Origin of the sequence: Rhizobium sp. NZLR1, assembly GCF_017357385.1 — a bacterium.
GTDB lineage: Bacteria > Pseudomonadota > Alphaproteobacteria > Rhizobiales > Rhizobiaceae > Rhizobium.
Genome location: NZ_CP071632.1, coordinates 3,561,654 through 3,619,324, shown reverse-complemented (window position 1 = coordinate 3,619,324; position 57,671 = coordinate 3,561,654). Strand labels below are relative to the sequence as shown.

49 protein-coding genes (1 of these 49 only partly in view) are annotated in these 57,671 nt (G+C 61.3%); 24 read left to right on the top strand and 25 right to left on the bottom strand.

Annotation, left to right across the window (positions count from 1 at the left end):
- Positions 1-67: 67 nt before the first annotated feature.
- The 7 genes from J3O30_RS17930 to J3O30_RS17900 form a co-directional block, all read right to left on the bottom strand.
- Positions 68-943, bottom strand: a complete 876-nt coding sequence (locus tag J3O30_RS17930; protein WP_207581580.1) for a 2-hydroxy-3-oxopropionate reductase — start codon at positions 941-943, stop codon at positions 68-70.
- Positions 940-1,734, bottom strand: a complete 795-nt coding sequence (otnI, locus tag J3O30_RS17925; protein WP_207581579.1) for a 2-oxo-tetronate isomerase — start codon at positions 1,732-1,734, stop codon at positions 940-942. Before otnI ends, J3O30_RS17930 begins: the two co-directional genes overlap by 4 nt.
- A 10-nt stretch (positions 1,735-1,744) precedes the next feature.
- Complete coding sequence (locus J3O30_RS17920) at positions 1,745-3,469, bottom strand: ABC transporter ATP-binding protein (protein ID WP_207581578.1); 1,725 nt, start codon at positions 3,467-3,469, stop codon at positions 1,745-1,747.
- Between the two features lie 10 nt (positions 3,470-3,479).
- Entirely contained in the window at positions 3,480-4,670 is a 1,191-nt protein-coding gene (locus J3O30_RS17915) for an ABC transporter permease (RefSeq protein WP_207581577.1), read from the bottom strand.
- A gap of 10 nt (positions 4,671-4,680) precedes the next feature.
- Positions 4,681-5,667: an ABC transporter permease gene (locus J3O30_RS17910; protein ID WP_170278817.1), complete on the bottom strand. Its 987-nt coding sequence runs from the start codon at positions 5,665-5,667 to the stop codon at positions 4,681-4,683.
- A 101-nt stretch (positions 5,668-5,768) separates the two neighbouring features.
- Positions 5,769-7,877, bottom strand: coding sequence for an alpha-amylase family protein (locus J3O30_RS17905; RefSeq protein ID WP_207581576.1), 2,109 nt, complete (start codon positions 7,875-7,877; stop codon positions 5,769-5,771).
- A 188-nt stretch (positions 7,878-8,065) separates the two neighbouring features.
- Positions 8,066-9,991 carry an ABC transporter substrate-binding protein gene (locus J3O30_RS17900; RefSeq protein WP_207581575.1) on the bottom strand — a complete coding sequence of 642 codons (1,926 nt, stop codon included), beginning with the start codon at positions 9,989-9,991 and terminating at the stop codon, positions 8,066-8,068.
- Between the two features lie 167 nt (positions 9,992-10,158).
- On the opposite strand from J3O30_RS17900, the gene J3O30_RS17895 reads away from it, so the two are divergent.
- The gene (locus J3O30_RS17895) at positions 10,159-11,178 is read left to right on the top strand and encodes a LacI family DNA-binding transcriptional regulator (RefSeq protein WP_207581574.1); all 1,020 of its coding nucleotides are present in this window, start codon (positions 10,159-10,161) and stop codon (positions 11,176-11,178) included.
- On the opposite strand, the gene J3O30_RS17890 is transcribed toward J3O30_RS17895, so the two are convergent.
- Positions 11,175-11,945 carry a TIM barrel protein gene (locus tag J3O30_RS17890; RefSeq protein WP_207581573.1) on the bottom strand — a complete coding sequence of 257 codons (771 nt, stop codon included), beginning with the start codon at positions 11,943-11,945 and terminating at the stop codon, positions 11,175-11,177. The genes J3O30_RS17895 and J3O30_RS17890 overlap by 4 nt on opposite strands.
- Before the next feature lie 143 nt (positions 11,946-12,088).
- Here J3O30_RS17890 and J3O30_RS17885 point away from each other — a divergent pair, with 143 nt between their 5' ends.
- Both J3O30_RS17885 and J3O30_RS17880 read left to right on the top strand, forming a co-directional pair.
- Positions 12,089-12,877: an SDR family oxidoreductase gene (locus J3O30_RS17885; protein WP_207581572.1), complete on the top strand. Its 789-nt coding sequence runs from the start codon at positions 12,089-12,091 to the stop codon at positions 12,875-12,877.
- Positions 12,878-13,051: 174 nt separating this feature from the next.
- Complete coding sequence (locus J3O30_RS17880) at positions 13,052-13,516, top strand: Rrf2 family transcriptional regulator (RefSeq protein WP_207581571.1); 465 nt, start codon at positions 13,052-13,054, stop codon at positions 13,514-13,516.
- A 1-nt stretch (position 13,517) separates the two neighbouring features.
- Here J3O30_RS17880 and J3O30_RS17875 read toward each other — a convergent pair whose 3' ends face one another.
- Positions 13,518-14,642 (bottom strand): monooxygenase, encoded by a 1,125-nt coding sequence (locus tag J3O30_RS17875; protein ID WP_207581570.1) that lies wholly within the window; start codon positions 14,640-14,642, stop codon positions 13,518-13,520.
- A gap of 262 nt (positions 14,643-14,904) precedes the next feature.
- Between J3O30_RS17875 and J3O30_RS17870 the strand changes: the two genes are divergently transcribed.
- Entirely contained in the window at positions 14,905-15,681 is a 777-nt protein-coding gene (locus J3O30_RS17870; RefSeq protein WP_207581569.1) for a metallophosphoesterase family protein, read from the top strand.
- 33 nt (positions 15,682-15,714) lie between these two features.
- On the opposite strand, the gene J3O30_RS17865 is transcribed toward J3O30_RS17870, so the two are convergent.
- The 3 genes from J3O30_RS17865 to J3O30_RS17855 all read right to left on the bottom strand — a co-directional run bounded on the left by J3O30_RS17865 (position 15,715) and on the right by J3O30_RS17855 (position 21,880).
- Positions 15,715-18,900 (bottom strand): multidrug efflux RND transporter permease subunit, encoded by a 3,186-nt coding sequence (locus tag J3O30_RS17865; RefSeq protein WP_207581568.1) that lies wholly within the window; start codon positions 18,898-18,900, stop codon positions 15,715-15,717.
- Positions 18,897-20,075, bottom strand: coding sequence for an efflux RND transporter periplasmic adaptor subunit (locus J3O30_RS17860; RefSeq protein WP_207581567.1), 1,179 nt, complete (start codon positions 20,073-20,075; stop codon positions 18,897-18,899). The genes J3O30_RS17865 and J3O30_RS17860 overlap by 4 nt, the downstream gene beginning before the upstream one ends.
- A gap of 260 nt (positions 20,076-20,335) precedes the next feature.
- Complete coding sequence (locus J3O30_RS17855) at positions 20,336-21,880, bottom strand: cation:proton antiporter (RefSeq protein WP_207581566.1); 1,545 nt, start codon at positions 21,878-21,880, stop codon at positions 20,336-20,338.
- Positions 21,881-22,123: 243 nt separating this feature from the next.
- On the opposite strand from J3O30_RS17855, the gene J3O30_RS17850 reads away from it, so the two are divergent.
- The 3 genes from J3O30_RS17850 to J3O30_RS17840 are packed head-to-tail and all read left to right on the top strand — an operon-like array spanning position 22,124 to position 25,338.
- The gene (locus J3O30_RS17850) at positions 22,124-22,588 is read left to right on the top strand and encodes a MarR family transcriptional regulator (RefSeq protein ID WP_207581565.1); all 465 of its coding nucleotides are present in this window, start codon (positions 22,124-22,126) and stop codon (positions 22,586-22,588) included.
- Complete coding sequence (locus J3O30_RS17845) at positions 22,581-23,804, top strand: HlyD family secretion protein (protein ID WP_207581564.1); 1,224 nt, start codon at positions 22,581-22,583, stop codon at positions 23,802-23,804. The genes J3O30_RS17850 and J3O30_RS17845 overlap by 8 nt, the downstream gene beginning before the upstream one ends.
- Positions 23,797-25,338 (top strand): DHA2 family efflux MFS transporter permease subunit, encoded by a 1,542-nt coding sequence (locus J3O30_RS17840; protein WP_207581563.1) that lies wholly within the window; start codon positions 23,797-23,799, stop codon positions 25,336-25,338. The genes J3O30_RS17845 and J3O30_RS17840 overlap by 8 nt, the downstream gene beginning before the upstream one ends.
- Here J3O30_RS17840 and J3O30_RS17835 read toward each other — a convergent pair whose 3' ends face one another.
- The 3 genes from J3O30_RS17835 to J3O30_RS17825 form a co-directional block, all read right to left on the bottom strand.
- Entirely contained in the window at positions 25,339-25,956 is a 618-nt protein-coding gene (locus J3O30_RS17835) for a DNA-3-methyladenine glycosylase (protein WP_207581562.1), read from the bottom strand. It abuts the gene before it with no gap.
- A gap of 52 nt (positions 25,957-26,008) precedes the next feature.
- Positions 26,009-26,323: a hypothetical protein gene (locus tag J3O30_RS17830; protein WP_207581561.1), complete on the bottom strand. Its 315-nt coding sequence runs from the start codon at positions 26,321-26,323 to the stop codon at positions 26,009-26,011.
- Positions 26,324-26,447: 124 nt separating this feature from the next.
- Entirely contained in the window at positions 26,448-27,371 is a 924-nt protein-coding gene (locus J3O30_RS17825) for a LysR family transcriptional regulator (protein ID WP_207581560.1), read from the bottom strand.
- A 119-nt stretch (positions 27,372-27,490) separates the two neighbouring features.
- On the opposite strand from J3O30_RS17825, the gene J3O30_RS17820 reads away from it, so the two are divergent.
- Positions 27,491-28,234, top strand: coding sequence for an SDR family oxidoreductase (locus tag J3O30_RS17820; RefSeq protein WP_207581559.1), 744 nt, complete (start codon positions 27,491-27,493; stop codon positions 28,232-28,234).
- A 325-nt stretch (positions 28,235-28,559) separates the two neighbouring features.
- Here J3O30_RS17820 and J3O30_RS17815 read toward each other — a convergent pair whose 3' ends face one another.
- Positions 28,560-29,471 (bottom strand): LysR family transcriptional regulator, encoded by a 912-nt coding sequence (locus tag J3O30_RS17815; protein WP_207581558.1) that lies wholly within the window; start codon positions 29,469-29,471, stop codon positions 28,560-28,562.
- Between the two features lie 164 nt (positions 29,472-29,635).
- On the opposite strand from J3O30_RS17815, the gene J3O30_RS17810 reads away from it, so the two are divergent.
- From J3O30_RS17810 to J3O30_RS17780, 7 genes are all read left to right on the top strand, one after another.
- The gene (locus J3O30_RS17810; RefSeq protein WP_207581557.1) at positions 29,636-30,448 is read left to right on the top strand and encodes an alpha/beta hydrolase; all 813 of its coding nucleotides are present in this window, start codon (positions 29,636-29,638) and stop codon (positions 30,446-30,448) included.
- A gap of 46 nt (positions 30,449-30,494) precedes the next feature.
- The gene (locus J3O30_RS17805; protein ID WP_207581556.1) at positions 30,495-31,685 is read left to right on the top strand and encodes an efflux RND transporter periplasmic adaptor subunit; all 1,191 of its coding nucleotides are present in this window, start codon (positions 30,495-30,497) and stop codon (positions 31,683-31,685) included.
- A 142-nt stretch (positions 31,686-31,827) separates the two neighbouring features.
- The gene (locus J3O30_RS17800) at positions 31,828-35,028 is read left to right on the top strand and encodes an efflux RND transporter permease subunit (RefSeq protein ID WP_207581555.1); all 3,201 of its coding nucleotides are present in this window, start codon (positions 31,828-31,830) and stop codon (positions 35,026-35,028) included.
- A gap of 144 nt (positions 35,029-35,172) precedes the next feature.
- Complete coding sequence (locus tag J3O30_RS17795) at positions 35,173-36,084, top strand: NAD(P)-dependent oxidoreductase (RefSeq protein WP_207581554.1); 912 nt, start codon at positions 35,173-35,175, stop codon at positions 36,082-36,084.
- Positions 36,081-37,865: an IlvD/Edd family dehydratase gene (locus tag J3O30_RS17790; RefSeq protein ID WP_207581553.1), complete on the top strand. Its 1,785-nt coding sequence runs from the start codon at positions 36,081-36,083 to the stop codon at positions 37,863-37,865. The genes J3O30_RS17795 and J3O30_RS17790 overlap by 4 nt, the downstream gene beginning before the upstream one ends.
- Before the next feature lie 132 nt (positions 37,866-37,997).
- Positions 37,998-39,824, top strand: coding sequence for a GGDEF domain-containing phosphodiesterase (locus J3O30_RS17785; RefSeq protein ID WP_207581552.1), 1,827 nt, complete (start codon positions 37,998-38,000; stop codon positions 39,822-39,824).
- Between the two features lie 372 nt (positions 39,825-40,196).
- Positions 40,197-41,045: a GNAT family N-acetyltransferase gene (locus J3O30_RS17780; RefSeq protein ID WP_207581551.1), complete on the top strand. Its 849-nt coding sequence runs from the start codon at positions 40,197-40,199 to the stop codon at positions 41,043-41,045.
- 82 nt (positions 41,046-41,127) lie between these two features.
- Here the strand turns inward: J3O30_RS17780 and J3O30_RS17775 are convergent, their stop codons facing one another.
- On the bottom strand, positions 41,128-42,045 hold the full coding sequence (locus J3O30_RS17775) for a DMT family transporter (protein ID WP_207581550.1): 918 nt from the start codon (positions 42,043-42,045) through the stop codon (positions 41,128-41,130).
- Positions 42,046-42,236: 191 nt separating this feature from the next.
- Here J3O30_RS17775 and J3O30_RS17770 point away from each other — a divergent pair, with 191 nt between their 5' ends.
- Together J3O30_RS17770 and J3O30_RS17765 are read left to right on the top strand one after the other, a co-directional pair.
- Positions 42,237-43,535 (top strand): adenylosuccinate synthase, encoded by a 1,299-nt coding sequence (locus tag J3O30_RS17770; protein WP_207581549.1) that lies wholly within the window; start codon positions 42,237-42,239, stop codon positions 43,533-43,535.
- 60 nt (positions 43,536-43,595) lie between these two features.
- Entirely contained in the window at positions 43,596-46,100 is a 2,505-nt protein-coding gene (locus tag J3O30_RS17765; protein WP_207581548.1) for a hypothetical protein, read from the top strand.
- Between the two features lie 208 nt (positions 46,101-46,308).
- On the opposite strand, the gene rpoH is transcribed toward J3O30_RS17765, so the two are convergent.
- Both rpoH and J3O30_RS17755 read right to left on the bottom strand, forming a co-directional pair.
- Positions 46,309-47,217, bottom strand: coding sequence for an RNA polymerase sigma factor RpoH (rpoH, locus tag J3O30_RS17760; protein ID WP_007630673.1), 909 nt, complete (start codon positions 47,215-47,217; stop codon positions 46,309-46,311).
- Positions 47,218-47,397: 180 nt separating this feature from the next.
- Entirely contained in the window at positions 47,398-48,423 is a 1,026-nt protein-coding gene (locus J3O30_RS17755) for an RluA family pseudouridine synthase (RefSeq protein WP_207581547.1), read from the bottom strand.
- 41 nt (positions 48,424-48,464) lie between these two features.
- On the opposite strand from J3O30_RS17755, the gene J3O30_RS17750 reads away from it, so the two are divergent.
- Complete coding sequence (locus tag J3O30_RS17750) at positions 48,465-48,851, top strand: hypothetical protein (protein WP_207581546.1); 387 nt, start codon at positions 48,465-48,467, stop codon at positions 48,849-48,851.
- A gap of 7 nt (positions 48,852-48,858) precedes the next feature.
- Entirely contained in the window at positions 48,859-49,683 is an 825-nt protein-coding gene (locus J3O30_RS17745; protein ID WP_207581545.1) for an RNA methyltransferase, read from the top strand.
- Positions 49,684-49,742: 59 nt separating this feature from the next.
- On the opposite strand, the gene J3O30_RS17740 is transcribed toward J3O30_RS17745, so the two are convergent.
- Entirely contained in the window at positions 49,743-50,903 is a 1,161-nt protein-coding gene (locus tag J3O30_RS17740) for a hypothetical protein (RefSeq protein ID WP_207581544.1), read from the bottom strand.
- A 116-nt stretch (positions 50,904-51,019) separates the two neighbouring features.
- On the bottom strand, positions 51,020-51,607 hold the full coding sequence (locus tag J3O30_RS17735; protein ID WP_207581543.1) for an EipA family protein: 588 nt from the start codon (positions 51,605-51,607) through the stop codon (positions 51,020-51,022).
- Positions 51,608-51,801: 194 nt separating this feature from the next.
- Between J3O30_RS17735 and J3O30_RS17730 the strand changes: the two genes are divergently transcribed.
- Positions 51,802-52,449 carry a histidine phosphotransferase family protein gene (locus tag J3O30_RS17730; RefSeq protein ID WP_207581542.1) on the top strand — a complete coding sequence of 216 codons (648 nt, stop codon included), beginning with the start codon at positions 51,802-51,804 and terminating at the stop codon, positions 52,447-52,449.
- Positions 52,450-52,570: 121 nt separating this feature from the next.
- A complete protein-coding gene (locus J3O30_RS17725) occupies positions 52,571-52,933 on the top strand; it encodes a response regulator (protein ID WP_207581541.1) in 363 nt (120 codons plus the stop codon).
- 182 nt (positions 52,934-53,115) lie between these two features.
- Here J3O30_RS17725 and ctrA read toward each other — a convergent pair whose 3' ends face one another.
- Positions 53,116-53,817 carry a cell cycle two-component system response regulator CtrA gene (gene ctrA / locus J3O30_RS17720; protein WP_003542362.1) on the bottom strand — a complete coding sequence of 234 codons (702 nt, stop codon included), beginning with the start codon at positions 53,815-53,817 and terminating at the stop codon, positions 53,116-53,118.
- Between the two features lie 435 nt (positions 53,818-54,252).
- Between ctrA and J3O30_RS17715 the strand changes: the two genes are divergently transcribed.
- Positions 54,253-54,603, top strand: coding sequence for a hypothetical protein (locus J3O30_RS17715; protein WP_026188505.1), 351 nt, complete (start codon positions 54,253-54,255; stop codon positions 54,601-54,603).
- 259 nt (positions 54,604-54,862) lie between these two features.
- Here J3O30_RS17715 and J3O30_RS17710 read toward each other — a convergent pair whose 3' ends face one another.
- On the bottom strand, positions 54,863-55,141 hold the full coding sequence (locus J3O30_RS17710) for a GNAT family N-acetyltransferase (protein WP_207581540.1): 279 nt from the start codon (positions 55,139-55,141) through the stop codon (positions 54,863-54,865).
- A 133-nt stretch (positions 55,142-55,274) separates the two neighbouring features.
- On the opposite strand from J3O30_RS17710, the gene J3O30_RS17705 reads away from it, so the two are divergent.
- Positions 55,275-55,742 carry a paraquat-inducible protein A gene (locus tag J3O30_RS17705; protein ID WP_207581539.1) on the top strand — a complete coding sequence of 156 codons (468 nt, stop codon included), beginning with the start codon at positions 55,275-55,277 and terminating at the stop codon, positions 55,740-55,742.
- Between the two features lie 20 nt (positions 55,743-55,762).
- On the opposite strand, the gene J3O30_RS17700 is transcribed toward J3O30_RS17705, so the two are convergent.
- Entirely contained in the window at positions 55,763-56,038 is a 276-nt protein-coding gene (locus J3O30_RS17700) for a DUF1153 domain-containing protein (protein ID WP_007533628.1), read from the bottom strand.
- 413 nt (positions 56,039-56,451) lie between these two features.
- On the opposite strand from J3O30_RS17700, the gene J3O30_RS33220 reads away from it, so the two are divergent.
- Positions 56,452-56,724 (top strand): hypothetical protein, encoded by a 273-nt coding sequence (locus J3O30_RS33220; protein WP_246762686.1) that lies wholly within the window; start codon positions 56,452-56,454, stop codon positions 56,722-56,724.
- A 452-nt stretch (positions 56,725-57,176) separates the two neighbouring features.
- On the opposite strand, the gene J3O30_RS17690 is transcribed toward J3O30_RS33220, so the two are convergent.
- A protein-coding gene (locus tag J3O30_RS17690) for a sugar transferase (RefSeq protein WP_164014068.1) crosses the window boundary here: on the bottom strand, positions 57,177-57,671 show its 3' portion. 231 nt of this gene lie beyond the right edge of the window; 495 of the gene's 726 nt are visible here — the last part of the coding sequence; its start codon lies off the right edge, out of view — the gene reads right to left on this strand; it ends in the stop codon at positions 57,177-57,179.

Sequence of the window (57,671 nt, the reverse complement as noted above, 5' to 3'; positions counted from 1 at the left end):
TCCGGAGAAGAGGCTCCGGCAATAGGCAATCGAGGATGTCGTCCGGCTATTTTAAAAAGCGTTTCTTCTAGCGCGGCCCTCCGGCGAGGAGTTCGAGCGTGCGGATGAGGGCGGAATGGTCGCGTTCGCCGTCGCCAATGGCGATGGCGGCATTCATCAGTTGCTGCGTCGCGGCGGTGTTCGGCAGCGACAGATCGAGCGCGCGGGCTGCATCGACGGCAAGTGTCATGTCCTTGCGATGCAGGCGGATGCGGAAGCCGGGCTCGAAGGTCTCCTTGACCATGCGCTCTCCATGCACCTCGAGGATGCGCGAGGCGGCAAAGCCGCCCATCAGTGCGGCGCGCACCTTGGCCGGGTCGGCGCCGGCCTTCCTGGCAAACAGCAGCGCTTCGGCAACCGCTTCGATCGTCAGCCCGACGATGATCTGGTTGGCGACCTTGGCGGTCTGGCCGTCGCCACTGCCGCCGACATGGGTGATGTTCTTGCCCATCTTTTCGAAGAGCGGTCTGGCGCGCTCGAAAGCCTGCTCCTTGCCACCGACCATGATCGTCAGCGAGGCGGCCTTGGCGCCAACTTCGCCGCCGGAAACCGGAGCATCGAGATAATCGCAGCCGAGGGCCTCGACGCGCTTGGCGAAGCTCTTCGTCGCCACCGGCGAGATCGAGCTCATATCGATGACAAGCTTGCCCTCGGACAAGCCCGAGGCGACGCCGTTCTCGCTGAAGAGAACCGTCTCGACGTCAGGCGTATCCGGCAGCATCAGCACGATGATGTCCGAGGCTTCGGCCACAGCCTTGGCGCCTAACGCCGCCTTGCCGCCCTTGTCGACGAGATGCTGCGAGACCTCCTTGACACGGTGGAGATGCAGCGTGTGGCCGGAATCGATGAGGTGTTCCGCCATCGGGCGACCCATGACGCCCAGTCCGATGAATCCTATATTCATGCTGTTCTCGCTTGCTTCCGGTAGGGTTTCATCCAGCCGAGGCCCTCGCTGGTGCCTGATTTCGGCTTGTATTCACAGCCGACCCAGCCGTCGTAGCCAAGGCGGTCGAGTTCAGAGAGGATGAAGCGGTAATTGATCTCGCCGGTGCCGGGTTCGTTGCGGCCGGGATTGTCGGCGATCTGCACATGGGCGATCTTCTCCTGCAGCCTTGTGAAGGTCGGCATCAGATCGCCCTGCATGATCTGCATGTGATAGAAATCATACTGGATATAGAGATTGTCGGAGCCGACCCTGTCGAGGATGCGTTCGACATGGGCGGTGCTCGACAGGAAGAAACCCGGAATATCGCGCAGGTTGATCGGCTCGATCAGCAGCCTGACGCCGGCATCGGCGGCGCGCTTTGCTGCATATTTCAGATTGTCGACCAGCACCGTTTCCAGCGTTTCGAGGTCCGCACCCTTCGGCACCAGGCCGGAGATGACGTTGACCTGCCGGCAATTGAGCGCCTTGGCATAATCGAGCGCCTGGGTCACACCATCGCGGAATTCCTGCACGCGATCCGGCAGGCAGGCAATGCCGCGCTCACCGCCGGCCCAGTCTCCTGATGGCACGTTGAAGAGCGCCTGTTTCAGGCCACTTGCCTTCAGCGTCTCGGCGACCTTCTCCTTCGGCTCGGCATAGGGGCCGAGATATTCGAGCGCGCCGAAACCGTCCCGTGCGGCAGCGGCGAAACGATCGAGGAACGGTAGGTCCTGATAGAGGAAGGAAAGGTTGGCGGAGAATTTCGGCACTGGACAGTCCTTAGATGGCGGGCGCGACGAAACGATGCCGATGCAGCATGCGCTTGTCGCGGGGGTCAGGATTGGGAACGGCTGATATGAGGCTCTTGGTATAGGCCTCCTTGGGAGCGGTGCAGATCTGCTCGGCCTCGCCGAGTTCGACGATTTTGCCGCGATGCATGACGGCGACCCGATCGCAGAAATAACGCACGACTGAAATGTCGTGCGAGATGAAGATGAAGCTAAGGTTCAGCCGCTGGCGGATATCGAGCAGCAGATCGAGAATCTGGCTGCGGATCGAGACGTCGAGCGCAGAGGTCGCCTCGTCGGCGATGATGATGCGCGGATCGAGCGCAAGCGCGCGGCCGATGCCGATACGCTGGCGCTGGCCGCCGGAGAAGGCATGGGGGTAACGCTCCATGCCCATCGGATCGAGGCCGACGAGCCGCATCAGCTCGGCGACGCGGTCCTCCAGCGCCTTGCCCTTGGCGAGGCCGTTGACGATGAGGGGATCGCCGATCACCTCCTTGACGGTCATGCGCGGATTGAGCGAGGCGAACGGATCCTGGAAGACGAGGCGGACTTCGCGGTGGAAGGTGCGCAGCTCGCGTTTCGTCAGCTTGGTGACGTCGATCTCACGGCCCTCCCGGTTGCGATAGCTGATGCTGCCCGATGTTGGCTCGATGGTGCGCAGGATGAGCCGGCCCAACGTCGTTTTGCCGGAGCCGCTTTCGCCGACGATGCCGAGGTTTTCGCCCGGATAAAGATCGAAACTGGCGTCGTCGACCGCGCGTAGCGTGTTGGCCTGGCCCTGCCAGCCGTAAATCTTGCCGAGGTTGCGGACGGAAAGGATCGGCTTCGGCGCCTGCGGCGACGGCGCCACGGATGGCAGCTTGTCTTCGACATGGTGGGTGAGTTTCACCGTTGAGGCGAGCAGCTGGCGGGTATAGGGATGCTCGGCGGCGTGATAGATCGCGTCGACCGGACCCCGTTCGACGATGCGGCCGAAGCGCATGACGGCGACGTCGTCGGCCACTTCGGCGACGATGCCCATATCGTGGGTGATGAGCAGCATGGCCATGCCGCGTTCGACCTGCAGGCGCTTGATCAGGTCGAGGATTTCGGCCTGGGTGGTGACATCGAGCGCCGTGGTCGGTTCGTCGGCGATGAGAATATCGGGATTGCCGGCAAGCGCCATGGCGATCATAGCGCGCTGGCGCATGCCGCCGGAAAATTCGAAGGTGTAGCGGTCCGCCATCCTGTCGGGATCGGGGATTTCGACCTGGCGCAGCAGTTCGACGGTTCTTTCGCGGGCGGCGCGCTTGTCGAGATCGCTGTGCAGGCGCACGGCCTCGATGATCTGCGAACCGATGGTATGGACCGGCGACAGCGAGCTCATCGGCTCCTGGAAGATCAGGCCGATGCGGCGGCCGCGGATGGCGCGCATCGCCCGATCCGACGGCTTCAGGGCGGCGATATCGGTGACCCCGTTACCCCCGGTGACCTCGTCGCCGTTGCGCAGCAGGATGCGGCCGGAAACGATGCTGCCGGGGCTGTCGACGATCTGCAGCAGCGAGCGGGCGGTGACGCTCTTGCCGGAGCCGCTTTCGCCGACGAGGCAGAGCGTTTGGCCGCGTTTCAGCTCGAAACTGACATTTTCGACCGCGTGCAGGATGTGGGTGCGCAGCCTGAAATCGATCGAGAGGTTTTCGACGGAGAGAACGACGTCTTCGGAAAGATCGGTCACGATTTCCTCCTCAGCTCTCATAGGGGTCGGCGGCATCGCGAAGGCCGTCGCCGAAGAAATTGAAGGACAGCACGGCGACGACGACCGCGAGCGACGGCCAGATCAGCAGCCATGGCGCGGTGGCGACCGTGCGAATGTTCTGCGCGTCCTGCAACAGCACGCCCCAGCTGACGACCGGCGGCTTCAAGCCGATGCCGAGGAAGGAGAGCGACGTCTCGGCGACGATCATGGTCGGCACGGCAAGGGTGACGACCGCGAGGATGTGGCTCGTCAGCGACGGCAGGATGTGGCGGAAGATCAGCCGCGCTTCGCTCGATCCGTCGAGTCTGGCGGCAACGACGAAATCCTCGCTGCGTAGCGCAAGAAACCGGCCGCGCACCTCGCGGGCGAGGCTGGTCCAGCCGAGCAAGGAGACGATGATCGTTATGACGAAATAGACGTTGACCGGCGACCATGTCAGCGGGATCGCCGCCGCCAGACCCAGCCAGAGCGGGATGGTCGGCATGGCGCTGACGACCTCGATGAGCCGCTGCATCAGGGTATCCACCCAGCCGCCGTAGAAGCCCGAGATCGAACCGAGTACGACACCCAGGATCAGCGACATGGCGACGCCGACGAGGCCGATCGACATAGAGACTCGGGTGCCGTAGACGAGGCGCGAGAAGACGTCGCGGCCGAGACGGTCGGCGCCGAGCAGATACATCGGGTCGTTCTGGTTGAGAGGGCCGATCAGGTGCCTGTTCATCGGGATCAAGCCCCAGAGATCATAGGCGGCGCCTTTGACGAAGAAGCCGATCGGCACCACCTTGGTGTCGTCGACGACGAAGGTGCGGCGCAGCGCCACCTTGTCGATCTCGACCTTGTAGCTCTTCACGTGGAAATTGAATTCCGAGCTGCCGTCCGGTTTTTCGACGAAGAAGCTGAAGCCCTGCGGTGGGGCATAGGTGTATTGCGGCCGCGAGGTCGTCGGTAAGGCGGGCGCCAGAAATTCGGCGAAGAGGCCGACCAGATAGAGGAAGAGAATGATTGCGCCGGCTACCATCGCCACCTTTTGGCGGACCAGCTTGCCCGCGACCAGCCGCCAGGGGCCAATCGCGGCGGTCGAGACGGTCTTGCCCTGTTTCAGCGGGCTGATCGAGGGACCGTCGGCGACGGCATGGAGCGGGCCTGCATGGGTTCCGAAGGTTTCGTGCGTGCTCATCGCATTCCCCTCAATTGAACCGGATGCGCGGATCGAGCAGCGCCAGCAGCAGATCCGACAGCAGCATGCCGACGAGGGTGAGGGCGCTCAAAAGCAGGATGAAGCTGCCGGCGAGATACATATCCTGTGAGATCAGCGCGCGAAAAAGCAGCGGGCCGGCGGTCGGCAGGTTCAGCACGATGGCGGTGATGGTGACGCCGGAGACGAGGTGCGGCAATACCCAGCCAATTGCCGAGACGAAGGGATTGAGCGCGATTCTGACAGGATATTTGAGGATGACCTTGTACTCCGGCAAGCCCTTGGCGCGGGCGGTGACCACATAAGGCTTGTGCAGTTCATCCGTCAGGTTGGCGCGCAGGATGCGGATCATCGCCGCCGTTCCCGATGCGCCGATGATGATAATCGGGATCCAGAGATGGGCGAGGAAGTCGCCGACCTTGGCAAGGCTCCACGGCGCTTCGGCATATTCCGGCGAGATCAGCCCGCCGACGCTCTGGCCGAGATATTTATAGGCGATGTACATCAGCGTCAGCGCGAGGATGAAGTTCGGCACCGCCAGGCCGATGAAGCCGAGGAACGTGAAGACGTGATCGCCGACGGAGTGGCGGCGGACGGCGGAATAGATGCCGATCGGCAAAGCGACGATCCAGACGAAGAGCAAGCTCAAGAGCGAGATCACCAGCGTCGAGCCCATGCGGGCCCAGATCAGGCCGGAGACCGGCTGGCCCCATTCGAAGGAGTAGCCGAAGTCGCCGCGGCTGACGATGCCCCAGATCCATTTCAGGTATTGGACATAGAAGGGGTCGTCGAAGCCATAAATTTCCTTGAGGCGCTCGATCTGCGCGGGATCGACGGTCTGGCCGCTGTCGCTCATGGTGGCGATCATCGAGGTCAGGTAGTCACCCGGCGGCAGCTGGATGATCAGGAACGAGATCAGCGACATGCCGAACAAGGTCGGGATCATGTAGAGCACGCGCTTGAAGATATAGCCAAGCATCGGAATGTTTCTCCTCCCGTCGGGAACACCGTGAGGTGCTTCCCCCGGATCTCCATCCGCTTTCGGCCCCTCCAGGCCAAAAGCGCTCCTCGCGTATCACCTCATTTCCAGGTGAGGTGCAGCACCTCCAGCCGATCAATGCTCGGCACCTCCACCTGTGCGCGGCCATTCCCGAGGGTGAAGCTTGCGGCGCGGTCGGCAACGACAAGCCACGCCTTCGCCATCGATCGGCCCTCTGGAATCTCCACCGAAACGGTCTGTGTAGCCAGAGGGTAATTCTCGCGGATCGGACCTTTCATCATCATCGGGTTGGTGAGGTTGAAGAGGCTAAGTGCTAGGCCATGATCGTTTTCTCGAAGCGCCAGATCGACGACGCCCTTGCCCTTGACGGTGATGCGCGGCGTCTTGCCGAGCGCCCAGTGGACGGCATTGGCAAGCAGGCGGGCGTGGTCGACAGCAAAGACTTCCCAGAAGATCTCGCCGATATTCCAGGGGATATAGACTGTGCGTCCGCCCTTGCCGGTTTCGCGGGCGATGACGGCCGCTCCTTTCGGGTCCTCACGCGGATAGACCTCTTCCATCGGCAGATCCGGGAAATCGGGAACGTAGAGGAAGGGTGTCTTCGCATCGGCATACGGCTCGGCGTGGATGAGGCGGGTGCCGCCCATGATGCGCTCGGCGTCTTCATAACCCTGGTTGATCGGATGATCGCCGGAAAGGGCGATATAGGTATTCTTGACGATGCCGCGCGGGCCGGCGATGAATTTTGCACCGAGCACGTCGGCAAGGCCGAAGTCCGGACGTTTCTTGCCGAACTCGTCCCGCAGCGATGTCTCATAGGAAGCGATGACGCTGCCGCCGCGATCGACATAGGCGCGGATCGCCGCGTTTTGCACATCCGAGAGGCAGGAGGCATTGGCGAGAATGATCAGCTTGAAACGGTCGAGGTTGTCCTCGGTCAGCACCTGATCCGAAAGCAGTTCGAAGGGCAGGCGGGCTTCGACGAGGGCGTGATAGAGACCGAGATCGTGCTTCTCGGCAAAGTGCCGCTCTTCCGGCGCCCAGTGACGCAGCGTCGTCGAGGGATCGACGACGGCGATTTCTGCGGTCGGCTTCATGCTTTCCAGTACCGGCTCGACGGCTGCCTGCAGACCGAAGGCGTCGGCCACAGGCTCGACCCAGCGCTTGTCGGGCACGACGCCGTTGAACTTGGTGAACCAGGCGTAGAGGCCGTGGGCCGTGCCGTCATTGATCCAGAGCTGCATCTCCTCACCCGAGGTGACGGCGTCCTTCCAGCGATATTCCTCCTCCGGGCCGATCGAGGTGATCAGCACGACCGGGCGGTCGGGGAAGGTGGCGCGGATGCGCTTGCCGTTGCGCCCGGCCGACCAGCCGAGTTCAAGGCCCTTGCGGCCCTGATGGTCGACGACGAGGAAGGGGCAATGCCTGGCGATGACCGAGAGGTCGAACTCCATTAGCGAAGCGCCGCCCATGTTCGGGATGAAGCTCGCATGCGGGCGGATCGCCTTCACGGCATCGTCCCACTGGGCGATCATGTCCGTCAGCACACGGCGGCGCCACTGCACCCAGGCCTGCCAGGCCGGATCCTCGGCATCGGGCTTCTTCGGCAGGTGATGGCCAGACATGTCCTTGAAGCGGCGAGCGCTGTCTTCGCTGTAATCGACGCCGTGGCCCTGCCAGCGATTGGCGAAGATCGCGTCGATATCGTATTTGCGGACGATCTCCTTGACCACTTCCGGCATGAAAACGGTGTTATAATCGCCATAGGCATTGGTCACCCAGACATCGGGATAGGCCCAGTGGCGGCGCGGCGTGCCGTCGGCATTGATCATCACCCATTCCGGATGGGCCTTGGCTGCGTCGTCGTGGATCGCATGCGGGTCGACGCGGGCCATGACATGCATGTCGAGCTTGCGGGCGGCGTCGACGAGCGCGCCGAAGATATCCTTGTCGCCGAGATATTTGCTCACATAGTGGTAGGGCACATCGCTCGGATAATAGGCGATATAGCCGCCGGCGCTGAGACAGACCGCATTCGATTTGGTGCGCTTGAAGACATCGATCCAGAAGGCCGGGTCATATTTTTCCGGGTCATCCTCCACGAAGGTCAGCTGGGTCCAGCGGGTCGCGGTCTTGAACCACTCCGGCGTCCTCAACGTATCGGTGTTCTGTTTCCTGGCGTCGAGCATCGTCTTCATCCAATCATTGGCAAAAGAAGGGCCTTAGAGCGGCGCGCGTCGAAAAGGACGCGTTAGTGACGCTCTGACACTTTGAATTTGCGTATAATCCTTTCCGAAAATCGATTCCGATTTTCGGGGCTATGCGCTGGCGCCGGCCGGTGAAGCCGGCGCCTGACATGCATCATTGGAAAAGGCCATCAGACCTTGTAGAACTGCTCCGGCATCGTCGGAGCGGGCGTCGGCCAGCCGAAGGAGTTCGGCATGGTCTTCGTGATGTTCTTCATGTTGTTCTTGACGATGCCGTAGCCATCCGGCGGCAGCGAGATGCCGAAGACATAGAAGTTGTCGGCGGCACCCTGAAGGAGCTGCTTCATGATCTCGTGCTGGCCGGCAGCGTCGGAGGTCGCTTTCAGCTTGTCATAAAGAGCAAGCTGGCTCTTCGTGCCTTCCGGCGGCTCCTCGGCATTGGCGTTGCCGCGGTCGCGGTACCAGAGCTGCCAGGCCGGTGCGTACATGGCATTGGCATCGGTCGGCACGTAGTAGCGCGGGTCCAGCATGGCGGCGACGCCGCCATTGGCGCCGAACTGGTGCGCCGTCGCATCGAAATCGCGGCCCTGGCGGACGCGGGTTTCCCAGAGCGACCGGTCCATCGAGCGCATCTGCGCATCGATGCCGACCGCCTGGAACATCGGGATGACCAGTTGGAAGAGATCGAGGAAGACGGCTCGGGCCTGGTCGATCTCGAAGATGATCGTGAGGCGGCGACCCTTCTCATCGAGGCGGAAGTTCTGGTCGTCGCGCTTCGGCACGAGCTGGTCGAGCATGGCATTCGCCTTGTCGACGTCATAGGCCGTGAATTGCGTGGCGAGCTGCTCGTTGTAGAGCGGATCTTCCTTCTTGATCGAGGGCTGGGCGGGCGTACCCTGGCCGACGAGCACGGCATCGATCAGCGCCTGCCGGTCGAGTGCGGTGGAGAGTGCCGCACGGAAATCCTTGTTCTGGAAGAGTTTCCGCTTGGTCTCGTCATTGTGGTTCAGGTTGAAGATGAAATTCATCACATTGGCTTCGGTCGAGGTCAACGTGTAGAAATCATAGCCGCCCTGCTCACGCGCATCGTAGAGCACCGACTTGTTGTTCGGAGTGGCGATATACTGATCCATTAGGTCGACTTCGCCCTGCATGGCCTTCAGCAGCAGAACCTGCGGGTCGGCGACCATCTGGTAGACGATGCGGTCCATGTAGGGCAGCTGGTTGCCTTCGGTATCGACCTTCCAATAGTAGGGATTGCGTTCGGCGACGGCGCGCTCGGTGTTTTCGCCGGGTGCTACGGTGAACATCCAGGCGTGGACGCAGGGCTTCTTCGAGGAGTTCAGGAAGAAGGCATTGTCGTCCTGGAAACCGGCGGCCGCCTGGAAGGAGGCGATCCAGCTTTCGAAGCCGCGCTGCTTGGCGAGCTCATCGGCCTTCGGATTGTAGTCGATGTGGAATTGCTCGAGATAGTGCTTCGGCGTGCGCGTCGTCTGGTCGCTGTTCGCCCAGGCGACCTGCAGCGGGAACAGGCCGTTCGGCCTGTCGAAAGTGACCTTGAAGGTCTGTTCGTCGACGATTTCGAGCTTGGCCGGCTTGCCGCCAGACTTCCAGTGATCCTGGCCGACGAAGGCGACACGCTTGTCGGTGAAGACAGTGTCGTACCAGAACTTGATGTCCTCAGTGGTGTAGGGATGGCCGTCAGACCATTTCATGCCCTTGCGCAGGCGGATCGTGTAGACCTTGGAGTCGGCGTCGCCCTCGAAGGACTCTGCAACATTCAGCGTCACGCCGGACCAATCGGGCGTATAGCGCAGCAGCGGCTCATAGGCCTGGTAGCGGAACAGCATCGACAGCGAGCCGCCGCCGACCAGCGCCATGTTCCAGTCGCCGCCGTGTTTGCCGACGCTCTCGACCGGCTTGACGACGAGCGGATTTTCTGGAAGCCGGTCCTTGAGGGCCGGCAGGGCGCCGCTTGAAACTTTCGCTTTCAGAATATCCGCTTCCTTGAAGTCGGCGGCGAAAACCGGCAGCGCCGGCAATATGAGTGCGGCCGACGTCCCGGCCAGAAACGCACGACGTTTCAGCTTGATCATAGGGGTCTCCTCCGAAAACCGCGCCCTTGTTCTTAATTTTGCCGTCGGGCTTGGGATGTAGGAAAGATTACATTTGGATATTGTTAGGTAAAGCGTTATGTTCTGTTAGTGCAATATTTTGGCTTGCGAGCGCGATAGCGCCGATCAGTCGAAGAGCGAGGTGTCAGGTGGGAAGTAGGGGCCGGGTTACGTTGCAGACGATCGCGCGGGAGGTCGGCCTCTCGAAATATGCCGTGTCACGCTCGCTTGCCGGCAAGAGTGGTGTCAGCGAGGAAACGCGCACGCTGATTCGCGAGACGGCACAGCGTCTCGGTTATACCAGGCCCGCGGGACAGGGGGGCGCTGGTGAAGTCGCAGTCGTCTTTCATGATCTCGATGCGGTCAATAGCGAGCTCTATATGCAGGTGCAGAACGGGGTGCAGCGCGAGGCGCACCGGCTCGGCATGACGTTGCGCGTGCGTTGGACGCACAATGCCGGACAGTTGGAGGAACTTGCGCGCGCTTGCGACGGGCTGATCATCGTTGGGCCTCACGACCGCGAGGCAATGGTGGCGGTGAGTGCGACGGGCGTTCCGATCGTGCGTTTCGGCTGGGTCGATCCGCTGGAACAGGCCGACCAAGTGACCGGAACGGACCACGAGGCGGGGCAGGCGGTGATCCAATATCTGGTAGATCTTGGACACCGTTCCATCGTCTATGTCTATGGCACGCCGGGGTTCAGGGGGCGCCAGGAGCGTTACTACGGCGCCCGGGAGATCGCAGAACGTTATGGCAATGTTGCGCTGCATGTTATGCATTTCGACGAACAAGCCGGCTTCGGCGCAGCCTTCCGGGCGTTGGCAGAAAAAGATATCCGGCCGACGGCCTTTTTCTGCGCACATGACGGCTTGGCGCTGACCGTGGTTTCCGAGCTTCTCGGCCAAGGATATCGCATTCCCGATGATATTTCGGTCGTCGGTTTCGGCGATTTTTCGCCGGCGACGCAGATTTCGCCTGCGCTGACGACGGTGAGGATGGAAGGGCAGGAATGCGGGGCGGTCGGCCTGCGGCTCCTGCTCGAACGCATCGAGAATCCACGCCTGCCCGGTATGCCGGCGCGGCGTGTCATGATTGCCTCCCGCATCGTCGAGCGCCGCTCGGCCGGCCCATGCAAGGTGGCGCCGAGCGCTGACGTCGCTCAAGCTTAACCGCCGAGCGAGGCGATCGCAGCTCTGACTGCGTCCGCACCGGGCCTGGTCGGTCGGTACTCCAGGCCGACCGAACCGTCGTAGCCGTTGGCGAAAATCCAGCCGAGGCGGTGGGCAAGGTCGATGCCGCCGGAGCCCGGTTCGTTGCGGCCGGGATGATCGGCGACATGGACGTGGATGACGCGGTCGAGACGGCCCTTCAGCACCTCTTCTGTGCGCTCGTCCATCACGGCGGAATGGTAGATGTCGTAGACGATGCCGATCTCCGGGCGGGCGACGTCATCGATGATGTCGAGGCCCTCGCGGGTCGAATGGAGGAAATAGCCGACATGATCGATGCGGATGTTGAGCGGCTCGACGCCGAGGCGCACACCGCTGCCGGCAAGAATATCGGCGCCGGCTTTCAGCGTTTCGGTGAGCGCCCGGCGCTGCTCCTCGCGGGGCACGTTTGGAAGATCGTTGCCCGCCTGGGCAATCAGGACCGGCGCGCCGAGACGTTTTGCCACGGCGACGGATTCGGCAAGACCTTTCAGCCAGGCCTGCCGGTTGGCGGCATCGGTCAGCGCGATCATCGGTTCGGCAACGAGGCTGGTGACGGCAAGGCCGCTTTCCTTCAGCGCCGCCTCGATCGCATCCAGATCCTTGTCGGTCCAGCGCCAGAATTCGATCGCCGTCAGGCCGCTGGCACGAGCGCGGCCGATGCGATCGGGAAAGCGGTCGCCTTCTTCGGCAAACAGCCACTCTATACAGGCTGAATAACGTCGCATGAAAACTCCTCTTATGTGTAGATGCAGGCTGCGACAGATCGGTGACTGCCGCAAGAGGCGTTTGGGTGCTTGACGCCCGGTTTCATTGACGGAACACTCGGCACATCAGGCCGGAACCGCCGGCCGCTTGCGCGGAGGAAAATATGGATCTCGGACTTAAGGGAAAGACCGCCGTCATAACCGGCGCCTCTGTCGGGATTGGGTTGGCGATCGCCGAGGGGCTGGCGGCTGAGGGCTCCAATCTGGTGCTGGCGGCCCGTGGCGGCGAACGGCTCGAGGCGGAAGCCGCCCGGATCGCCGAGAAGTATGGCGTCAGCGCCGCCGCTATTGTCGCCGATGTCGCGACGGTTGCGGGAACCGAGGCGATCATTGCAGCGGCGGCCGAAAAAGGCGGCGCCGATATCCTCATCAACAATGCCGGCACCGGTTCGAACGAGACGGTGATGGAGGCGCCCGACGAAAAGTGGCAGACCTATTGGGACCTGCATGTGATGGCCGCCGTGCGGCTGGCGCGCGGAATTGCGCCGCAGATGAAGGAACGCGGTGGCGGTGTGATCCTGCACAATGCCTCGATCTGCGCTGTCCAGCCGCTCTGGTACGAGCCGATCTACAATGTCAGCAAGTCGGCACTGATGATGTTTTCGAAGACGCTTTCGACTGAGCTCATCAAGGACAATATCCGCGTCAACTGCGTCAATGCCGGCCTGATCCTGACGCCCGACTGGATCAAGACCGCCAAGCAGTTGACGGCCGAAACCGGCGGGAACTGGGAGGGCTATCTGCAGGGTGTCGCCAACGAACACGCCGCCTCCAAACGGTTCGGCACTCCCGAGGAACTGGCAAACGTCTTCGTCTTCCTGAGTTCGGAACGCGCGAGCTATTGCATCGGCTCCACCTATTTCGTCGATGGCGGCATGCTGAAGACGATCTGACCAAAGGCTGTCAATGGCTCGGCAAGTCGGTTCTTCTCAAGACTGCCGGGCGGGCCTGTGGACGTTGCCGATATAAGCTATAAATAATAGCTATTTTGTTGTATGTTCACGCTTTTGACGCTATTTGCCTGCTATTGGCAGGATAAATACTGCGTTTTCTACAGGGCAAAGACGATGCTGACGAAAAAGGGCAAATACGGGCTTAAGGCGCTGGTGGATCTGGCGCGGCTGGCGCCGGGTGAGACCGCCTTCATCAATGACATCGCAAGCCGCAATAATATCCCGAAGAAATTCCTCGATACGATCCTGCTCGAACTGCGCAATGTCGGCATCCTGCGGTCGAAGAAGGGGCCGGGCGGCGGCTATTCCCTGTCGCGGCCGGCTTCCGAAATCCGCATCGGCCATGTCATCCGCACGCTCGATGGGCCGCTGGCGCCGATTCGCTGTGCCAGCCGTACGGCTTACGAGGCCTGCGACGACTGCGCCGATCCGGAAACCTGTCAGGTGCGGCGCTCGATGACCGATGTTCGTGACGCGATCGCCGCCATTCTCGACAATATGAGCCTCGAGCAATTCGTCGCCGATGGCGGCGGCATCGAAGGCCCCGAGGAACAATTCCCGGTCTCCGCTGCCAGCTGAATTAGGCGTCGCCGGGCTTCGACCTATATTCGCCTGCGGAACGCACCAGCTTGTCCCGTGGCAGCGATAGAGCGTGAATGCGGGCATTGCGCCAATGCCGGTCGAGATTGAGCCCGATGCCGGCGGATGTTTCCCCTACAAGTTCGAACAGCGCGTTTGCGGTGTCGATTGCCGTTTCCCCTGCAAGGATCGCGGCCGCCGAGGCAGAGAAATGCGCGTCCGCCATCGCGGCCTCCACAGGGTTGACCTGGGCAATATCGAGTTTGCGGCCAGCCCGTTCCAAGGCTGCCGCCGTCGCTTCGATGCGGACGGCGCGTTCGCCGAGCTGAGCAAGGACGGCGGTGCAATCGTCAATCGCGGTCGTGAGGTCGGTCCATGCGGCCCGCGCGATGCCGAGGCTGACGCTGGCCTTGAGCAGCAGGCCGAGCGAGATGCCGGTCGGATTTCCGGAGGAGGGGGAAGGCGCTATCGCATCGGCATTGACGTGTAGCCTGCCTATGATCGCCGTTCCCGAGCCATTGGTGCGTTGGCCAAAACCGTCCCAATCGTCGATCACCTGCAGGCCTACCGCATCGCATGCGAGGTAGAGTGTCACTGGGCGGCTGGGCGGCGCGGTGGCGGCAGCCGCGATCCAGTCGGCGAATAGAATGCCGGGCGTCTGCCGAGTTCGCCCGCTCAGGCGGTAGCCTGGACCTTCGGCGGTAAGCTCGGCCCCTTCGGTGAGGCCGGCGCCCGCAAAGCGGTCGCCGAGCAGCGCACGGGTAAACAGCGATACCTTCAAATCCTCGCCGGCATGGGTGCGGAGTGTTTCCAGGACGCAATAATGGTTTTGCAGCGCCTCGCCGATCGAGGCATCGGCCTCGGCAATGATTGCAACGATTTCGGCGAGCAGCGCGTTCGACACGTCGAGCCCCTGATAGTCGGGCGGAACGGTGATCGCCGTCAGTCCCGAGACCGACAGCGCATCGAGTTCAGCAAAGGGCAGCACGCGGTTGATATCGCGTTCGCTCGCCCGATGCCGGAATGCGGCGGCGAGGCTGCGGGCCGTGGATATCGCCTCCTCTTCACTTTCGATGCGATGTGCGGGAGGCCTCACTTTATCCTGAAACTGCGATACCGTTCCCATCGGTCACTCTTTCCTACAGCGCCGCGCGTCTTTTCAGACGCGCAACGGACGCTGCAACACGTTGACTCCGCGTATCGTGTCTTCCGAAAATCGCTCCGATTTTCGGGCCGATGCGAGAGATACAGGAGTGAAGGATTGGCCCACGAATGATAAGGCCGGTTTTTCTACAAAACCCGAAGGCTTTGAATTTTCTTACCAGCTTGATTGCCTTGTGCTCCACTCTATTTACGGTGAAGTGGGGCTTCCTTGATCGAGAAACATGATGGGCGACACTCTTGCTCGCAACGGCGAGGTTTCGAAAATGGCACGCCAGCCGAGACCGCGTCTGAGGCTGGATATTGCCGCTATCCCAACCTATGCGATCGGCGACATCCATGGGCGGTACGATCTGCTTGTGAAAGCAGAAGAGGCGATCCTGCGCGATGCCGCTCGATTGCCGGGTCGCAAGCTGATCGTCACGCTTGGCGACTATATCGACCGTGGGCCGGATTCGGCCCGGGTCATCACGCATCTCATGGAGCCGCCGCCTGATGATTTCGATCGCATCTGCCTTACCGGCAATCACGAAATTGCCATGCTCGACTACATCGATGGCTGGATCTCCTATGACGAGTGGATGGGGATGGGTTCGGCAGAGTCGCTCAAATCTTATGGACTCGATCCGGAGCATCTGCCGCTAGTCTTTCCCTCCGGCGCAAAGCTCGATGCCTTTATCCGCCAGTCGCTGCCACACACGCATATCGATTTCATGCGGGCGATGCCTGTCATGCTGGAGACTCCAAGCGTAATTTTCGTGCATGCCGGCATCAATCCGAAGCTGTCGCTGGGCGAGCAGACGGATGAGGATCTGGTCATCATCCGTCAGCGTTTTCTCGAAAGCCGGGTGCCGTTGCCGAAGCTCGTCGTTCACGGCCATACGCCGAATGACGAGCCCGACATACGGTCGAAACGGCTCAATCTCGATACGCGCGCCTATCGCAGCGGCAAGCTCACCGTCGCCCGCCTGTGGCAGGGCGAGGTGCATCTGTTTTCAACCTGATTTCTCGCCTTATCAGCCGCCTGTCGAAGCGGATCAAGCCGTCTCGCTCTCAACCGGGACGGTCTCGACCGCCTTCTCAGCCGGACGGTTGCGGCGCCAACCGCGCAGCACGACGTAGAAGACCGGCGTCAGGAACAGGCCGAAGATCGTCACACCAAGCATGCCCGAAAAGACGGCGGTGCCGAGCGACTGGCGCATTTCGGCGCCGGGGCCGGTGGCGATGGCAAGCGGCAGAACGCCGAAGATGAAGGCGAATGCCGTCATCAGGATCGGGCGCAGGCGGAGATGGCTGGCCTCGATGGCCGCCTCCACCGGCGACTTGCCCTCATCTTCCGCTTGCCTGGCAAACTCGACGATCAGAATGGCGTTCTTGGCCGCAAGGCCGATCAGCACGATCAGGCCGATCTGCGTCAGGACGTTGTTGTCCATTCCTCTCAGCGAGACCCCGATCAACGCCGCGAGCACCGCAAGCGGAACGATGAGAATGATCGCCAAGGGCAGAACCCAGCTCTCATATTGTGCCGCCAGCGCCAGGAAGACGAAGACGACAGACAGGGCGAAGATGTAAACGGCCGTGTTGCCGGTATGGGTCTCCTGGTAAGCGAGTTCGGTCCATTCGAAGGTTGTCCCTTGCGGCAGGATCTTCGCCGCCAGCGCTTCCATCTTCGCGATGGCATCGCCCGTCGATGTCCCCGGCGTCGGATTGCCCTGAAGCGGCACCGAGACATACATGTTGTAGCGCTGGACAAGCGCCGGGCCGCTGGCATCTTGGATATCCATCAACGTTCCAAGCGGAACCAGCGCGCCGGTCGCCGATCGAACCTTCAGGGCGAGGATGTCTTCCCTGTCCATGCGATATTGCCGGTCGGCCTGGGCACGGACCTGGTAGACGCGGCCGAACGCATTGAAATCGTTAACGTAGGCGACGCCGAGATTGATGGAAAGCGCGTTGAAGATATTGGGGATCGGCACGTTCAAGAACCGCGCCTTGTCACGGTCGATCGCCAGGAAGTATTGCGGGCTTGCATCGGAGAATGTCGTAAAGACGCCGGTCAGTCCCTCGGTCGTGGCTGCCGCACCCATCATCTGGCGGGCGAGACCGAGCACGCGCGTCATGTCGGCGTTTTCAAGATCGGAAATCTGCATCTTGAAACCACCGGAATTGCCGACGCCACGCACGGATGGCGGCGGGATGGCGATGATGAAGGCTTCCTGGATGCTTTGCAGTTTGCCGTAAAGCTCGCCGATGATCTTGTTGGCGTTCTCTCCGCCTTCTTCACGTTCAGCAAAGGATTTGAAGGGCACGAAGACGACGCCGGCATTCGAGGCATTGGTGAATGTCGCGCCGCTGAAGCCGGCAAACTGTACGGCGTTGCCGACACCGGGCACAGTACGGGCGATATCGCCCACCTGTTTGACCACGGCGTCGGTACGCGCAAGCGAGGCACCATCGGGAAGCTGTATGACGATGATCGCGTAGCCCTGGTCCATGGTCGGGATGAAGCCCGCGGGAACGCGGGTGCTCATGTACCAGGTTGCTCCGAGCAGGCAGACGAAGGCGACCATCGCCGCGGTCAGGCCGACCCAACTGCTGACCAGATGCCGAATGGTCCATGAATAGCCGGAGCTCAGCCGATCGAACCCATGATTGAAGCCCTTTGCAAGACCTCTTCCCAGGCGTGATGCAACATTCGTGGGCTTGGTTTCATGGTCATGGGTTTTCAGCAATATCCCCGCAAGGGCGGGCGACAGTGTCAGTGAATTCAACGCCGATATCGCGGTGGTGACCGAGATCGTCACGGCGAACTGCCTGTAAAACTGGCCGGATATGCCCGGGATGAAGGCTGTCGGCACGAACACGGCGATCAGCACCAGCGAGATGGCGACGACGGCGGTTCCGACTTCGTCCATCGTGACATGGGAAGCCTGCTTCGGCGTCATGCCGCGGGCCAGATTGCGCTCGACGTTTTCCACCACCACGATCGCGTCGTCGACGACGATGCCGATCGCCAGCACCAGACCGAACAAGGTGAGCATGTTGAGCGAGAAGCCGAATGCCAGCAGGACGGCGAAGGTGCCAATCAGCGATACAGGGATGGCGATGATCGGAATGATTGCGGTTCGCCAGGATTGCAGGAAGACAAGAACGACGATCGCCACAAGGATGGCCGCCTCGGCGATGGTCCTGTATACCTCGGTGATCGAATCCGAGATGAATTCGGTCGTGTCATATACAATGCGATATTCCAGGCCCGGCGGGAAATTCTGCGAGACGTCCTTCATGAGCGTCTGGATCTGATGGGCCGTGTCGAGCGCGTTGCTTCCCGGCCGGGCGAAGATGCCGAGAGCAACTGCGGGGTCGTTGTTGAGATAACTGTTGGTGACGTAGTCCTGCGCGCCGAGTTCGATACGGGCGACGTCCTGCAACTGAACAAGTCGCCCCGCTGTCGTCGATTTCACGATGACATAACGGAACTCTCGCGCATCGGAGAAGCGGCCTTCCGTTCGTACCGTATATTCGAATGCATTCTTGCCGGTTACCGGCGGGGCACCGATCTTGCCGCCCGATACCTGGACGTTTTGGTCTCTCAGGGCGGAGACGACATCGTCTGACGTCATGCCATAGGCGGAGAGCTTTTCCGGATCCAGCCAGATTCGCATCGAATATTGGCGTTCGCCGAAGATCTGCACGTCGCCGACACCGTCGAGGCGCACGAGAACGTCGCGAATGCGGTTGCGGGCGTAGTTCGAGACGTAAAGCTGGTCATAGCGGTGCGACGGCGACAGCAGGTGCACCACCATCATCAGATCAGGTGAGCTTTTGTCGGTGGTCACCCCAAGCCGCTGAACTTCCTCGGGAAGACGGGGGAGGGCGATGGAAACCCGGTTCTGGACAAGCACCTGGACCTTGTCGAGATCGGTGCCGAGCTTGAAGGTGATGGTCAACGACATGGCGCCATCGGCGCTGGAGTACGAGGACATGTAAAGCATGTCTTCGACGCCGTTGATCTGTTGTTCAAGCGGCGTCGAAACGGTATCGGCGATCGTCTGCGGGTCGGCGCCGGGATAGGAGGTGCGCACGACGATGGTCGGCGGCGCTATCTCCGGATACTGGGATACCGGCAATTGCGTGTAGGCAATGCCGCCGACGACGAGAAAAAGGATCGAGATGACCGCCGCAAAGATCGGCCGGTCGACGAAAAAATGAGCAAATCTCATTGTCCGTTCTCCGCGCCGGCAGTTTCGGGCGCAGTATCCTGCCGCTCCTGCGGCAATTCGGTCATCTGAGGCGTGATCTTTGAACCCGGTCGGGCGCGCATCAGGCCGTTGACGATGATCGTCTCGGTGCCGTCGAGGCCCTCGCGTATCACGCGGTAACCGTAAAGCCGCGGTCCGGCTCGCACCGGCTTGGTCGAAACCGTGCCGTCCGTTGCGACGACATAAACGACACGCTCATTCTGATCCGAACCGATTGCCTCGTCGGGGACGAGAATGGCCTGGTAGGTGTTGGAGGCTTCAACCTGAATGCGGCCGAATAGGCCGGGCTGAAGGACGAGATCGGGGTTGGGAAAGCGGGCGCGGAGACGAATGGTGCCGCTCTGATTGTCGACCCGGTTCTCAGCGAAATCGAGCTTTCCCTTAAATGGTTTGGCAGAGGGATCCGAGATCGTGACGGATACATCCAGCCCGCCACCGCCCAACTGGAGTTCCTTGCCCACTTTGCGCGCCGTGTCGGCGAAATTCAGCAGGCGGCGCTCATCGACGTCGAAATAGAAATCGATCGGGTCGAGCGAAACGATGGTCGTTAGGACGGTCTGGTCGGTCTGCACAAGGTTGCCGGCCGAGATCAGTCGGCGGTCGATGCGGCCGCTGAGCGGCGCCTTGATTTCGGTATATTCCATGTCGAGAGAAGCGCGATCGGCTGCGGCCTGCGCGCCGCGGACATTGGCCTCGGCCGAATCGAATTCGCGGCGGCGATCATCCAGTGTCTGCGCCGACTGGCTGCCGCTCGCGGCAAGCGATTGCGCGCGCTTATACTGCGCATCGGCAAAGACCAGAGCCGATTGCGACGCTTCGAGCGTCGCCTTTGCCTGGCTGAGCGCGGTGACGAAGGGCCTCTGGTCGATGACGAAGAGCAGGTCGCCCTGCTTGACCAATGCACCGTCCTGGAAATGGATTTCCTGCAGGTATCCACCAACGCGCGAGCGAACGGAGACTTCGTCGACCGGCTCGAAGCGGCCGATGAATTCGTCACTGTCGATGACATCACGAACGACCGGCTTGGCGACGGTGACCGGAGGAGGGGCAGACGGTGCGCCCTGCGCCATCGCCGCCAGAGGCATGAACGTGGTGATGCAGCCGAGCATCAATATCCGTCGAAGCACGTAACTCATACCGGTCCCTCCAATCGCGACGGCTGATAGACTGCCGCCGAACCTAAGATTAGGTGATGCTATTCACGTCTTGCTGCTTTGAACGAAGGCCTCGGCCCTCGTGATTTCCCCCGGCGTTCAATCCATGGGAGGGAAGGCCGGCATACAATGCAAATCGGAAAAATCGTAACCTATGGAACCGGATATAAACGGCAGCGGCGAAAAATAGCAAATGCCAATTGGCTGCGGTTTCGAAATCCATCAAAACGTCATGGATGGCGTCAGCTCTCGACGATCTCGTCGCGGCCGGGCGGCAGGACGGCGAGTTCGGCCCAATCGAGCTCCTGTTCCAGCATGTGAAAAACATCGTCGTCGATCTCGTCGGCACGACGCATCGCCGCCAGTCTGCGGCGTTTGGCGGCGATGACGTTGCGGCGCTGCTTGTCCAACTTGCTGACCTCGCGTGGGTGTTTTCCGTCGGCGGCGATCTCGCGTTCGGAGGTATAGACCTCGCGCAGGATGCGCGCGGATTTATCCTCGTCGTCGGCAAGCTCGGCAAGCGCTGCATCGATCAACGCGACGCGAGCTCTGACGAGGTCGCGGTCCAGCGAGGTGTCGGGGTCGAATTTCAGGAAACGGATCAGCGGTCCGAGCGTCAGGCCTTGGATGATGAGCGTGCCGAGAACGACGGCCAGCGCGCTGAGCAGGATGATATCGCGATCCGGAAAGTCGATTGGCAGAGCAAGTGCTGTCGCCAGCGTGACGAGACCGCGCATGCCGCACCAGCCGGCAAGCAGGCTGGTCGCGAATGTCGGAGCCGCTTGTGTCGTGTGTCCGCGCGCGGCGAGAAAGTTCACCACGCGATTATAGAAGAGTACCCAGGCCAGGCGGACGACGATAACGGTGATGAAGACCGCGGCGGCTAAGGTGATGGCGAAACTCAGGCGACCGGGATCGAGGTCGAGAACGATCTGCCGGACCTGCAGGCCCATCAGCAGGAAGGCGAGCACGTTGAGCAGGAAAACTGCTGCTTCCCAGACCGAATACGAATGAATGCGGTGGCGGGCGGTCTGCCGCTCGGGCATATATCGGGCGATCACCATGGCATAGACGACGATCGCCAGAATGGCCGAAAGGTGCAGCCGCTCGGCGATGATCCACGTGCCAAAGGTGGCGACGAATTCGAGCAAGGTGCCGCCAAGCGTGCCGGCCAGCCTCAGACCGACGATCATGTACAGGCGGCCCATGAGGTAACCGAGGATGAGGCCGCCAGGCACGGCGAGCGCCAGTTGCGCCAGAACGCCGGCGAAGAAGGTGGGGCTCGCCGCCGCGGCAACCGCGGCGCTGAAGATCAGCAGCGCGACGGCGTCGTTGAGCAGGCTTTCGCCCTTCAGGATCACATAGGTTTGGCGCGGGAGGGTGAAACGGTCGAGCATGGCGGTCGCCGCCGCGGCATCCGGCGGCGCGACGATGGCGCCGAGTGCGACGGCAGCGGCAAGCGGCAGGCCGGCCATCGTCACGCTGACGGTGGCGACCGCGGCGGCCGTTAGGATCACGGCGATGGCGGCGAGCGAGAAGAGCGGCAGCCAGTTTCGTCGCAACGTTCTCGGCGGCAGATCATAGGCGGCGTCGAAGAGCACGGGTGCCACCAGCAGCGCAAGTGCAAGTTCGGGATCGATCGCGACCTCGGGCGCCCAGGGCACGGCGGCGACAATGACGCCGGCGATCGCCAGCATGGTCGGATATGGAATTTTGAACTTCCTGGAGAATTGCAGAAAGACGATTGCCACCAGCAGCAGCGTCAACATGCTTTCGAAGAACGCCATCGAGCTCCCCAATGCGCGCCTCCGACGGAGGCTGCTCCTGTCTCGGAACTAGGGCGGAGCCGGGCCGCGGCTACCGTCTGGCGTCTCGAAAGGGCGATAGAGGGGAACCCAGGATAGGCTCGGCCGGCTGCGGCATTTTCACCGCGGCGGCCGAATCTGTCTTCCATACCCTTGTGCAGCGCACAAGCTCAATATATCTACCCATATTATAAGTATGCTTATAAATAACAGTCACAGGTTTTCATGAACGCCACTCCTACCCTCGGTTTCCTTCTCCACGACGTCGCGCGGCTGCTGCGCAAGCGGTTCGAGCAGCGTGCGAAGTGCCTTGGGCTGACCCGATCGCAATGGCAGACGCTTGCCTATCTCTCGAACAATGAAGGCATCCATCAAAGCGGGCTTGCCGAAATCCTCGAGGTCGAGCCAATTACGCTGGTGCGCATCCTCGACAAACTCGCCGAACGCGGGTTGATCGAGCGCCGTCAGCACCCGACCGACCGGCGCATCTGGTTGCTCTACATGCGCGAAGAGGCGCATCCGCTGCTCGCCGAAATGCGCGAGATTGGCGACACCACCCGCGCGGAAGCGCTGCAAAGCGTTTCAGCCGAGCAGCGCGAGCAGCTTTTCCACACCCTATCCGTAATGAAGACGAACCTGGTTCAGGCATGCCGGACCCCGGTTGACGAGAACGAGACGAACGATGGCTGATCAATCCCCCCTCCGCGTCGTTGCTGACGCCAATACCAAGACATCTGTCGAAGACAACCAAACGAAACAGCAGGAAACGGTAGCCGAAGCGCCTTCATCCAATTCAGCGCCGGCTGCCGCCGTGGCTGCGCCCGGCGGCATCAAGGTCCGCCGCCGGCGCAGTCTCACTCGGCCGATCCTGTTCGCCCTGCTGCCGGTGGCACTCGTTGTCGGCGGTTATTATTACGTCAATGGCGGCCAGGTGATGTCGACCGACAACGCTTATCTCCAGGCCGACATGGTCGGGCTTACCACCGATGTCTCGGGTATCGTCGAGCAGATCAAAGTGCACGAGAACGAGGCGGTCAAGGCGGGGCAGGTGCTCTTCAGCCTCAGAGCCGATTCCTTCAAGATCGCGCTCGACGGCGCCAAGGCGCAGCTCGGCGTGCAGCGCAACCAGATCATGAATCTCAAGGCGAGCTACCAGCAGTCGCTGGCCGAGATTACCCAGGCGCAAGCCGATCTGCCTTATTACCAGGATCAATTCGACCGGCAGCAGAACCTGGTCAACAACGGCAGCGCGACGCAATCGGCCTATGACGAAGCCAAGCATAATCTCGAGGCTGCCGAGCAGAAGGTGACCGTCGCCAAGGCGGAAGCCGCAACCACGCTTGCCCAGCTCGGCGGTTCGGCCGATCAGCCGATCGAGCTGAACCCGCTCTACCTGCAGGCAAAGTCGAATGTCGACAATGCCCAGCGCGAACTCGACCACAGCGTCGTCAAGGCGCCGTTCGACGGCATCGTCACCAATGTCAACGCGCTGCAGGTCGGCTCCTACCTGCAGGCTTCGCAGCAGGCCTTCTCGCTCGTTGCCACCGATCATCTGTGGATCGCCGCCAGCCCGAAGGAAACCGAGCTTACCTACGTCAAGCCAGGCCAGACGGCCGAGATCTACGTCGACACCTATCCTGGCGTGACGTGGAAGGGCAAGGTCGAGAGCATTAGCCCGGCCTCAGGCTCCAGCTTCTCGCTGCTGCCGGCGCAGAACACCACGGGCAACTGGGTGAAGGTCGTCCAGCGCATTCCGATGCGCGTCAGCATCGAAGACACCGAAGGCAAGCCGCCGCTTCGCGTCGGCATGAGCACGGTGGTCGATGTCGAGACCGGTCATGCCCGCGGCCTGCCCGATTTCGTCAACAAGCTTCTGGGTCGGCCTCAGGGCAAGGATCATGAGTAACGCTTCCGCTTCCCCGGCGACCCCGGTTGCCAATCGCGGCGCAATCACGGCCTGCGTCATCCTCGCCGTCATCATGCAGGCGCTGGACACGACGATCGCCAACGTGGCGCTGCCCTATATTCAGGGCAGCGTGTCGGCTTCTGCCGACCAGATCAACTGGGTCCTGACCTCTTACATCGTCGCGGCGGCGATCATGACGCCGCCGTCAGGCTTCCTTGCCGCCAAGTTCGGCCGCAAGCGCGTGCTGCTCGTCGCTATCGCCGGCTTCGTGGCCGCCTCGATCCTATGCGGCCTGGCGCAATCGCTGAATCAGATCGTCGCCTTCCGCCTGCTGCAGGGTCTGTTCGGCGCATCGCTGGTGCCGCTTTCGCAGGGGATCCTTCTCGACATCTATACCGTCGAGGAGCGCGGGTCGGCCATGGCCCTCTTCGGCGTCTCGGTCATGGTCGGGCCGGTGCTCGGTCCCGTCATCGGCGGCTGGCTGACTGATAACATCAGCTGGCGCTGGGTGTTCTACATCAACATTCCGATCGGCGCGCTTGCCTTCGCCGGCATCGTCATCTTCGTCACCGAGACCAAGAGAGATTTCCTCGCCAAACTGGATTGGTTCGGGTTCGGGATGATGAGTCTCGGCATCGCCTCGCTGCAGCTCTTCCTCGACCGCGGCGAGCAGCTCGACTGGTTCTCCTCCGGCGAGATAATCCTCGAGGCGCTGATCTGCGCTTCCGCTTTCTATCTGCTGATCGTGCATACGCTGACGGCGGAGAAATCCTTCGTCAATCCGAAGCTGTTTCTCGACCAGAATTTTACCATCAGCATGATCTTCATCTTCGTGATCGGTATCACTTATCTCGCCTCGCTGGCGCTGATGACACCATACCTGCAGACGCTGATGGGCTATCCCGTCATCACCGCCGGCATCGTCATGGGGCCGCGCGGGCTCGGCACCATGCTCTGCATGTTCATCGTCGGGCGTCTGATCGGCAAGGTCGATACGCGTTGGCTGCTGGTGCTCGGCCTCGGCCTGACTGCCTGGGCGATGCACGACATGACCGGTTGGACGCCCGACGTCTCGCAATGGACGATCGTCTCGGTCGGCTTCATACAGGGCGCCGGCCTCGGTTTCCTGTTCGTGCCACTGACAACCATCGCTTTCGCCACGCTGCCCGCCCATATGCGCGGCGACGGCACCGGGCTCTACAACCTGTCGCGCAACATCGGCTCCTCGGTCGGCATTTCGATCGTCGCGGCGCTGATCGTCGAGAACACGCAGAGCAATCATGAATCGATCGCGGCCTATGTGACGCCATTCAACCACGCCTTCAATGCCGTGGCGGCGCAGGGGCTCAGTCCGCTGACGGCGGCGGGGCGCGCTTCGCTCAACGAGATCATCACCCTGCAATCGACGATCATCGCCTACATGGACGATTTCAAGCTGCTGATGGTGATGTCGCTCGCGGTCATTCCGCTGGTGCTGCTGCTGCGCAAGCCGAAAGCAGCGCCCGCCGTCGACCATAGTGCGGTCATGGAATAATCAGCGGAAAGGTTTGCTGAGATAACGCGAGCCCTGAATGCCGAAGCGCCACGGTGCTTCGGCATTTTTGGTGATGCCGATGCGTTTTCCCGAGATGATCGGCACCGGTGCTGACGGCGCGATCGCATAGGGCGGGCGGTCGAGCAGACGGTCGTTGATCTGAATATCGATGCCGAGCCCCTGGCAGAGTTTGCCGGGACCGCTGCAGAGCGCGGTCAGCCTCTCGGTGCCGCGCCGCTCGATCATCAGAGGGATTCCCGTTTCCGGCTCCAGCGCGCGAATGAGCGCGGCCGAGCCCGGATGGCAAACGAAGTTCAGGCACCAGTACATGCCGTAAATGCGGTAAATGTAGACATTGCCGGGGCGGCCGTACATGGCGCCGTTCCGCTTGGTCGGGCCGCGGAAACTGTGCGAGGCCTCGTCATCGGGGAAATAGGCTTCGGTCTCGGTGATCCGGCCGCCGACGCCATCGACAGTGAGATGGCAGCCGAGCAGGTCGCGAGAGACGGTGATCGCGTCGCGCTCGAAAAACGCCCTGAGGTTTTCGCCGGTGAGCGCGCCAGCGCCGATCGCGCCAGTTATCGTTCCACCATCGGTCATGGCCGACGCAGATAACATTCATCGCACCCGCCGTCATCCCAAAACCGCTTCATGCTTTCAGCCACCGGCATCAGCGGCCGGCATTCGGATCGCGCATCGGGATTGAGGAGACGGTGACCGAGACCGGGTCGCTCGCCGGGAAGGAGCCTTCCAGACCTTCCTCCAGCTCTTCTTCGAGCAAAGCTGGGTCCTTGCTGCGCGCGCCGTCGTTATGGGCAGGTTCGATCGCTGCCGCAAGCAGGGTCTTGGCCCGCAAGACGGCGGTTTCCAGGGTCAGCTCGGGCGTACTCCGCAGTGTCGCGGCAATCCTGTCTTCGCCTTCGCCGCCGAATTCGACGACAAAGCCGTCTTCCGTCTGGTAGACGGTGATATCATTGAGTGCCATGGCCGTTTCCCCAAAGAACGCTCATATTAGCAAGGTGCGTTTTACTGCATAATTCCCTAAATCGGAATCGATTTAGGGAATTATGCAGCGATTCAGAGTGTTACAGCATCCTTTGCGCGTCTTTTCAGACGCGCGGTGCTGTAATAAACGCGTTTTCCGAATTTTGTCGTGCGAAGACCTTCACCAGCCAGTCGATGAAGACGCGCACGCGCGGCGTAAGCTGGCGGTTGCGCGGATAGAGCAGGGAAACCGGTGTCGGGGTCAGCGGAAAATCCTTGAGGACATGAATAAGCGTTCCTTCGGCCAAGTCTTTTTCGGCGTGATAGCGTGGGATCTGGATCATGCCGAGGCCCATCCTCGCCGCTGAAATGTAGCTTTCGGCGGCGTTGACGGCGACGGTAGCGGGAATGGTGATGTGACGCACCGCGCTGTCGACGATGAATTCGAGCGGTAACAGGCTGCCTGTACTGCTGGAGCGGAAGCCGACCATGCGGTGGCCGGCAAGCCCGTCTGGATGCTGCGGCAGGCCATGGGTGGCGACATAGCCAGGTGAGGCGAGCGTGATCTCATCCAGCATGGCAACGCGCCGGGCGATCATGTCGCTATCCCCAGGCGTGCCAACGCGCAGCACGCAGTCGATGCCCTCGCGCACCAGATCGACCAGCCGGTCGCCTTCGCTCATGTAAAATTCGATCTCAGGATAGGTCTGGAGAAAAGACGGCAGGCTCGGCAGCACGAAATGGCGGGCGAGTGTGCCATGCACATCGACGCGCAGCAGACCCTTCGGCTTGGCGCCGGCAAAGCCGCCTTCGGCATCTTCGATATCGGCAAGGATCGACAGGCAGCGCTGGTAATACGCTTCGCCGTCGAGCGTTGGGCTGACATGGCGTGTGGTGCGCTGGAGCAGGCGCACGCCGAGGCGGGCCTCGAGCTGCTTCACCGCATCGGTGACGGTCGAGCGCGGCAGGCCGGTGTCTTCGGCGGCAAGCGTGAAGCTGCGGCGTTCCACGACGCGGCAAAGCACCCGCATGGCATCGAATCTGTCCATCTTTTTGTTCGCCATTCCCGGATAGTGATGCCGAAGAATGCCTGATTATCCGCGGAAGGAAAAGGCGCATCTTCTCCTCATCGAAAACGCGCTGCGGCGCAGGATGAAGGAGACGGACCATGGCTTCCCAAGAAAACGGCAAGGTGGCGCTGGTCACCGGCGCTTCCCGCGGCATCGGCGCGGCAGTCGCCCAACGCCTCGCCAAGGACGGTTTCACCGTCGTCATCAATTACTCCGGCAACGCCACCCCGGCCGAGGAACTCGCCCGGGAGATCGAGCAGGCCGGCGGCAAGGCGCTGACTGAGAAAGCCGATGTCAGCGATGCGCAAGCCGTCCGTCGCATGTTCGATGCTGCGGAAACTGCCTTCGGCGGTGTCGACGTCCTCGTCAATAATGCCGGCATCATGATGCTGTCCTCGCTGGCTGAGGCCGATGATGCCCATTTCGACCGCCAAGTCAGCGTCAATCTCAAGGGCACCTTCAATACGCTACGCGAAGCGGCCAAGCGGATGCGCGACGGCGGCCGGATCATCAATTTCTCGACCTCGGTCGTCGGGCTGAAGCTCGAAACCTACGGAGTCTATGCCGCCACCAAGGCTGCGGTCGAAACGCTGACAGCGATCATGGCCAAGGAGATGCGCGGCCGCAACATCACCGTCAACGCCATCGCACCTGGTCCTGTTGCCACGGACCTTTTCCTCAACGGCAAGTCGGACGAGCTGATTGCCCGGATGGCCAAGATGAACCCGCTGGAGCGCCTGGGCACACCTGAAGACATCGCCGCCGCGGTGGCCTTCCTCGCCGGCCCCGACGGCGGCTGGATCAACGGCCAGACGCTGCGCGCCAATGGCGGAATGATCTGACGAAGGCAAGCGGCCGATGCCCTATGGCATCGACGATTTGCTGAAGCCGGCCGTCGAGAACTGAAACCCGGCCCGCCGACGGGGGTACATGAGCCAAGCCGTCATCGCGATTATGTGAACGGGCTTGCGGAATTTCCCCTTACAATCCTGCGGGGAGTACCTATGTTTGTTCTATCGGGAGAGAGTGGAATTCCCTACCGTTCTTTTCCGAAACTCCAGAGCCTGCCGCTCTCTTCCTGCGGTGCGACAGGCTTGATGTTCAAAGTTGCACAGTGCGGCCCGTCGAAGGTTTCCCCTGCCTTCCGGGCCGTACTTGTTTTGGCGCTCAGCCGTCGTTCAGTCTCGCCTCTACCAGAAGCTTTACCAGCCAGTCGACAAAGACACGGACCTTGTTGCTGAGGTGGCGGTTCGGGGGGTAGACGACGTAGAGCGGCAGCGGATCGCGGCGCCAGTCCGGGAGCACGCGGACGAGTTCACCCCTTGCCATCGGCTCACGCGCCATGAAAATCGGCACCTGCGCGACGCCGAGCCCCGTCAACGCAGCTGTCAGATAGGTGCGGCTATCGTTAACCGAGGCGATGTAACGTGGACTGGTTTCGATCACCTCGTTGTGCCGGCGAAATTCAAAGGGCAGCGTTCGGTTGTTCTGAGCGCGGAAATAATTGACGGAGTAATGATCGGCCTCCAGATCCTCCGGCCGCTCGGGCATGCCGAATTTTTGGATATAGTTCGGCGAAGCACAGGTGATCATCTCGACTTCGGAGACACGCCGCGCAATTAGCGACTGATCGGCCGGCGTGCCGGCCCGTAGCGCGCAGTCGACATTTTCTGCAAGATAATCGACCGTGCGGTCGCCGACCCCGAGATCGATGCGGATATCGGGATAACGCTGATAGAAATCGTAGAGCGCGGGAACGACGATCCAATCGGCGAAAGCGCCGGCCATCTCGACACGCAGCCGCCCGCTCGGCAGGCTCTGCGAATTGGAGAGGCTGCCATCGAGTTCCTCCAGCTCCGAAATAATCTGGGCGGCGCGTTCGTAATAAAGCGCGCCGTCCGTGGTCACCATCACCCGGCGCGTGGTACGATTCAAAAGCTTGGTGCGCAAATGCGCCTCCAGGCCCTGGATGAGATTGGTTACCGTCGCCTTGGGCATGGCGAGCATGTCGGCGGCACGGGTGAAATTGCCCGTCTCCACCACGCGAATGAAGACGCGCATTGCCGAAAGCTGATCCATCGGTTTGAAATCCGCGGTTTGCGTTGCACCATTGTTCGAGATCTGGAACAGTGTTATCGCGATATAGCTTCTTATTCCTCGGTTGGAATAACAATATCTTTTTTGTACAAAATGCAAGCGGCAGGCGTTGTCTGCTTCTGGCTGACGCAAAAGAGACCGGACGCATGACGGTGGAATGGAAAGATATGATGCTGGATAAGGTGGCCATCGGCCCCGTTTCCGCACGTATCTACCAGGGCGCCGATTACGGCAAGGGTCCGCCAATCGTGCTTTACCTGCATGGCGGCGCGTTTCTCGACAGCGACAAGAACGTCGACCGGCCGGTGGCAATGAGTCTCGCCAAGGCGGGCGCCATTGTTGTCGCCGCTGATTACAGCAGCCTTTCCGATAATATTTTTCCGAGGGCGTTGGAAGTCTCCTTCTCCGTCTTCAGCTATCTCGCCAACAAACGCGCTGGCCTCGGTGACCGCAAATCGCTGCTCTTCGTCGCCGGCGAAGAGGCGGGTGGCAATATTGCCGCCGGCGTGGCGCTGAAGGCGCGCGACCAGATGCCGGATGCGCTCGACGGTCAGGTGCTGATTTCGCCGCTGCTCGATCCGTTCATGGGCACGTCCTCGATCCGCAAGGCCGATGCCATCGGCATGCGCCGGCGCTGGACGGAAGGCTGGAGCCACTATCTAAGCGGTGGCGGTTGTCACCCTTATGCAGCGCCTTGTCTCTGTTCGCGTATTTCAGGCGTCGCGCCGGCGCTGATACTCACTGCGGAGGACGATCCTCTCCACGACGAGACAATTGGTTACGGTGCCCGCCTGAAAACGGCCGGCGTCGGTGTGCGCCAGCATGTCCTTCCCGCCGGGACGGGCTGGCCTTCGATTTATGGTGGGAAATCCGACGGAGCGCCCGACTGGCAGGAAAACGTCAGCCGCCATTTCGGAAGCTTCCTTCGGGACGTAAGCGTCCAAACGCAATTGCATTGAAGAAGATCTGATATTTCGGCGGCTCGTAGCCGCAAGGAGAGCACTGATGACGTCCAGAAAGAAGCGCTGGGCCCTGGTGGGCGCCGGCTTAGGCCTTATTGCGTCCGTTTCCGGCGCTGCATTGTTTTTCGAGCTGCCGATGAGCACGACCGCCACGGCTGCTTCCGCCCCCGCACAGGCTCCCGCTGTGCCGGTGACGGTCGCCGTCGTTGCGGCGCGCGACGTGACGGCCTGGGAGAGTTTCTCCGGCCGTCTAGAAGCCGTCGACCGGGTGCAGGTGCGTTCCCGCGTCGCCGGCGCCATCCTGGCGGTGGCTTTCCGCGAAGGGGCGCTGGTGAAGCAGGGCGACCTGCTCTTCACCATCGACCCGGCTCCCTACCAGGCAACCGTAGCCCAGGCGCAAGGCCAGGTCGCTTCGGCCGAGGCCAGGGTCAGCCTGGCGCAAACCGAACTCGATCGTGGCCACAGGCTTTCCGACAATCGCACCATCTCCCAGAGCGATCTCGATCAGCGCCAGAGCGCACTGACCGAGGCTCAGGCGGGGCTGCGGTCGGCACAGGCTGCGCTGCAGTCGGCCCAGCTGGATCTCGATTATACGCAGGTGCGGGCTCCGGTTTCCGGCCGCATCGGCAAGATCGAGGTTACCGCCGGTAACCTTGTCGCAGCCGGCTCGACCTCGCCGGCGCTGACGACGCTTGTTTCGGTCGATCCGATCTATGCGAGTTTCAACGCCAGCGAAGAGATGGTGACGCGGGCGCTTGCCCAGCTTCCGCAGACCGACAGCGCCCTGCCTCCGGTCGAGCAGATCCCGGTCGAGGTCGGCACGCTGACCGACAGCGGTACGCCGATCAAGGGCAAGCTGCAGCTGATCGACAATGAGGTCGATGCCTCAAGCGGCACGATCGGCGTGCGCGCCGTGTTTGACAATCCGGGCGGGCGTCTCATCCCCGGCCAGTTCGTGCGGGTGCGTATGGGCCAGCCGAAGGCCGAGAACAAGATCGTCATCAGCGACCGCGCCGTCGGCACCGACCAGGACAAGAAATTCGTCTTCGTCGTCGATGCCGAAAACAAGGTCGCCTACCGGCAGGTCCAGCTCGGCACACTTTCCGATGGCCAGCGGGTGGTCGAAAGCGGCCTGAACGTCGGCGAGACGATTGTCGTCAACGGTTTGCAGCGCATCCGTCCAGGGGCAGTCGTAGCACCCCAGATGGAAGAGAAGGTCGCGACCGCTCAATAACACATCGCCTGCCCCCTCCCGGGGGAGGGCGATGCCTTCGCTTCTGGGAAGGCCAATACCCGAAATGATATGACCCGCCGGCGGCTTCCAAACCGCCGGAGAGGGACTTTGCATCCATGTTCACCCCGGAGAGGGCTTTGATATGAACATCTCCAGATTCTTTGTCGACCGCCCGGTCTTTGCCGGCGTTCTTTCGGTCCTCATCGTGGTTGCCGGCCTGATCGGCCTGCGCTCGCTGCCGATTTCCGAATATCCGGAGGTGGTGCCGCCGTCGATTGTCGTGCGCGCCACCTATCCCGGCGCCAACCCGTCGGTCATCGCCGAAACCGTGGCGACGCCGCTCGAAGAGCAGATCAACGGCGTCGAGGGCATGCTCTACATGTCCAGCCAGGCGACATCCGACGGCGTGCTCAACGTGACCGTCACCTTCAAGCTCGGCACCGACGCCGACAAGGCGCAGCAGTTGGTGCAGAACCGCGTTTCGCAGGCCGAACCGCGGCTGCCGGCGGAAGTCCGTTCGCTCGGCATCACGACGGTCAAGAGTTCGCCCAACTTCATCATGGTCGTCAACCTCGTCTCCGACGGTGACAATCACGACATCACCTATCTTCGCAATTACGCGACTCTGAATATCAAGGATCGGCTTGCCCGCATCGCCGGCGTCGGTCAGGTGCAGGTCTTCGGCGCTGGCGATTATTCCATGCGGGTCTGGATCGACCCACAGAAGGCTGCCGAGCATAATCTCGCCGCGAGCGACATCAGCAACGCCATCAGTTCCCAGAACGTCCAGGCCGCCGCCGGCATCATCGGCGCATCGCCGAGCCAGCCGGGTGTGGATCTGCAGCTCAACGTGAATGCTCAGGGCCGCCTACGCACACCCGAGGAGTTCGGCAGCATCATCGTTAAGACGGGCGCCAGTGGCGAGATCACCCGCCTGCGCGATGTCGCCCGCATCGAACTCGGTGCCGCGGACTATACGCTGCGTTCGCTGCTCGACGGCAAGCCGGCCGTTGCCGTTGCCGTGCTTCAGGCGCCCGGTTCGAATGCGATCGAAATCGCCGACAATGTGCACGCCACCATGGATCAGCTGCAGCTCGCCATGCCCGAGGGCGTTAAATACGAGATCGTCTACGATACGACGAAATTCGTGCGTGCCTCGATCGAGAAGGTCATCGACACGCTGCTCGAAGCCATTGCGCTTGTTGTTCTCGTCGTCATCCTGTTCTTGCAGACATGGCGCGCCTCGATCATTCCGCTGATCGCGGTTCCGGTATCGATCATCGGCACCTTTGCGGTGATGTATGTCTTCGGCTTCTCGATCAACGCGCTCAGTCTGTTCGGGCTGGTGCTCGCGATCGGTATCGTCGTCGACGACGCGATCGTGGTGGTCGAAAACGTCGAGCGCAATATCGAACAGGGGCTGTCGCCACGGGCCGCCACCTACAAGGCGATGAAGGAAGTCTCCGGTCCGATCGTCGCGATCGCGCTGGTCCTCGTCGCGGTCTTCGTTCCGCTGGCCTTCATCTCCGGCCTTTCGGGTCAGTTCTATCGTCAGTTCGCACTGACGATCGCCATCTCGACCGTCATCTCGGCCTTCAACTCGCTCACCCTCTCGCCAGCGCTGGCAGCCCTTCTGCTGAAGGGCCATCATGAGCCGAAGGACTGGCTGACGCGCTTCATGGACGCCATCTTCGGCTGGTTCTTCCGTGGCTTCAACCGTGTCTTCGGCGCGGGCTCGAATGCCTACGGCAAGGGCGTGGGCGGATTGCTGTCGCGCAAGAGCATCGTCATGGTGATCTATCTGGCGCTGGTCGGTGCGACCTATAGCCTATTCAGTACGGTCCCCGGCGGCTTCGTGCCGTCTCAGGATAAGCAGTATCTGATCGGTTTCGCCCAGTTGCCGGACGCCGCAAGCCTCGACCGCACGGAAAATGTCATCAAGCGCATGACCGACATCGCGCTGGCGCAGCCGGGCGTTGCCAATGCGATCGCCTTCCCGGGCCTGTCGATCAACGGCTTCACCAACTCTTCGAATGCCGGCATCGTCTTCGTGACGCTGAAGGATTTCGAGGAGCGCAAGACGCCTGATCTCTCCGGGGGCGCCATCGCTATGGCGCTGAACCAGAAGTTCGGCTCCATTCAGGATGCCTTCATCGCCATGTTCCCGCCGCCGCCGGTCAACGGTCTCGGCACGACGGGCGGCTTCAAGCTGCAGATCGAGGATCGTGCAGGCCTTGGCAACCAGGCGCTCGACGAGGCCACCAAGGCAGTTCTTGCGAAAGCCTATCAGACGCCTGAGCTCGCCGGGCTGTTCTCCAGCTTCCAGATCAACGTGCCGCAGCTCTATGCCGATCTCGACCGCGCCAAGGCCGAGCAGCTCGGGGTTTCCGTCACCGACGTCTTCCAGACACTGCAGATCTATCTCGGTTCGCTCTATGTGAACGACTTCAATGCCTTCGGCCGCACCTACAGCGTCCGTGTGCAGGCCGATGCCAAATTCCGCGCTCAGCCGGAAGATATCGGCCAGTTGAAGGTCCGTTCGGCATCGGGTGAGATGATCCCGCTTTCAGCCCTGCTGAAGGTTGAGCCGAGCACCGGTCCGGAGCGCGCGAACCGCTACAACGGCTTCCTCGCTGCCGATATCAACGGCGGTCCGGCGCCGGGCTTCTCGTCCGGCCAGGCGCAGGCCGCTATCGAGAAGATCCTTCACGAGACCCTGCCTGCGGGTATCGACTTCGAATGGACGGATCTGACCTATCAGCAGATCCTTGCCGGTAACTCCAGTATCGTCGTCTTCCCGCTGGCACTGTTGCTCGTCTTCCTGGTGCTTGCCGCCCAGTATGAAAGTCTGACGCTGCCGCTTGCGATCATCATGATCGTGCCGATGGGTGTACTGGCCGCGCTGACAGGAGTCTGGCTCACCGGTGGAGACAACAATATCTTCACCCAGATCGGCCTTGTGGTGCTTGTCGGTCTATCGGCGAAGAACGCGATCCTGATCGTGGAATTCGCCCGCGAACTGGAGTTCGAGGGAAGGACACCGCGGGAGGCCGCGATCGAGGCCAGCCGCCTTCGTCTTCGCCCGATCCTGATGACCTCCCTGGCGTTCATCATGGGTGTCGTGCCGCTCGTCGTCTCCACGGGCGCCGGCGCGGAGATGCGCGCGGCCATGGGTGTCGCGGTTTTCTCGGGCATGATCGGGGTGACCTTCTTCGGCATCTTCATGACGCCCGTCTTCTACGTGCTGCTACGGCGGTTGACGGGCAACCGTCCGCTCGTCCAGCACAAGCCGGACGAGCACAAGGAAGAAGAGGCGGAGGTCATCCGGCTCGCGGCGGAATAAACAGAATTCAACCTTCCTTTGTCGAGTAAATCGGGCGGGAACTTCGGTTCCCGCCCGTATCGTTTTCAGGCCGATGCATCACCAAAATAGTTGCAACGGCGGGTGAGCGGGTTATCAAAGACGAACAACAGTTGGGAGGACTGAATGACAGGTTCGAGCAAAGGTCATGACGGGAGGCGGATCGCCTTTCTCGGCACCGGCCTGATGGGAGCGCCGATGGCGCGTCGGCTGCTTGGCGCGGGTTTTGCCGTCGCCGTCTGGAATCGTGATCCCAGCAAGGCCGAGGCCCTCGCAGGAGACGGCGCGATCTGCGCGGAAACACCCGCAGATGCCGTTTCAGGCGCTGATGTCGTCATCACCATGCTGACCAACGCCGAGGCGGTGAAGGACGTGCTGTTTAACCGCGGAGCGGTCGATGCGATGACATCAGGCGCCGTCGTTATCGATATGAGTTCGATCGCCCCGCATTTCGCCCGCGACCATTCTGCCAGGCTTTCCGAACGCGGTATCGCTCATGTCGATGCGCCGGTGTCCGGCGGCGTCGTCGGGGCGGATGCCGGTACGCTGGCCATCATGGCCGGCGGCGACAAGGACGTCGTCGATGCGCTTACAGATGTCTTTGCGCCGATGGGGCGCGTGACCCGCGTCGGCCCAAGCGGAGCAGGCCAGCTTGCCAAGCTTGCCAACCAGCAGATCGTCGCGGTAACGATCGGCGCCGTTGCCGAAGCGATGATGTTGATTACAGCCGGCGGCGGCTCGCCGGCAGCCTTTCGCGACGCCATTCGCGGCGGCTTTGCCGAGAGCCGTATCCTTGAACTGCACGGCAAGCGCATGGTCGAAAGGCAGTTTACTCCAGGCGGTTCGTCGAGCAACCAGTTGAAAGATCTGAACGCCGCCATGGAGACGGCCGACACCTTGTCGCTGACGCTGCCCCTGACTGCGACGGTGCACGCCGAATTCAGCGAATTCGTCGCAAACGGCAATGGCGAAAAAGATCATAGCGCCCTGCTCCTCCATCTCGAAGAGAAGAATGCCCTGCCGGGAGGAAAGAGGTGACTGACAGCCATTCTCCGAAGCGGCGCCTGCGTTCCCAGGATTGGTTCGACAATCCCGACCACATCGACATGGCAGCGCTCTATCTTGAGCGTTTCATGAACTACGGCATCACGCCGGAAGAATTGCGATCCGGCAAGCCGATCATCGGGATTGCCCAGAGCGGCAGCGATCTCACGCCCTGCAACAGGGTTCATGTCGAGCTTGCCACGCGCGTGCGCGACGGCATTCGCGATGCCGGCGGCATTCCGATCGAGTTTCCGACGCATCCGATCTTCGAGAACTGCAAGCGCCCGACGGCTGCGCTCGACCGCAATCTCGCCTATCTCGGCCTCGTTGAAATCCTCTACGGCTATCCGCTCGACGGCGTCGTGCTGACGACCGGCTGCGACAAGACCACGCCTTCGGCGATCATGGCTGCGTCGACGGTCGATATTCCGGCGATCGTGCTTTCCGGCGGTCCGATGCTCGACGGCTGGCACGAGGGGGAACTGGCGGGTTCCGGCACGGTGATCTGGCGGATGCGGCGAAAATATGCGGCAGGCGAGATCGATCGGGAAGAATTCCTGCAGGCGGCGCTCGATTCAGCGCCATCAGTCGGCCACTGCAATACGATGGGCACGGCTTCGACGATGAACGCCCTTGCCGAGGCACTCGGCCTTTCGCTGACCGGTTGCGGCGCCATTCCGGCCGCATATCGCGAACGCGGCCAGATGGCCTATCGTACCGGGCGGCGCGCCGTCGAAATCGTCTTCGAGGATCTGAAGCCGTCGGATATCCTGACCCGCGAGGCTTTCCTCAATGCCATCCGCACCAATTCGGCGATCGGCGGTTCCACCAACGCACAGCCGCATCTGGCGGCAATGGCGAAACACGCCGGCGTCGAACTTCATCCCGACGACTGGCAGGTGCACGGCTTCGATATCCCGCTGCTGGCCAATGTCCAACCGGCGGGCGCCTATCTCGGCGAGCGTTTTCATCGCGCCGGCGGCACGCCGGCGATCATGTGGGAATTGCTGCAGGCCGGAAAGCTCGATGGCGACTGTCGCACGGTGACGGGCAGGACGATGGCCGAAAACCTGCAGGGCAAGGAGGCGCGCGACCGCGAGGTTATCCGGCCATTCGCTGAACCGCTGAAGGAGCGAGCCGGCTTCCTTGTTCTCAAGGGCAATCTCTTCGATTTCGCGATCATGAAGATGAGTGTCGTCTCGGAGGATTTCCGCCGGCGCTACCTTCAGGAGCCGGCGCGCGAGGGCGTCTTCGAGGGCCGGGCGGTGGTTTTTGACGGGTCGGAGGACTATCACAAGCGCATCAACGATCCTGAACTCGACATTGACGAAAATACCATCCTTGTCATCCGCGGCGCCGGGCCGCTCGGCTGGCCGGGTTCGGCTGAGGTCGTCAACATGCAGCCGCCGGATCACCTGCTGAAACGCGGCATAAGCAGCCTGCCGACGATCGGCGATGGCCGCCAATCGGGCACGGCCGACAGCCCCTCGATCCTCAATGCTTCGCCGGAAAGTGCTGCCGGCGGCGGCCTCGCCTGGCTTCGCACCGGCGATGTCATCTGCATCGACTTCAATCAGGGGCGCTGCAACATGCTGGTCGACGAGACTGAAATCGAACGGCGCAAGGCAGAGGGAATTCCGCCGGTGCCGGCGGACGCGACGCCATGGCAGCAGATCTACCGCCGCTCGGTCACGCAGTTGTCCGACGGCGCAGTTCTGGAGGGAGCGGCGGAATTTCGTCAGATCGCCAAAAGACCGCCGCGGCACAACCACTGATCCTGAAGGGCGCCGTGGACTGCAAGTTCTCTGATCCAAAAGGGGAAAGTCGTAACGGACGGTTCACCTAGTGACTAGTTCGATCATCGGCACAAGGCTTCATTAATGCCGGCTTGAGACCATATTGCAATTATGGAAGCTCCTAAGGCTGAGACCGCGTTGCCAGAAAATAGACCCACACGATCCGAACAAGAGTTCCAGGATCTTCTGCGCCGGCTCGAACTCGCTCTCGATGCATCCCGGATCGGTGTCTGGGAACACAGCATCGCAAAGGGCGGGATCCTGTGGGATGCGCAGATGCACCGTCTCTACGAGACCGGCGAGACATGTCGGGACGTGCCGGCATGGTTATGGTCGAATGCGATCCATCCCGACGATCGTGAGCAGGCCGAACGCGACTTCGACCAGGCGATTGCAACACGCGGCGCCTATAATTCGCAATTCCGGATCGTACTGCCGAGCGGCGAAATCCGCTATCTGCGTTCACGCGCGCATTTCTATGTGGATGCAGAGGGGCTTCCCTCGTTCATCGGCGCCGAATGGGATGTGACTGCCGACATAGTGCTCAATGCCGAGCTCGCGCGACAGAAAATGGTGGCCGAGGCGAAGGCGGTGGCGCTCGAGGAAAGCAATGCGCGCATCGAGCACGTCGCCGATCACGATTATCTCACTGGCTTGCCGAACCGGCGGCTTCTCGACAAGCGGCTCACCGAACTGCCGGTTGACAAGAGCATCACGACGCTTGGCGTCCTGCATCTCGACCTCGACCAGTTCAAGCAGATCAATGACAGTCACGGCCATGCGGCAGGCGACGCCGTGCTCAGGGCCGCAGCGCTTCGCATCACCGCCGCCATTCCCGCAAATGGCATGGTCGCCCGCGTTGGCGGTGATGAATTCGTCATCGTACTGGTCAATTTCAGCGATCTCACTGAGCTGAAGCTGATCACCGAGGATCTTCAGCGTCGGCTGCGCAAGAAGATCCGCTTCGGCCACGAGATGCTGCAATCCGGCGCCTCGATCGGTGTTTCCTGGAGCGGCGATCGGCGGGCGCGCAACCTGCTTGCCGAATCCGATCTGGCGCTCTACCAGGCGAAGAAGCTCGGGCGCAACCGCGTCGAATTCTTCACGCGGCAACTACAGGAGGATCTGCGCGCCAAGCGCCGCCTCGCCGAAGAGCTCAAGCTGGGGCTGGAGCGCGGCGAGATCGTTCCCTACTATCAGGTGCAGCTTGACGCCCGGACCCGGGAAGTCATCGGCTTTGAGGCGCTGGCGCGCTGGAAACATCCCGACAAGGGCGTGCTCGCCCCAGGGATTTTCCTGAAGATCGCCGACGAGCACGGGCTTGCGGCGGAGATCGATGCGGCGATCCTCAAGAGCGTTCTCGAAGACCGGCTGTCCTGGCTGTCTCGCGGCCTTGCGGTTCCACGCATCGCCGTCAACATCTCGGGGTCGCGCCTTGCCGATCCGACATTGCTCGGCAAGCTGAGGAAGCTCGATATTCCGCCCGCCGCGATCGTCTTCGAACTGGTCGAGACGATTTTCCTCGACGACAGCGACGAAAGACTGCTCGATCATATCGGCGATATCAAACAGATGGGTATCGACATCGAGATCGATGATTTCGGATCGGGCCATGCCTCGCTCATCGGTCTCGTTAAGCTGCGGCCGAAACGGTTGAAGATCGACCGGCAGCTCATCGCCGAGGTTGTCAGCTCCGCCGAGCAGCGGCGCGTGGTGGGTTCGATCGTGGAAATCGCCAAGGCGCTCGACGTCGAGGTGATCGCCGAGGGCATCGAGACCGAGGCGCATGCCGTCGTGTTGGCGCAACTCGGCTGTGATGGCCTGCAGGGTTACGCGTTTGGTTATCCCGCACCGGCGGCCGAGACAGCGCGTCTTTTCTCGCCGATGGCGAGCGGGATCGAAAAGCAGAAGACCGTGATGAGCGGAACGGCCCGGTGATCCGTCGGCGCGGCGACCGCCGCCGCGCCCGGTTTCAACAGCGGTTTTCCCGGCTTGCGGAAGTGATTTCGGCCGAAATGCTTTTCTCTTTTTCGGAACGGCCAGGCGATATCTTTTCGGCGCGGCGTTTTATTCGCGCTCGCAGGAGGATAATTGGCGCGCAAGTAATTTTCTTGAGCTTGCATCGGCATTGTTTCATGGTAATGCGGAAACCAAGCTTTCTGCATTGCCTCGAAAAATGATTATACGCGTCGTCACGTCCATCAACGCGGCTCTCCATCATTCGCAGGTGCAATCGGGGAGTCGGGGACCTGACAATTACTTTGACATTGCCGGGATGGACTTGCGGGACATGCAATCTGGGAAAGTCGCATGAATTCGGAATTTGCCGTTCGTTCGATGCGGCCCGGCGAACTGGAACTCGTGCTCGAATGGGCGCGTCAGGAGGGCTGGAACCCAGGCCTCGATGATTCGCTTGCATTCATGGAGGCCGATTCGTCCGGATTCTTCGTCGGCGCCATCGGTGAAGTCCCCGTCGGTTCGATCTCGGTCGTCAAATATGGCGAGAGTTTCGCCTTCCTCGGCCTCTACATCGTTCATCCCGATTTCCGCGGCAAGGGTTATGGCAGGACGATCTGGGAGGCGGGCATCGCCAGCGCACACGATCGCACGATCGGCCTTGACGGCGTCGCCGCACAGCAGGATAACTACCGCAAGGCCGGCTTCGAACCCGCCTACTCCACCCTTCGCTACGGCGGCGTCGTCACCTCCTTGCCGGTCTCGACGCTTGCCGCGCAGCCGGTGCTGGATTCGCGCCTGGAAGGCCTGCAGCGTTATGATTCGGCGATCTTTCCGCAGCCGCGCGATGCCTTCCTCGCGGCCTGGTGCACCGGTCGCAAGGGTCGCCGCTCAGTAGTGGTACGCAAAAGCGGCAAGATCCGCGGTTACGGCACGATCCGCCGCTGCTACGAGGGCTACAAGATCGGCCCGCTTTTTGCCAATGATGCCGACAGCGCCGCAGCACTGCTTGCCGAATTGATCCCCGAGGCGAAGGGGGCTTCGATCTTCATCGATATCCCCGCGGAGAACCACGAGGCGGTCGCGCTTGCCGAAAGCCTCGGCCTTCAACCGGTGTTCGAGACGACACGCATGTATCGCGGGCCGGCGCCGGCCATCCCACTAAAGCATGTCTTCGGCGTGACGACTCTGGAGCTTGGATAGACCAATGCGCGTCGCGTCAAACTTGATTCATCCGAGGCGCTTTGGTTCTTTTGTTGAACCGCCGCGCACTTCCTGACATGCATCAATCCACCGGTGAGGCGGGAACAGTCGCGGCCGAAGCTTTCGGCCGGCCTTTTTCGGCGATCGCGATGCCGCCCAAGGTCAACACCAGCGCGATCACATGGAAGGACTGCAGCGTCTCGCCGATCAGGACGACGGAGAGCAGCGTTCCGAACACCGGCACGAGATTGATGAACAGGCCGGCCCTGTTGGCGCCGATAGCCACGACACCCTTGATATAGAGGATCTGCGCCACCAGCGAGGGAAAGATCGCCGTGTAGAGCGTGATGATCCAGCCAGCATGGTCCGGCCATTGCGCGGCATCGCGGCCGGCTTCCCAAAGGAGCAGCGGCACCGAGGTCAGCATGGCTGCAAATGCCGGGATCGCCATCAGCGTGCGCCAGTCGAGCGGCGGTTTCCAGCGCAGGAAGATCGTGTAGACCGAATAGGCGGCAATGGCGATCAGCATCAGCCCATCACCGCGGTTGAGGCTTAATTGCAGCAGCGTTGTCAGGTCGCCATGAGCGGCGGTCAGAGCGACGCCGATCAGCGTCAAGCCGAAGCCGAGACATTGGGCCAGCGAAATGCCAGTGCGGAAGAACATGAAATTCAGCAGGAAGATCAGCATCGGGATGCCGGCCTGCTCGATGGCGACATTGATTGCCGTCGTATATTGCACGGCCGAATAAAGCATGGCGTTGAAAAGCGTGTAGCCGATGACGCCGTAGAAAAAGAGCAACGGCAGGTTCTTCCTGACCACCGGCCAGTCCCTCTTGAGCTGGGGCACCGAGATCAGGGCGATCAGCGCCACGGCGATAAACCAGCGCAGGAAGGTCAGCATCATCGGGCTGATATGCCCGAGTGCGAGCTTGCCGGCGACGGAGTTGCCGCCCCAGCAGAGGGTGGCGATAACGAGGCAGATGTAGGCCCTGGCTTGCAAAAGCGTTCTTCCCATCTTTCCGCGATCGCCGCGCGGCGTTTTGTGACGGGCAATAACCTGCCGGCTGCTGATTTGTCACGTAAAAAGCCCAATCACCTGTGACAACAGGGTCGCTTTCCCAAAAACAAAGCTTTATAGATGCGCGGGTTTGAGCAGGTGTGCGGTTTTCCGCCGGTAACAGGAAGAGTTGGATGACGAACGTAGTCGTGGTCGGTTCGCAATGGGGTGACGAGGGCAAGGGCAAAATTGTCGACTGGCTTTCGGAGCGTGCGGATATTGTCGTGCGCTATCAGGGCGGACACAATGCCGGCCACACGCTCGTCATCGACGGCACGAGCTACAAGCTGTCGCTGCTGCCGTCCGGTGTCGTGCGCCCGGGCAAGATGGCGGTGATCGGCAACGGCGTCGTCGTCGACCCGCATGCGCTGATCGCCGAGATCGGTCGACTGGAGGCCCAGGGCGTGACGGTGACGCCTGATAATCTGCGCATTGCCGACAATGCGACGCTCATCTTGTCGCTGCACCGCGAGCTCGATGCGATGCGCGAGGATGCGGCATCTAACAGCGGCACCAAGATCGGCACGACACGCCGCGGCATCGGTCCGGCCTATGAAGACAAGGTCGGCCGCCGCGCCATCCGGGTGATGGATCTTGCCGATCTCGACAGTCTTGCCGGCAAGGTCGACCGTATTCTGACGCATCACAATGCGCTTCGCCGCGGCCTCGGCGTCGCCGAAGTCAGCCACCAGACGATCATGGATGAACTGACCTCGGTCGCCGATCGGGTGCTGCCGTTCCGTGATACCGTCTGGCTCTTCCTCGACAAGGAGCGCCGCAAGGGCTCCCGTATCCTCTTCGAGGGCGCGCAGGGCACCCTGCTCGATATCGATCACGGCACCTATCCTTTCGTGACCTCGTCTAACACCGTGGCCGGCCAGGCCGCGGCCGGTTCCGGCATGGGACCGGGCTCGCTCGGCTATATTCTTGGCATCACCAAGGCCTATACGACGCGCGTCGGCGAAGGTCCGTTTCCGACCGAGCTGAAGGACGCCATCGGTGAGTTCCTTGGCGAAAAAGGTCATGAGTTCGGCGTGGTGACCGGGCGCAAGCGGCGCTGCGGCTGGTTCGATGCCGCACTCGTGCGCCAATCGATCGCCACCAACGGCATCACGGGTATCGCGCTGACTAAGCTCGACGTGCTCGACGGCCTCGAGGAATTGAAGATCTGCGTCGGCTACATGCTCGACGGCGAACAGATTGATCATCTTCCGGCAAGCCAGGGAGCGCAAGCTAGGGTCGAACCGATCTACATCACGCTGGAGGGGTGGAAAGAATCGACCGTCGGCGCCCGTAGTTGGGCGGATCTGCCGGCGCAGGCGATCAAATATGTTCGCCAGGTCGAGGAACTGATCGGGGCGCCCGTCGCGCTCCTTTCCACGAGCCCGGAGCGGGATGACACGATACTTGTGACCGATCCGTTTGAGGATTAAGCTCACGGGTCACTGTGGAGGATAGTTCGGTAGGGTGCCGGACTTCTTGAGAAAGTACTGATGGCGGATTTTATTGCAGTTATTCGGCGGGCCGTCGACGGCCTGGCTGAAAATACCCCCGAGATGCGGGTGAAAGTCTACGAACGTGCCCGCGGCGCAGTGCAGCGGCAGCTCGAGAACATGAAGCCGCGTCCGCCGGAAGCCATGCTGCAACGCCAGCTCGAAAAACTCGAGGCCGCCATCCGCGAAGTGGAAGGCGAACACTCCGAAGCGCTGCCGCTCGAGGCGGCGGTTGCCGCGGTCCCCGCGCCGGAATCTTCGGAAGAACAAACGGTTCACGACGAAAGCGAACCAACACCTGCGCCTGTCGTCGAAGAGCCGACCTACGAAGCCTCTGCGGAACCGCAGGCGGTTGAGCCCGCCGACGAGCCGGATCACCTGGAGGCAGCCGCGCCGCAGGAGCCCCAGGAAAAGCTGGCGGACGAGGAACCTCTCTCCGAGCAAGCGCGCAGCCTCCCGGAGACGTCTGTTGCGGCCGAGGCCACCGCTCCCGCGCAGGCAGAGACACCCGTTCCTGCCGAAACATACTGGCATCCCTCGCATGAAGAGGAAGCGCCGGCCGAGGAATGGCATTCCAGCGAGGGGCGCGACATCGCTGCGGAGGCTTGGCCTGCAGATGATGAGCGCTGGGAGCCGCCTGCCGAGAATCGCAACGAGGAATCCGGCGAATATCATCCCGACGAGCAGCATCCCGCAGAGGCCGAAGAACTCGCGGCCGAACCGGCGACGGTGGAAAGCGAGGAGCCGGCTGCCGAGAAGGCGTACGAGCCTATCGACGCCTCCCAACGCGTCGCGCGCGGCCTAGACCATGCTGCCCATCGGCTGGTGGAGCCGGTTGCAGAGTTCGATCGTCCGCAGGAATTCGTCGAGCACAGCCGCGAGGAGCCGCTGCAGGCCGATGCCGCAGCGCATTTCGATCCCGTCTGGAGCGAGCCCGCCGCCGAAACGCCGGCTCCGGCGCCGAAGGATGCCGAGACCGAATGGGCGCAAGAGGAACTCCGGCAATATTCGGAAACGGCGCCAGTCACCGCCGACGTCTCGGCACGCGCCTTCGAAGAGGTGATTTCGAGCCTCGAAAAAGTCGCGCCTGCGGCCGTCATGCCGACGGCCAAGGAAAGTTTCTCCTGGGAGACCGCAGCCTTCGACGATCTGCCGCCGATCGACGCCGGCAGCAGCAAGAAGACGCCGGTGGCCTCGCATTTCGACGATGTCGATATCTTCGCGGAAGTGCACAACGGCAAGCCGGCGCCTGCAAGCGGCGCGCCGAGCGAGGAATGGCGCGAGGCGAAGGCGCTGCGCGGCTACGACCGCCGCGGCTCGGTCGCCACTGACGATGATGACGCCAATCCGGCGATGGACATCGATCGGATCGTCGCTTCCAAGCTGCAGGGCAAGAATTTCCGGATGGAGCCGAAGCGCCGCCGCTTCGGCATCGGCACCGTGATCACACTCATCTTCGCACTCATCTTGATTGGTGGCGGCGCCTATGCCGGCTGGATGAACAGAGAGGCGCTGGTGGCGATGGTCGACGGGCTCGTCAGTTCGGCACCGTCGCAGGCGACCAAGAACGAGACGCCGCCGCCGGCTAACTCCGCGACGCCTGCCCAGCCGGGCGCGGTGGCGCCAGCTCAGCCGACCACGCCAGGAGCACAGAATACCCCAGTGGCGCCGGCCCAGCCGAACCCGCAGGTGGCGTCATTGAACAATGACGGCGCCGTGGCCAATTCGAAATTCACTCAGCGGCTGCTGATGGATGGAACCGAGGTCGACAGCGGACCGGCGACGGTGCCGGGAACGCCGACCGCGGAAGGAAAATCGGTCGCCGAACAGAATGTCGCTGCAGCCGATACGCCGCCTGCCAGCGCCCAGGGCGATGTCGCACCAGCCGAAACGCTGACGCCGAACGGCCCGGCGGCATCTCCGCAGCAGACCGCCCCCGTCGGTTCGTCGCAAAAGATGTTCCTCTATGAGGAACGTATCGGCCAAAGCTCGCCAACCGCGATCGAGGGATCCGTCGTCTGGAGTGTGCAGCACGAGGCCGGTCAGGACGGCCGCCAGGAGGCGACGGTACAAGGCAACGTCACCGTGCCGGAACGCAATCTCTCGGCACTCGTCACTTTCAAACGCAATTCCGATCCGTCGCTGCCGGCAAGTCATCTGGTCGAGATCGTTTTCTCGGTGCCGCCGAATTTCGAAGGCGGCAGCATCGACAGCGTCCAGCGCATCTCGATGAAGCGCACAGAGCAGGACCGCGGCGACGCGCTGATCGCGGTTCCGGCCAAGATCACCGACGATTTCCACATGATCGCGCTCAACGACTATCCCGATGCGCGCAAGGCCAATCTCGATCTGATGGCGACCCGTAGCTGGATCGATATCCCAGTCACCTACCGCAACGGTCGCCGCGCGCTACTGACGATGGAAAAGGGGGGCACGGGAACGGACGCCTTCAATACCGCGATCAAGGAATGGACTGCGCTCGGGGATGTTTCGACGAGTCAGTGATGGTCGTCCGCAATGCCAGCTTTCCCGGCCTTTGACAGGGTGCCGAGGCTGCGAAAAGAGAATGAAACAGAAAGGCGGGCCGCAAGGACCCGCCTTCTTCAATTCTAAAGCGCGTCGCATCAAAACGCGATTTATCGGGCGCATTCTAATGTCGTTATTCCGGAACCACTACGCACTTCCGGGCGACATGCATTCTCACGCGGCAGGTCTATGCCGTTGCTTCGACGACGCGGACGGCCTTGGCGCGTTCCTGGGCTTCCTTGCGGACAGCATCCTGCACCTTTTCGAAGGCGCGGACCTCGATCTGACGGACGCGTTCGCGGCTGATGTCGAATTCGGTCGAAAGGTCTTCCAGGGTCACCGGATCCTCGGCGAGGCGACGAGCCTCGAAGATACGGCGTTCGCGCTCGTTCAGCACGCTCATCGCTTTCGCCAGCATACGCCGACGGGTATCGAGCTCATCCTGTTCGATCAGCACGTCTTCCTGGCTGTCATGGTCGTCCACCAGCCAATCCTGCCATTGGCCGCCGTCACCTTCGGCCGCCTTGATCGGCGCGTTCAGCGAAGCGTCGCCGGACAGCCGGCGGTTCATCGAAATGACCTCCTCCTCCGAGACTTTCAGCTTGGTGGCGATTTCGGAGACGTGCTCCGGCTTCAAGTCGCCGTCATCAATTGCCTGGATACGGCCTTTCAGCCGGCGCAGGTTGAAAAACAAGCGCTTCTGGTTGGCGGTCGTGCCCATCTTCACGAGCGACCATGAACGCAGAATATATTCCTGGATCGAGGCCTTGATCCACCACATAGCATAGGTGGCAAGGCGGAAGCCGCGTTCGGCATCGAATTTCTTGACGGCTTGCATCAGACCGACATTGCCCTCGGAGACGACTTCGCCGATCGGCAAGCCGTAGCCGCGATAACCCATCGCGATCTTTGCGACGAGGCGAAGATGGCTGGTAACGAGCTGGTGGGCGGCGTCGCGATCACCGTGCTCGGCATAACGCTTGGCGAGCATATATTCTTGCTGCGGCTCAAGCATCGGAAACTTGCGGATTTCGTCGAGGTAACGATTGAGACCGGCTTCGCCGGCGGTAATGGACGGCAAGGTATTTCGGGCCATAGTGCACCCTCCTAAAGTGGCTTCCGGCTCCCGTCGGCAACGCGTTCTCGCGTTAAAAAAGGCAAACCGGGACATGCGGCTCTACTGCAAGCCCGCACTAAGTCAACATACAGATAAGTGTGGCGAAACGGCGGTTCAAGGTGCCGCTCACGCAGGTGTGAGATGGGGTCGAAGACGCCTCTATCCTCGCAATGACTCGACCAGTTCTACCATATCATCCGGTAGCGGCACTTCGAAACGCATGATTTCGCCGGTGCGGGGATGCTCGAACTGCAACATGAAGGCATGCAGCGCCTGGCGGCCGAAACCGTTGACGACCTTGCGGATTTCTTCGGGCAGGATATTGGCCTTGGTCTTGAAGCCAGCGCCGTAAACCGTGTCACCAAGCAGCGGATGGCCGATATGGGCCATATGGACACGGATCTGATGGGTGCGGCCGGTTTCGAGGTGGCACTCGACCAGTGAGGCAAGCGCGGTCGCGTCGGGTTTTTCTTGGAAGCGCTCGACCACCTCGTAATGGGTGATCGCCTCGTCGGCGTCATGACTGTCGGGGCGCTTGACGGCGCGGCGCGTGCGATCGCCGGTGGCGCGGCCAAGCGGCGCGTCGACCGTGCCCGTCAGCGTGCGGGGCCGGCCCCAGACGACGGCCTGATAGGCGCGCTCGAGCGGCATGCTGCGGCCATGGTCGGCAAATTGGAGCGAGAGGTGGCGATGGGCAATGTCGTTCTTGGCGACGACCATGACCCCTGTCGTGTCTTTGTCTAGACGGTGGACGATTCCAGGCCGGCGCACGCCACCGATGCCGGAGAGCGTATCGCCGCAATGATAGATCAGCGCGTTGACCAGCGTCCCCGTCCAGTTGCCAGGCCCGGGATGGACGACGAGACCGGAAGGCTTGGAGATGACGATGACGTCGTCGTCCTCATGGAGGATATCGAGGGGAATATCCTCGCCTTGCGGCGTCGGGTCTTCCGGCTCGGGAAGCGTGATCTCGAAACTGTCGCCATTGCGCACCTTGCGCTGGGGGTCGGTGACGGGTTCGCCGCGCAGAAGAACCTGGCCGTCCTTGATCAGCGCCTTGATGCGGCTGCGCGAAAATTCCTCGGCGACCTGTGCCGTCAGCCAAGTGTCGAGCCGGCCTTCTGCGGTTTCGTCGGCGGTCAGGACTTTTCTATTGCCGGCTGCTTGTTTAAAGGGGTCGCTCAAGACGCTTCTTCTCCGACGTATTTTTAGAATGGGACGCACAGATGACAGCTATCGAGCCAGACGATCAGGAAGAGAAGCCCCTTGATCCGGCGATGGAAAGTGTCCGGCGCAAGATGGTCCGCCTGCAGATCGTTTCCGGCGCCATCATGTTCGTGAGCCTTATGGCGGTCTTCGGGGCGGTTGTCTACAAGACGATGCACAGCGAACCGAAGGACACGGCCGTGACGATTTCCACCTCCGGCGTGCCCTCGGATGCGCCGCTTTCGGCGACAGTTTCCCTGCCGCTCGGCTTCAAGGTGCAGTCCACTTCGTTTTCTGCAGGGCAGATCCTGTTTTACGGCGAGACGGCCGAGGGCAAAAGTAAGGCGCTGGTCTTCGATCTCAGGACTGGCCGCACCGTCGCCGATCTCACCGTCTCGGGCAATTGAGGCCGGCATGGCCGCCGTCCCGATCACCATCGACAGCGCCGACGATCCGCGCGTCGCGGAATTCCGCAACATCCGCGAGCGTGACCTGACAGGCCGAGAGAACCGCTTCATCGCCGAAGGCACTGTCGTGCTGCGCATGCTCGCCGAGGCGCACCTGGGAGACCGCGGCTTTTTCGCCGAGAAGATCCTGCTGCTGCGCAACCGCGTCGACGGCGTTCTGCCGATCCTGGAACGACTGCCGGCCGACGTGCCGGTCTTTGTCGCCGAGGCTGATGTGCTTAACGGCGTCGTCGGTTTCCATCTGCATCGCGGCGTACTCGCACTCGGCCGGCGGGAGGATCGCGGGGAGGCGGCACTTCTCGACGCGCTGCCGGAACGGGCGCTGGTTCTCGTCGGCTGCGGCATCTCCAATCATGACAATGCCGGCTCGATGTTCCGCAATGCAGCCGCCTTCCGGGCCGATGCAGTGCTCTTCGATGAAACCAGCTGTGATCCGCTCTACCGCAAGGCGCTGCGTGTCTCGGTTGGTTCGGTGCTGAGCGTTCCGCACCGGCGCGGTGGCAAGGCACTGGATATGCTTCTGGCACTTGCCGACCGGGGCTTTGCCATCTGGACGCTTTCGCCGCACGGCAAGACCGATATCCGCGCTATTCCGGCTTCAATGCGTATGGCGCTCGTCGTCGGCACGGAGGGGGAGGGGTTACCGGAGGCGCTGCTTGCGCGCTTTCAGAGCGCGCGCATTCCACAGTCGGAGGAACTCGACAGCCTTAACGCCGCGACGGCGACGGGGATCGCTCTATTTTCCATGGCTTCCGCGATGGGTCGGATCTAAATTATAGCGTCTTTTTAGACACACGAAGGACGCCGTAGCATATTGAATTGCTGCAGGTCTCAGCGCTGGGGATCGGCGATGATCGCCGTTGCCCGGTCGGCAAGGCTGACGCGATCGTTCGGGCTCTTTTCCGCAGCCTCCGCGAGAAGCGTGCGGATCGGCGATGAGGGACCTTCATTGAGTGCGGTCAGCGCCACCATGTTGGCGGCGATCGAGGCGATCTCCTCGCGGATCGTGCCATCGCGCCCGGGTACGGCCTTTGCGTTTTGCAAGCGCTCGGCAAGGGCGGCGCTGCGTTTGCGGACATCCTGGCCTATCTCAGCCGTGCCAACGGCGGCGTCGAGCGTGACTGTCGTCGTATCTTCGGCCGCCATCTCCGCCGGCAACTCCGCGGCCATCCCGGCAAGACCGGCGTCGCGCAGCACGCGGTTGACCTTGCGGATCTCGGCATTGGCGGCCTTCAACTGTTCCTTCAACTTGACGATCTCCTGCTGGCGGCGAGTGACCAGGGTTTCTTTTTCGGCGGCCGACGCGCTGTCGCGCGCGGCCTTATCCTCCAGGCGGATCACCATGTGCTGCTGCTGCGTCAATTTCTGTTCGGCATCCTTGGCACGCTTCTGCAGCAGGGTGACGTCCTGGCGCAACGTGTCTCGTTCGTCGCGCAAGGCGTTGGCGCGAAATTTCAGGCTCTCCGCCTCGGTTTCGCGTGCAGCCAGGTCGATCCTCAGTCCATCGGTCTGTTCGCCGAGCTTGCTCAGCCGCGTCCTCATCGTCGCCAGTTCGCTCTCCTTGTTGGCAACGGACTGTTCGGCAATATGCAGATTGGTCTTCAACTGACTGATATAATTCTCGTCCTTGCGCAGATGCGAGCGCTGCTCGGCGGCCTCGACATGCATCTCGCCGATCTGGGCCTGCAATTCGCCGATATCGGCGGCAAGCCTGCCTGCATCGACGGCAAGCGCGTCGTGGCGAAGCTGGAGCGAAAGGGATTTTTCCCGCTCACGCAGAAGGTCCTGGGCGGTCCGGGCATTTTCAGCGGCATAGAGCGCGCGCACCATATCCTTCTGGGCGCGAACCTCCTGCGGGCTTAGCGGCATGGTCGCCTTCAAGCGGTTCTCGGTATACCAGACAATGCGGCGGTGAACGGCGGGTGAGACCAGAAAAACGAGGAAGGCCGCGGTCAGGAAGCCCAATCCGAACAAGAGAGCATATTCGATCACGGCGCGGCCATCGATTCGAAGGTTGATACGGGGTCAGCCGCGATGATTAAGCACGCAGGACACGCATGGCAAGGCCGCTGATGCGGGCGAGGATGGATTCCAGCGACCTTGCGGCCTCAGAAGGGGTTCCAGGTCGGTGCCTGGGTGATCTTCAGATAGCCGACATTGATACCCAGGCGGGCGCCGACGCCGGTGCGGATCGGCACGACCAGGACGTCATTGTTCTTGAGAAGCGTCATGCCGAATCCGGCGATCACATAGGCAGAGCCGCTGACGCCGCCGAACCGGGCATAGATACCGTTGACGGAGGGCAGGTCGTAGACCAGCATCATTACGCGTGAGCCTTGGCCGCCGTAATCGAGGCCGAGCGAGGGACCTTGCCAGTAGAGATTGTGTTCGCCGGCGTTCTTGGTGTTCAACTGACCTTCGCCGTAGGTGAGGCCGGCGATGAAGGCGCCGCCGCCCTCTTGTCCGAGAATGTAGCCATTTGGCAGGCCGTATTTCTGGAAGGCACTCTCGACGACCTTGGCAAGTCCGCCGCTGGCGGAACCGAAGAAGGAGTGGCCGGCGTCAACGATTTCCTGCATCGTGTACTGGCCGTTGTCCTGAGCGGAGGCAGGTCCGGCAACCATCAGCGAGGAGAAGACGAGGGCCGAAAGCAACCTGTAGAAGTCGATGAATCGGTGCGGAAATCGAGGGCACATGGTATCATCCGTTCGTCGTTTGGCTGGAGCGGGCAAGCGCTCGCGGCGATTGGTGCATTTTGCGCCGATGATCTTAACAATCGGTTTACCAAATATGGTGTCATTATGGCACCGAATACGATCGCAAACTTCGCGCAATTTTGATGAAGCATATTCCCGGGCGCAATGAAATTGCTGCCCCTCAGGAGACGATGATGTCCAAGAACCTTAATCTCACCTTGGCCGGCCCGGATCTGGCCGCGCTTCTTTGCAGCCGCGTTTGCCACGATGTCATCTCACCGGTCGGTGCGATCAATAACGGCCTGGAACTCCTGGATGAGGGTGGTGCCGATGCCGATGCGATGGACCTGATCCGCACCAGCGCGCTCAACGCCTCCGTCCGCCTGAAATTCGCACGCCTCGCCTTTGGCGCTTCGGGTTCTGTCGGTGCCTCGATCGACACCGGCGAGGCCGAGCGAGCAGCCAAAGATTTCGCCGTCGCCGAGAAGAAGACCGAAGTGATCTGGAACGGGCCGCGCGCCATCGTCGCCAAGAATCGCGTCAAGCTGCTGCTCAACCTCTTTCTGGTTGCTTATTCCGCTATCCCGCGCGGCGGCGTCCTCGAAGTAACGCTTGAGAACCCCGAGTTCGATGCAAGGTTCAAGCTCACGGCCAAAGGCAAACTGATGCGCTTGCCGCCGAAATTCGTCGAGATATCGACCGGCACCATCGAGGAGGCGATCGACGCTCATTCGATCCAGCCCTATTACACCGTGCTTCTGGCGCAGGAGTGCGGAATGACGCTTGATCACAGCGCCAGCCCAGAAGAGCTGGTGTTCACTGCGGTAGCCGCCGCTGCCTGATTTCGGAGCGAGGGGCGGGTGTACGCGCCCGTCCGGTAACGATTCCTTAGCCTGATGGACCTATCCTCCAGGGTTGTAAGAGGCCTCTTGCTGCGACGAATGCGGGGGCAAAGGAGCGCCCATGCAAAGGTTCATGATCACCGATAATTCGGATATCGTCCGCAAGGTCGGCAAGCGCATTCTCTCTGAACTCGACTTTCTTGTCAGCGAGGCCTCCAACGCCGCCGAGGCACTGCAGCGCTGCCAGGCGGAGCTGCCGGAATATCTGATCGTCGATTCCGGCATGGAAGGCGCTCTCGACCTCATCGCCGCCATCCGCGCCATGGACGGCGGCAAAGAGGTCAAGATCTACTACTGTGTCGTCGAGGCGGATCTGAAGAAACTGATGGCGGGCAAACGGGCCGGTGCCACCGACTTCCTGCTGAAGCCGTTCGATCGCAAGATCTTGACCGCTGTTTTTGGAAACCGCGCAATCGCTGCCTGATGGCATGCCTCTCCCCATGCAGCATGATGCCGAAGGTGTAAGCACGTTCGGCCGCAGCCACTGTTTCCCTTTGTACCGATCCAGCCCCGATCCTCTCAGGACGGTTTCTTATTGCCAGGCAGAAACGAAAAATCCCGCCGAAAGGGCGGGATTTTCGTTATCCGATAAGGGGGATCGGAAAATCAGGCGGTTTCAGCGTATTCGGCACCATCCGGCTCGCGCAGAACGTAGCCACGGCCCCAGACGGTCTCGATGTAGTTGGCGCCGCCGGCGGCGTTGGCGAGCTTCTTGCGGAGCTTGCAGATGAAGACGTCGATGATCTTCAGTTCCGGCTCGTCCATGCCACCATAAAGGTGGTTCAGGAACATTTCCTTGGTGAGGGTAGTGCCTTTACGGAGCGAAAGCAGCTCCAGCATCTGGTATTCCTTGCCCGTCAGGTGGACACGCTGGCCGCCGACTTCGACAGTCTTGGCGTCGAGATTGACGATCAGTTCGCCAGTCATGATGACCGACTGGGCGTGGCCCTTGGAGCGGCGGACGATGGCATGGATGCGGGCGACGAGCTCGTCCTTGTGGAAGGGCTTGGTCATGTAGTCGTCGGCGCCGAAGCCGAGGCCGCGAACCTTGTCTTCGATGCCGGCCATGCCCGACAGAATGAGGATCGGTGTCTTGACCTTGGACAGCCGGAGCGTGCGAAGCACTTCATATCCGGACATGTCGGGCAGGTTCAGATCGAGAAGGATGATGTCATAATCATACAGCTTGCCCAGATCGACGCCTTCTTCACCGAGATCGGTGGTATAAACATTAAAACTTTCTGATTTCAGCATCAACTCGATGCTCTGCGCCGTCGCGCTATCATCCTCGATGAGAAGTACCCGCATAATTATCCCCTTTACCGCCGCCGAAAGGTGGTCTGGCCCCCTACACGATACCGAACACGCTACGTGATTTGGAAGCTGCCACGAAATGGTTAACAAATTCTAATTCACTCTGGCAAGGAGTATCGAATTTATTAAATATTTTTTCCATTTCTCTGTTTTCCAATAGGAATCTCAAATGGCGCTCCTAAACTTTGACATTAGGAAAAGGCGCTAAGTGATTCATCCGACTCGCCAATGAAAAGGTTCGAACTTCATGCCGCGGCATTTACCGACCCTTAAATCATCTGGCCTATCATTAACGATGCCCGTAAACGAAAGGTTACCAGCGGTAGGTATTTGTTAATATCGCAGGAAATTTTTTAGCAAACCGTGTCAAAGCGGCGCGCAGGGCGGTTTCAAGTTGAGCCGGGGTCTCGCATCACGGGAGTAATGCGTATGAAGTCGCGAGAGAGCCTCGTTCGTCTGAAAGAGTTTCAGGTGAACGAAAAACGACGTCAATTGCAGCAGTTGCAGATGATGATGTCCGAATTCGAACGAATGACGAAGGATCTGGAAAGCCAGATCGTCGTCGAGGAAAAGAAGTCCGGTATCTCAGATCCGAATCACTTTGCCTATCCGACCTTCGCCAAGGCCGCGCGTCAGCGGGCCGATAACCTGCAGGTTTCGATCAAGGAACTGAAGATGCAGGAAGAGACGCTGGAAATGGCGCTCGAGGAGATGCAGGCCGAATATGCAAGAGCGACGGCGCTGGAAGAGCGTGACAGCGGCGCCCGCGCCAGAGCATGATGCCGAAAAGTGTGAGCGGTTTTCGGACAACATCATGCTCTTACTCTTCAATTTAGAACAGGATTCAGATCTTAGGCCGATCTGGCCTAAAATCATCCTGTTCTAGGGCGTAAAAGAAAACCGCGGGCGCCGACTTCGGCGCCCTGGCGATCGCCACTGAGAAGCCATGTATGACGGGCGCACTGTCCGTCATACATGGCTTTTGGTGTTTTCGCCGTCTGAAGGGTCGTCGGCTTAAAACCGCCCCTTCGGGCCAGAATCAGTTCACCACATCCTGCCATTCCGGATGGCGCTGTGCCTGCGCCTTGAAAAAGGGGCACAGCGGTATGATCTTCCAGCCGCCGGTTCGGGCTGCCTCCACGGCATGAAGCGCCAATGCCTGGCCTACACCCTTGCCGCGTAGCGCATCGGGTACAGCCGTATGGTCGATGATGATAAGCTTCGCCGATGCGCGCGAATAGGTCATCTCCGCCGCATGCCCTTCGACCTCGGCTGCATAGCGGCCCCCGGAGGCGCCATCTTCATTTCGAATGTCCATTGTCGTTCCTTGCAACCAGATATGGTGGTAGCCGACGGTGACACGGCCACACAGCCGTGCCAAGCCTGTGCGGCGATTCTTTGGGAGACGAAGTGTTCATGAAAAATGTCGGATCGATGCGGGGTTCAGCGCAATGAGAGCGCTTTTGATGATCCGCCCCGTTCTTCTGGTGGCCGCGCCGTTCTTCCTGGCGCTCGGCCTCGTCCTGCCGCTGGTCCATTTCGAGACGCTGTATTTCTTCGACAGAACGCCTTCGCTCATCGAGATCGTTATGTCGCTGTGGCAAGGCGGGGATGGGCTGTTGGCGGCGATCGTCGCATTGGTTTCGATTCTGCTCCCGCTTCTGAAGATGATCGGCATTGCCGCGGAAGTGACGACCGCCGGCGGTGGGGCCGGCAGCCTGTTCTATCGTCGCGTCGTGCCGCATCTGTCCAAGTGGTCAATGATGGACGTGCTGCTGGTCGCGATCGTCATTGCGGCGGCGAAGACAACGGGGCTGGCAAATGCCTTCACCCAGCCCGGCCTCTGGTGTTACGCCGCCTCGTCAATGATTTCGGGCCTTCTTCATTCCCTGACGGGAGATGCGTCCGGCCCGAAATAGATGTCGATGATGGCGTGCGATCAGTGGCGATATTGCTGGATGCGCGTGGTGCGCAGGCCGGCAAGGCCATGGCTGTTGATCGATGACTGCCAGGAGAGGAATTCTTCGACCGTGAGCGTATAACGCTCGCAGGCCTCTTCCAAGCTCAACAGGCCACCGCGAACAGCCGCGACAACCTCTGCCTTCCGACGGATCACCCAGCGCCGCGTATTGGGCGGCGGAAGATCCGCGATCGTCAGGGGGCTGCCATCGGGGCCGATGACATATTTAACTCGGGGACGTATCATTTCGGTCATTGGACTCTCTACACAACGCAAGACCACGGACGCCACTCTAGCTTGCCACATTTAAAATTTGCCTAAACTCATCGTAAGACTTTGATAACAAATTTAGATGCCCTGGCGCGGCCGGTGGCCTGGGACGGCCATCTGCAGATCGTTAATTTGTAGCGCCGAAAAAAGGGGGCGAGCCGAAGAACTAGGACTGATTTCCCGGGATGATCTTTGTGGCGCTGGGTATAGGGCTGAGCGCAAGACATCGTCTCCGTTCCTTTTGGTGTATCAGTCCAGCTCGCGCTTTTGGTGATCTGGTTCGTCGGATGCAGTGCAAAAGTCGTCTTTGCCAACGCCCGGCTCGGAGCCTTTTGCTGCCAGCGGCGGGGTTCGGTTGAAGCAGGCCATACGTGGTACGAAGATGAAAAGAAGTGAGCATGCGCGCGGCGATTGCATTGAGGATGCTGGATTTTCGCCTTCACGGACCGGTCGCGCCGAACGGCGCCAAGGAGCGGCTCGGCGAGATGACAAAGCTTGCGGACTTCGATTTTTATCTTGCCCTCGGCTTTCCCGAGAAGCGACCGCACGGCTTTCATCGAAGTCCGGCTGACCGGCAACTCGGAGGGAAGCCTGACCGGCTTTTGCTGGGCGACCGATTTCTTCTATTGCATCAGATTGGTGACCGTGGCGAAGCGGACGATCGTGCCTAATCTTCTGTAAGGAGGGGCGATTGCGGGCGGCGTTGCCAAAAGACGCCGCCTCAACCCGCTCTTTCAGATGCATGCGCTGAAGAGTGCCTTCGCCTTCGCGCTCGCACGGCGATGACCTGAAATAATACATCTACGCCTTTTCAGGCGCTTGCCCATGTCCACGCACGCGATGGCGCTGCGTCACGGGTGCATGGAACTTCTGGCCAAGGTTTTGCGACGATGCAGTTCGGACGACAGCCGGTCGGCGAGGCTTACTCGGCGCGAAATCGAATGCGCGCGCTGGTCGGCGGCCGGCAAAGGCAGCGATGAGTCACGATCATTTCGGTCTCTCGTCACACACGCTGGGACTTATCTGAGGAGCGCAATGCGCAAGCTCTTGGTCAGCCGCATGCAGGCGGCCGCCAGAGCATTGCGGGACCGGCTGCTGAGGCAGCCGGTCCCTCTCATAAAGCTTAGAAACCTTTTCCTCGGGTCAGCTCCGACACGACGGTTCCGGCAATGATGCGGATGTCCATCACAATCGAAAAATTCCCGACGTAATAGAGATCGCTGACGATGCGCGCGCGCGCCTTGGCCGGACGGTCGGTCGGGCCGCGCAGGCCGCGCATCTGGGCAAGACCCGTCATGCCGGGACGCATGGCATGGCGTTGATGGTATTCCGGAACCAGCTCTTCGTAGAGCATGCCGCCGGCACGCATGCCGATTGCATGGCAGCGCGGACCGACGACGGACATGTGACCCATCAGCACGTTCAGCAACTGCGGCAGCTCATCAACATTGGTGCGGCGAAGAATGGCGCCGACGCGGGTGATGCGCGGATCGTTCTTCACTGTCTGGGCAATACCCGAGACATCGCAAAGATCGGTGCGCATCGAGCGGAACTTGTAGACCTTGATGGTCTTGCAGTTCTTGCCCCAGCGGGTCTGCTTGAAGAGCACCGGTCCTGG

Excerpts from the sequence above, each read along its gene's own strand:
- J3O30_RS17770 (WP_207581549.1), top strand. The coding sequence starts at position 42,237 with ATGACGAACGTAGTCGTGGTCGGTTCGCAATGGGGTGACGAGGGCAAG.
- J3O30_RS17910 (WP_170278817.1), bottom strand. The coding sequence starts at position 5,667 with ATGCTTGGCTATATCTTCAAGCGCGTGCTCTACATGATCCCGACCTTG.
- J3O30_RS17930 (WP_207581580.1), bottom strand. The coding sequence starts at position 943 with ATGAATATAGGATTCATCGGACTGGGCGTCATGGGTCGCCCGATGGCG.
- J3O30_RS17710 (WP_207581540.1), bottom strand. The coding sequence starts at position 55,141 with ATGGACATTCGAAATGAAGATGGCGCCTCCGGGGGCCGCTATGCAGCC.
- J3O30_RS17825 (WP_207581560.1), bottom strand. The coding sequence starts at position 27,371 with ATGGACAGATTCGATGCCATGCGGGTGCTTTGCCGCGTCGTGGAACGC.
- J3O30_RS17900 (WP_207581575.1), bottom strand. The coding sequence starts at position 9,991 with ATGATCAAGCTGAAACGTCGTGCGTTTCTGGCCGGGACGTCGGCCGCA.
- J3O30_RS17885 (WP_207581572.1), top strand. The coding sequence starts at position 12,089 with ATGGATCTCGGACTTAAGGGAAAGACCGCCGTCATAACCGGCGCCTCT.
- J3O30_RS17765 (WP_207581548.1), top strand. The coding sequence starts at position 43,596 with ATGGCGGATTTTATTGCAGTTATTCGGCGGGCCGTCGACGGCCTGGCT.
- J3O30_RS17730 (WP_207581542.1), top strand. The coding sequence starts at position 51,802 with ATGTCCAAGAACCTTAATCTCACCTTGGCCGGCCCGGATCTGGCCGCG.
- J3O30_RS17785 (WP_207581552.1), top strand. The coding sequence starts at position 37,998 with ATGGAAGCTCCTAAGGCTGAGACCGCGTTGCCAGAAAATAGACCCACA.
- J3O30_RS17915 (WP_207581577.1), bottom strand. The coding sequence starts at position 4,670 with ATGAGCACGCACGAAACCTTCGGAACCCATGCAGGCCCGCTCCATGCC.
- J3O30_RS17800 (WP_207581555.1), top strand. The coding sequence starts at position 31,828 with ATGAACATCTCCAGATTCTTTGTCGACCGCCCGGTCTTTGCCGGCGTT.
- J3O30_RS33220 (WP_246762686.1), top strand. The coding sequence starts at position 56,452 with ATGCGCGCGGCGATTGCATTGAGGATGCTGGATTTTCGCCTTCACGGA.
- J3O30_RS17725 (WP_207581541.1), top strand. The coding sequence starts at position 52,571 with ATGCAAAGGTTCATGATCACCGATAATTCGGATATCGTCCGCAAGGTC.
- J3O30_RS17700 (WP_007533628.1), bottom strand. The coding sequence starts at position 56,038 with ATGACCGAAATGATACGTCCCCGAGTTAAATATGTCATCGGCCCCGAT.
- J3O30_RS17750 (WP_207581546.1), top strand. The coding sequence starts at position 48,465 with ATGACAGCTATCGAGCCAGACGATCAGGAAGAGAAGCCCCTTGATCCG.
- J3O30_RS17715 (WP_026188505.1), top strand. The coding sequence starts at position 54,253 with ATGAAGTCGCGAGAGAGCCTCGTTCGTCTGAAAGAGTTTCAGGTGAAC.
- ctrA (WP_003542362.1), bottom strand. The coding sequence starts at position 53,817 with ATGCGGGTACTTCTCATCGAGGATGATAGCGCGACGGCGCAGAGCATC.
- J3O30_RS17820 (WP_207581559.1), top strand. The coding sequence starts at position 27,491 with ATGGCTTCCCAAGAAAACGGCAAGGTGGCGCTGGTCACCGGCGCTTCC.
- rpoH (WP_007630673.1), bottom strand. The coding sequence starts at position 47,217 with ATGGCCCGAAATACCTTGCCGTCCATTACCGCCGGCGAAGCCGGTCTC.
- J3O30_RS17875 (WP_207581570.1), bottom strand. The coding sequence starts at position 14,642 with ATGGGAACGGTATCGCAGTTTCAGGATAAAGTGAGGCCTCCCGCACAT.
- J3O30_RS17810 (WP_207581557.1), top strand. The coding sequence starts at position 29,636 with ATGACGGTGGAATGGAAAGATATGATGCTGGATAAGGTGGCCATCGGC.
- J3O30_RS17880 (WP_207581571.1), top strand. The coding sequence starts at position 13,052 with ATGCTGACGAAAAAGGGCAAATACGGGCTTAAGGCGCTGGTGGATCTG.
- J3O30_RS17870 (WP_207581569.1), top strand. The coding sequence starts at position 14,905 with ATGGGCGACACTCTTGCTCGCAACGGCGAGGTTTCGAAAATGGCACGC.
- J3O30_RS17850 (WP_207581565.1), top strand. The coding sequence starts at position 22,124 with ATGAACGCCACTCCTACCCTCGGTTTCCTTCTCCACGACGTCGCGCGG.
- J3O30_RS17830 (WP_207581561.1), bottom strand. The coding sequence starts at position 26,323 with ATGGCACTCAATGATATCACCGTCTACCAGACGGAAGACGGCTTTGTC.
- J3O30_RS17905 (WP_207581576.1), bottom strand. The coding sequence starts at position 7,877 with ATGCTCGACGCCAGGAAACAGAACACCGATACGTTGAGGACGCCGGAG.
- J3O30_RS17835 (WP_207581562.1), bottom strand. The coding sequence starts at position 25,956 with ATGTTATCTGCGTCGGCCATGACCGATGGTGGAACGATAACTGGCGCG.
- J3O30_RS17805 (WP_207581556.1), top strand. The coding sequence starts at position 30,495 with ATGACGTCCAGAAAGAAGCGCTGGGCCCTGGTGGGCGCCGGCTTAGGC.
- J3O30_RS17795 (WP_207581554.1), top strand. The coding sequence starts at position 35,173 with ATGACAGGTTCGAGCAAAGGTCATGACGGGAGGCGGATCGCCTTTCTC.
- J3O30_RS17845 (WP_207581564.1), top strand. The coding sequence starts at position 22,581 with ATGGCTGATCAATCCCCCCTCCGCGTCGTTGCTGACGCCAATACCAAG.
- J3O30_RS17815 (WP_207581558.1), bottom strand. The coding sequence starts at position 29,471 with ATGGATCAGCTTTCGGCAATGCGCGTCTTCATTCGCGTGGTGGAGACG.
- J3O30_RS17860 (WP_207581567.1), bottom strand. The coding sequence starts at position 20,075 with ATGAGTTACGTGCTTCGACGGATATTGATGCTCGGCTGCATCACCACG.
- J3O30_RS17865 (WP_207581568.1), bottom strand. The coding sequence starts at position 18,900 with ATGAGATTTGCTCATTTTTTCGTCGACCGGCCGATCTTTGCGGCGGTC.
- J3O30_RS17890 (WP_207581573.1), bottom strand. The coding sequence starts at position 11,945 with ATGCGACGTTATTCAGCCTGTATAGAGTGGCTGTTTGCCGAAGAAGGC.
- J3O30_RS17705 (WP_207581539.1), top strand. The coding sequence starts at position 55,275 with ATGAGAGCGCTTTTGATGATCCGCCCCGTTCTTCTGGTGGCCGCGCCG.
- J3O30_RS17735 (WP_207581543.1), bottom strand. The coding sequence starts at position 51,607 with ATGTGCCCTCGATTTCCGCACCGATTCATCGACTTCTACAGGTTGCTT.
- J3O30_RS17855 (WP_207581566.1), bottom strand. The coding sequence starts at position 21,880 with ATGGCGTTCTTCGAAAGCATGTTGACGCTGCTGCTGGTGGCAATCGTC.
- J3O30_RS17745 (WP_207581545.1), top strand. The coding sequence starts at position 48,859 with ATGGCCGCCGTCCCGATCACCATCGACAGCGCCGACGATCCGCGCGTC.
- J3O30_RS17840 (WP_207581563.1), top strand. The coding sequence starts at position 23,797 with ATGAGTAACGCTTCCGCTTCCCCGGCGACCCCGGTTGCCAATCGCGGC.
- J3O30_RS17780 (WP_207581551.1), top strand. The coding sequence starts at position 40,197 with ATGAATTCGGAATTTGCCGTTCGTTCGATGCGGCCCGGCGAACTGGAA.